The organism is Glycomyces salinus (assembly GCF_016428645.1).
Classification (GTDB): domain Bacteria; phylum Actinomycetota; class Actinomycetes; order Mycobacteriales; family Micromonosporaceae; genus Glycomyces; species Glycomyces salinus.
The window spans coordinates 1-43,490 of record NZ_JAELXW010000055.1 but is presented as its reverse complement, the minus strand read 5'-3'; the positions used below and the strand labels follow the sequence as shown (position 1 = coordinate 43,490).

The 43,490-nt window shown below is 69.8% G+C and carries 39 protein-coding genes and 1 tRNA gene; 28 read left to right on the top strand and 12 right to left on the bottom strand.

Annotated features, from left to right (window positions below):
* Positions 1 to 46: 46 nt before the first annotated feature.
* Positions 47 to 118: transfer RNA gene (locus tag JFB92_RS15900), tRNA-Val, on the bottom strand.
* A 103-nt stretch (positions 119 to 221) separates the two neighbouring features.
* Here JFB92_RS15900 and JFB92_RS15895 point away from each other — a divergent pair.
* From JFB92_RS15895 to JFB92_RS15870, 6 genes are all read left to right on the top strand, one after another.
* Entirely contained in the window at positions 222 to 542 is a 321-nt protein-coding gene (locus JFB92_RS15895; RefSeq protein WP_199040862.1) for a hypothetical protein, read from the top strand.
* Positions 543 to 620: 78 nt separating this feature from the next.
* Positions 621 to 1,346 carry a DsbA family oxidoreductase gene (locus JFB92_RS15890; RefSeq protein WP_199040860.1) on the top strand — a complete coding sequence of 242 codons (726 nt, stop codon included), beginning with the start codon at positions 621 to 623 and terminating at the stop codon, positions 1,344 to 1,346.
* Positions 1,347 to 1,426: 80 nt separating this feature from the next.
* Positions 1,427 to 2,593 carry a VLRF1 family aeRF1-type release factor gene (locus JFB92_RS15885; RefSeq protein ID WP_199040857.1) on the top strand — a complete coding sequence of 389 codons (1,167 nt, stop codon included), beginning with the start codon at positions 1,427 to 1,429 and terminating at the stop codon, positions 2,591 to 2,593.
* A gap of 240 nt (positions 2,594 to 2,833) precedes the next feature.
* On the top strand, positions 2,834 to 4,255 hold the full coding sequence (locus tag JFB92_RS15880; RefSeq protein WP_199040854.1) for an FAD-dependent monooxygenase: 1,422 nt from the start codon (positions 2,834 to 2,836) through the stop codon (positions 4,253 to 4,255).
* A 119-nt stretch (positions 4,256 to 4,374) separates the two neighbouring features.
* Positions 4,375 to 5,295: an endonuclease/exonuclease/phosphatase family protein gene (locus JFB92_RS15875; protein ID WP_199040851.1), complete on the top strand. Its 921-nt coding sequence runs from the start codon at positions 4,375 to 4,377 to the stop codon at positions 5,293 to 5,295.
* A 78-nt stretch (positions 5,296 to 5,373) separates the two neighbouring features.
* A complete protein-coding gene (locus tag JFB92_RS15870) occupies positions 5,374 to 6,192 on the top strand; it encodes an endonuclease/exonuclease/phosphatase family protein (RefSeq protein ID WP_199040848.1) in 819 nt (272 codons plus the stop codon).
* Here JFB92_RS15870 and JFB92_RS15865 read toward each other — a convergent pair.
* Positions 6,185 to 7,237, bottom strand: coding sequence for an NAD(P)-binding domain-containing protein (locus JFB92_RS15865; protein ID WP_199040845.1), 1,053 nt, complete (start codon positions 7,235 to 7,237; stop codon positions 6,185 to 6,187). The genes JFB92_RS15870 and JFB92_RS15865 overlap by 8 nt on opposite strands.
* A gap of 84 nt (positions 7,238 to 7,321) precedes the next feature.
* On the opposite strand from JFB92_RS15865, the gene JFB92_RS15860 reads away from it, so the two are divergent.
* Positions 7,322 to 8,461, top strand: a complete 1,140-nt coding sequence (locus JFB92_RS15860) for an FAD-dependent monooxygenase (RefSeq protein ID WP_199040843.1) — start codon at positions 7,322 to 7,324, stop codon at positions 8,459 to 8,461.
* 65 nt (positions 8,462 to 8,526) lie between these two features.
* Here JFB92_RS15860 and JFB92_RS15855 read toward each other — a convergent pair whose 3' ends face one another.
* From JFB92_RS15855 to JFB92_RS15840, 4 genes are all read right to left on the bottom strand, one after another.
* Complete coding sequence (locus JFB92_RS15855; protein ID WP_199040838.1) at positions 8,527 to 8,988, bottom strand: DUF3291 domain-containing protein; 462 nt, start codon at positions 8,986 to 8,988, stop codon at positions 8,527 to 8,529.
* A gap of 125 nt (positions 8,989 to 9,113) precedes the next feature.
* Positions 9,114 to 11,837 (bottom strand): aconitate hydratase AcnA, encoded by a 2,724-nt coding sequence (acnA, locus tag JFB92_RS15850; protein WP_372451652.1) that lies wholly within the window; start codon positions 11,835 to 11,837, stop codon positions 9,114 to 9,116.
* Positions 11,834 to 13,372: a zinc ribbon domain-containing protein gene (locus JFB92_RS15845; protein ID WP_199040833.1), complete on the bottom strand. Its 1,539-nt coding sequence runs from the start codon at positions 13,370 to 13,372 to the stop codon at positions 11,834 to 11,836. Before JFB92_RS15845 ends, acnA begins: the two co-directional genes overlap by 4 nt.
* A 402-nt stretch (positions 13,373 to 13,774) precedes the next feature.
* The gene (locus tag JFB92_RS15840; RefSeq protein WP_199040830.1) at positions 13,775 to 15,256 is read right to left on the bottom strand and encodes an aminopeptidase P family protein; all 1,482 of its coding nucleotides are present in this window, start codon (positions 15,254 to 15,256) and stop codon (positions 13,775 to 13,777) included.
* Between the two features lie 121 nt (positions 15,257 to 15,377).
* Here JFB92_RS15840 and JFB92_RS15835 point away from each other — a divergent pair, with 121 nt between their 5' ends.
* The 13 genes from JFB92_RS15835 (at position 15,378) to JFB92_RS15775 (ending at position 26,753) form a co-directional block, all read left to right on the top strand.
* Positions 15,378 to 15,683: a hypothetical protein gene (locus JFB92_RS15835; RefSeq protein ID WP_199040826.1), complete on the top strand. Its 306-nt coding sequence runs from the start codon at positions 15,378 to 15,380 to the stop codon at positions 15,681 to 15,683.
* Positions 15,680 to 16,075: a hypothetical protein gene (locus JFB92_RS15830; RefSeq protein ID WP_199040824.1), complete on the top strand. Its 396-nt coding sequence runs from the start codon at positions 15,680 to 15,682 to the stop codon at positions 16,073 to 16,075. The genes JFB92_RS15835 and JFB92_RS15830 overlap by 4 nt, the downstream gene beginning before the upstream one ends.
* A 55-nt stretch (positions 16,076 to 16,130) precedes the next feature.
* Entirely contained in the window at positions 16,131 to 16,577 is a 447-nt protein-coding gene (locus JFB92_RS15825) for a PH domain-containing protein (protein ID WP_199040822.1), read from the top strand.
* A 317-nt stretch (positions 16,578 to 16,894) separates the two neighbouring features.
* Positions 16,895 to 17,455, top strand: a complete 561-nt coding sequence (gene infC, locus JFB92_RS15820; protein WP_233163358.1) for a translation initiation factor IF-3 — start codon at positions 16,895 to 16,897, stop codon at positions 17,453 to 17,455.
* Between the two features lie 80 nt (positions 17,456 to 17,535).
* Positions 17,536 to 17,730 (top strand): 50S ribosomal protein L35, encoded by a 195-nt coding sequence (gene rpmI / locus JFB92_RS15815; protein WP_199040820.1) that lies wholly within the window; start codon positions 17,536 to 17,538, stop codon positions 17,728 to 17,730.
* 49 nt (positions 17,731 to 17,779) lie between these two features.
* Positions 17,780 to 18,163: a 50S ribosomal protein L20 gene (gene rplT, locus JFB92_RS15810; protein WP_199040818.1), complete on the top strand. Its 384-nt coding sequence runs from the start codon at positions 17,780 to 17,782 to the stop codon at positions 18,161 to 18,163.
* Positions 18,164 to 18,970 carry a TrmH family RNA methyltransferase gene (locus tag JFB92_RS15805; protein ID WP_199040816.1) on the top strand — a complete coding sequence of 269 codons (807 nt, stop codon included), beginning with the start codon at positions 18,164 to 18,166 and terminating at the stop codon, positions 18,968 to 18,970.
* A gap of 223 nt (positions 18,971 to 19,193) precedes the next feature.
* A complete protein-coding gene (gene pheS / locus JFB92_RS15800) occupies positions 19,194 to 20,261 on the top strand; it encodes a phenylalanine--tRNA ligase subunit alpha (RefSeq protein ID WP_199040814.1) in 1,068 nt (355 codons plus the stop codon).
* Positions 20,262 to 20,265: 4 nt separating this feature from the next.
* On the top strand, positions 20,266 to 22,731 hold the full coding sequence (pheT, locus tag JFB92_RS15795; RefSeq protein ID WP_199040812.1) for a phenylalanine--tRNA ligase subunit beta: 2,466 nt from the start codon (positions 20,266 to 20,268) through the stop codon (positions 22,729 to 22,731).
* Between the two features lie 119 nt (positions 22,732 to 22,850).
* Complete coding sequence (locus JFB92_RS15790; RefSeq protein ID WP_199040809.1) at positions 22,851 to 24,377, top strand: penicillin-binding transpeptidase domain-containing protein; 1,527 nt, start codon at positions 22,851 to 22,853, stop codon at positions 24,375 to 24,377.
* 87 nt (positions 24,378 to 24,464) lie between these two features.
* Positions 24,465 to 24,854, top strand: coding sequence for a DUF4190 domain-containing protein (locus JFB92_RS15785; RefSeq protein ID WP_199040806.1), 390 nt, complete (start codon positions 24,465 to 24,467; stop codon positions 24,852 to 24,854).
* Between the two features lie 94 nt (positions 24,855 to 24,948).
* On the top strand, positions 24,949 to 26,103 hold the full coding sequence (locus JFB92_RS15780; RefSeq protein WP_199040803.1) for a sensor histidine kinase: 1,155 nt from the start codon (positions 24,949 to 24,951) through the stop codon (positions 26,101 to 26,103).
* Positions 26,100 to 26,753, top strand: a complete 654-nt coding sequence (locus JFB92_RS15775) for a response regulator (protein ID WP_199040800.1) — start codon at positions 26,100 to 26,102, stop codon at positions 26,751 to 26,753. The genes JFB92_RS15780 and JFB92_RS15775 overlap by 4 nt, the downstream gene beginning before the upstream one ends.
* Positions 26,754 to 26,911: 158 nt before the next feature.
* On the opposite strand, the gene JFB92_RS15770 is transcribed toward JFB92_RS15775, so the two are convergent.
* Positions 26,912 to 28,057, bottom strand: a complete 1,146-nt coding sequence (locus JFB92_RS15770) for an RNA-guided endonuclease InsQ/TnpB family protein (protein WP_199040797.1) — start codon at positions 28,055 to 28,057, stop codon at positions 26,912 to 26,914.
* A gap of 244 nt (positions 28,058 to 28,301) precedes the next feature.
* Here JFB92_RS15770 and argC point away from each other — a divergent pair, with 244 nt between their 5' ends.
* The 8 genes from argC (at position 28,302) to JFB92_RS15730 (ending at position 36,005) form a co-directional block, all read left to right on the top strand.
* The gene (argC, locus tag JFB92_RS15765; RefSeq protein ID WP_199040794.1) at positions 28,302 to 29,315 is read left to right on the top strand and encodes an N-acetyl-gamma-glutamyl-phosphate reductase; all 1,014 of its coding nucleotides are present in this window, start codon (positions 28,302 to 28,304) and stop codon (positions 29,313 to 29,315) included.
* Positions 29,316 to 29,412: 97 nt separating this feature from the next.
* Positions 29,413 to 30,567, top strand: a complete 1,155-nt coding sequence (gene argJ / locus JFB92_RS15760) for a bifunctional glutamate N-acetyltransferase/amino-acid acetyltransferase ArgJ (RefSeq protein WP_199040791.1) — start codon at positions 29,413 to 29,415, stop codon at positions 30,565 to 30,567.
* Complete coding sequence (gene argB, locus JFB92_RS15755; protein ID WP_199040788.1) at positions 30,564 to 31,463, top strand: acetylglutamate kinase; 900 nt, start codon at positions 30,564 to 30,566, stop codon at positions 31,461 to 31,463. Before argJ ends, argB begins: the two co-directional genes overlap by 4 nt.
* On the top strand, positions 31,460 to 32,662 hold the full coding sequence (locus tag JFB92_RS15750) for an acetylornithine transaminase (protein WP_199040785.1): 1,203 nt from the start codon (positions 31,460 to 31,462) through the stop codon (positions 32,660 to 32,662). Before argB ends, JFB92_RS15750 begins: the two co-directional genes overlap by 4 nt.
* Complete coding sequence (gene argF, locus JFB92_RS15745; protein ID WP_199040782.1) at positions 32,659 to 33,594, top strand: ornithine carbamoyltransferase; 936 nt, start codon at positions 32,659 to 32,661, stop codon at positions 33,592 to 33,594. Before JFB92_RS15750 ends, argF begins: the two co-directional genes overlap by 4 nt.
* 98 nt (positions 33,595 to 33,692) lie before the next feature.
* Entirely contained in the window at positions 33,693 to 34,229 is a 537-nt protein-coding gene (locus JFB92_RS15740) for an arginine repressor (RefSeq protein ID WP_199040779.1), read from the top strand.
* Positions 34,226 to 35,620, top strand: a complete 1,395-nt coding sequence (argH, locus tag JFB92_RS15735) for an argininosuccinate lyase (RefSeq protein WP_199040776.1) — start codon at positions 34,226 to 34,228, stop codon at positions 35,618 to 35,620. Before JFB92_RS15740 ends, argH begins: the two co-directional genes overlap by 4 nt.
* 115 nt (positions 35,621 to 35,735) lie before the next feature.
* On the top strand, positions 35,736 to 36,005 hold the full coding sequence (locus JFB92_RS15730; RefSeq protein WP_199040773.1) for a hypothetical protein: 270 nt from the start codon (positions 35,736 to 35,738) through the stop codon (positions 36,003 to 36,005).
* A gap of 50 nt (positions 36,006 to 36,055) precedes the next feature.
* Here JFB92_RS15730 and JFB92_RS15725 read toward each other — a convergent pair whose 3' ends face one another.
* The 5 genes from JFB92_RS15725 to JFB92_RS15705 form a co-directional block, all read right to left on the bottom strand.
* Entirely contained in the window at positions 36,056 to 36,610 is a 555-nt protein-coding gene (locus tag JFB92_RS15725) for an HdeD family acid-resistance protein (protein ID WP_199040770.1), read from the bottom strand.
* Positions 36,611 to 36,962: 352 nt separating this feature from the next.
* Positions 36,963 to 39,092 (bottom strand): MMPL family transporter, encoded by a 2,130-nt coding sequence (locus JFB92_RS15720; RefSeq protein WP_199040768.1) that lies wholly within the window; start codon positions 39,090 to 39,092, stop codon positions 36,963 to 36,965.
* Positions 39,093 to 39,200: 108 nt separating this feature from the next.
* The gene (locus tag JFB92_RS15715) at positions 39,201 to 39,872 is read right to left on the bottom strand and encodes a response regulator (RefSeq protein WP_199040765.1); all 672 of its coding nucleotides are present in this window, start codon (positions 39,870 to 39,872) and stop codon (positions 39,201 to 39,203) included.
* Positions 39,869 to 41,005: a sensor histidine kinase gene (locus tag JFB92_RS26650; RefSeq protein ID WP_199040762.1), complete on the bottom strand. Its 1,137-nt coding sequence runs from the start codon at positions 41,003 to 41,005 to the stop codon at positions 39,869 to 39,871. Before JFB92_RS26650 ends, JFB92_RS15715 begins: the two co-directional genes overlap by 4 nt.
* A gap of 9 nt (positions 41,006 to 41,014) precedes the next feature.
* The gene (locus JFB92_RS15705) at positions 41,015 to 43,360 is read right to left on the bottom strand and encodes a Tex family protein (RefSeq protein WP_199040759.1); all 2,346 of its coding nucleotides are present in this window, start codon (positions 43,358 to 43,360) and stop codon (positions 41,015 to 41,017) included.
* Positions 43,361 to 43,490 lie beyond the last annotated feature (130 nt).

Genomic DNA, 43,490 nt, shown 5'->3' with positions numbered 1-43,490 from the left:
CCGGATCATTTGATATGAGATGTAACTGCCTATATGTCCGACTCTGTGGGCGCTACTGGGTTCGAACCAGTGACATCTGCCTTGTAAGGGCAGCGCTCTACCGCTGAGCTAAGCACCCTTGGGCGCGTGGGGGCGCGCCGAGCGTGACATAGGGTACCCGAACGTTGGCTTGGGTGCGAGTCCAGGGTGTTCGGGGTCTCAGTCGGTCGTAGCCTGGCGGGATGGGCGACGATTGGGCCGGGTATGTGGGGCGGTTTCACGCCGAGCGGCCCGGGATCACCGAGCGGGTGCTCGGGCGGGAGTTCGACGGTGGGCGGCGGCCGTACGAGTGGCTGGTGTCGGCGCTTTTCGGTGAGGCGGGATTGACGCTGGTCGGGGAGGAGCGGCGGCGGTTCGTCTTCAGGCTCGGCGGGGTCGAGGACGCCGAGGTGTTCCTGGACTCGCTGTATCTTCCCTCGGCCTCCGAGCGGCGGCTGCGGGCCTGCTCGCGGCTGGGCGCGTCCATGCCGATTCCGGTGCGGCGGCTCATCGCCACGCGCTGAGCCAGAGAAGGCGGTAACCGTGGTCACCCGCGCATCGGCCGGTGGAATACGAGTTCCCCGCCCGGCGTTCGAGCCTGGGTGAGCGACACTGAGACTCTTTCCGTCGAAATCTGGTCCGACATCGCCTGCCCCTGGTGCTACGTGGGCAAGGCCCGATTCGACAAGGCCGTGCGGCAGTTCGACTCCGGCGACAAGGTCGAGGTCCGGCACCGTTCCTTCGAACTCGACCCCGAGCGCGACCCGGCCGACGTCACCGAGGTCGTGCCCATGATCGCCGAGAAGTACGGCATCAGTCCGGCTCAGGCGCAGGCCAACGAGTACAAGCTCGGCGGCCTCGCCTCGGCCGAGGGACTGGAGTACCGGACCGAGGGCCGCGACCACGGCAACTCCTTCGACCTGCACCGCCTGCTGCACCTGGCCGCCGACCGCGGACTGGAGCCGGCGGCCTGGGACGCCTTCTACAAGGCCAACTTCGCCGACGAGGACTCGCTGTGGAACCGCGAGCGCGTCATCGAGGTCGCCGTCTCGGCCGGGCTCGACCGGACCGAGGTCGTCGAGGTCCTCGACGACCCATCGGCCTACCGCGACGCCGTCCGGCGCGACGAGGCCGAGGCCGCCGCGCTCGGGGCGACCGGGGTGCCCTTCTTCGTCATCGACGGCAAATACGGCATCTCCGGCGCCCAGCCGACCGAGCTGTTCGCGGAGATCCTCGAGAAGGCTTGGGGCGAAAGGCGGCCCGAGATCACCACCATCGAGGGCGGTGAAGGGGCCGAAGCGTGCGGCCCCGAGGGCTGCGCCGTTTAGCCTCAGCGGCCGAAACGTTCACGGAAGGCCTTCTGCGGGAATATCCTGAGGCGAATCCCGCTCGACAGGAGGAGGCCGCTATGCCGATGGACCGCGAGACGCAACTGCGCCTGGTGAACCTGCGTGACGAAACCGGCGTGCTCTCGCTCTACGTCAACGCCGACCCCCGGCAGGAGGGATCGCAGCCGCCCTGGAAGAAGCGGCTCGAACAGGGCGTCAAGACCCTGCTCGAGTCGGTCGAGCCGCAGCTGCAGGACGTGCTCAAGCGGCGGCTCCGCGATCTCGATCTGGAGATCGAGCGCCTGGTCGACCCCGGCGCCCCGGGTGTCGGGCGGGCCCTGTTCATCCCGCTCGGCGACGGCGAGAGCTACACCGTCGAGATGCAGACGCCCTTGACCGACCGCGTCGCTCTCGCGCCGCGCTCTCATATCTCGCCCATGTTCGCGGCCTGGGCCGAAGGCTCGCCGGTCGGCATCGCCGTCGTCGACGGCAAGGGCATGCGCATCCTCGACAGCCGATTCGGCCGCTGCTCGGAGATCTCCGGGCTGTCCTTCGAGGCGCACACCGAGGAGTGGCGCGAACTCGTCGGCCCTGCCACCCAGCGCAATCCCTGGGGCAAGCGCCAGGGGCAGAGCGGGGTGACCCAGACCGACCTGTTCGACGTCCGCCTCAATGAGCACCTCACCCGCTTCCTGGCCGCCGCCCACACCACGCTGGAGAACCACGTGACGGCCTTCGGCTGGGAGTTCCTGCTCGTCACCGGCGAGCCGGAACTGGTCGAGGCGGCCTCGAAGCATCTGAGCAGCGCCCTGAAGACCGAGGTGGTCGCCTCGCAGCGGGTGCTCAGGCAGGCCAGCCCGGCTCAGATTCAGCAGACCCTGGCTCCCGAGACGGCCCGGGCGCGCCGGGCGCGCGACGAGCGCTTGGCGGCCGATTTCCGGGAGGCGCCGCCGAAGGCCGCGCTCGGTTCGGCCCAGACCGTGGAGGCACTCCAGGCCGGCCGGGCCGACCGGCTGCTGCTGGAGTTCGACTCGGTCTGGAGCGGCCGTCGCATCCCGCCCGGGTCGGTCCTGGCCGACGGCCTGGTCCCGGGCGACGCGGACGCGGCCACGTCCGTTGCCGAGGCGCGGCTGGGGGAGCAGATGATCGAGATGGCCCTGGCCTCGGACGCGCGGGTGTCGATCCTCGGTGACGGGGTGCGCCTGCCGGAGAAGGCCGAAGGGGTCGGCGCGTTCCTGCGCTGGTGACCCCCCACTTGAGGATTAGGTTAGCCTATGCTAACTTGGTCCCGGCAGTACGAACAGGGCCGCGGGTTTCTCACCACCCGCGGCCCTGATTACGTTTCCGGGCGTCGCTTCGGCTCATGTGGCCCGTATCTCTCTTTGAATGCTCCCCAAGGGGTTCTGTTTGCGTGCCCGCGGCTGCTATCTTTAATTCATCAAGTGATGAATTAAAGTCATCGCCTCACACCCCAAGGGGGACATGCCATGTCTGAGAACCAGGCTCAAGTCATCGTCGTCGGTGCCGGCCCCACCGGCCTCCTGCTCGCGGGCGACCTCGCCGAAGCGGGAATCGACGTCGCCGTCCTCGAAAGGCGCGGATCCGACCTCTCGAACCTCTCCCGCGCCTTCGGCGTCCACGCCCGCACCATGGAGGAGTTCGACGCCCGCGGCCTGGCCGAGGAGCTGCTGTCCCTCGGCGGCGCCCGGCTCGGCGGAATCCGCCTGTTCAACCGGGTCACACTCCACCTGGCCCACCTCGAGTCCCGTTTCCCGTACCTGCTGATGACGCCGCAGTACAACGTCGAGAAGGTCCTGCTGCGGCGCGCCCTCGACGCCGGCGCGAAGTTCCACTACGACCACAAGGTCACCGGGATCGACCAGAGCGACGGCCTCGTCACCGTCCACACCGAACAGGGCGACTGGACCGCGACCTACGTCGTCGGAGCCGACGGCGTCGGCAGCGCGGTGCGGCAGGCCGTCGGCATGCCCTTCCCCGGCGAGTCCGTGCTGAAGTCGATCATGCTCGCCGACGTCAAGCTCAACGAACCGCCCGCCGAGAGCCCCGCGATCCAGGGCATCAACGGCGCCTTCTGCTTCGTCGCCACCTTCGGCGACGAGTACTGGCGGATCTTCGCCTGGAACAGCGCCGACCAGAAGGGCGACGACGAGCCGATCGACCTCGAAGAGATCAAGGAGGCCGCCCGCCTGGCGTTCGGCACCGACTTCGGGATGCACAGCCCCCGCTGGATCTCCCGGTTCCACTCCGACGAGCGACAGGTCCCCGACTACCGGGACGGCAACGTCTTCCTGGCAGGCGACGCGGCCCACTGCCACTCACCGGCGGGCGGCCAGGGCATGAACACCGGCCTCCAGGACGCGGCAAACCTGTCCTGGAAGCTCGCCGCAGTGCTCCGCGGCGCCGACCCCGAACTGCTCGACAGCTACAACGACGAGCGCCACCCGGTCGGCAAGCTGGTCCTGCGCTCCAGCGGCGCGATGATCCGGCTGGCCGCCGAGCGCTCACGCGTCAAGGCCGCGATCGGCGGACTCGCGGCGGCCGCCGCCCTCCACATCAAGCCCTTGCAGGAGAAGGCGATGGGCATGATCAGCGGCGTCGGCATCCGGTACGGCCACGACCACGGCGAGAACCACCTGGTGGGCCACCGCGCCGCCGACCGCGACCTGGCCGGCGGCGCCCGGCTGTACGAGGCCCTGCGAGGCGGGCGGTTCGCCGTCCTCGACAGCACCGAGAAGTTCGAGATCGACGGCGTGGTCACCAGCGCGGCCTCGACGGACCCCGACGGGGAGGCCCTGGTCGTGCGCCCCGACGGCTACATCGGCTGGGCCGGCGGCGACGACCCCGAGGCGATCCGCGACTACCTCACCGCCCACACTGGACGCTCCTGACCGTTATGTCGTGTGACAGAGGGTATTAGCCGAGAGTTCACGGTTCCGCAGTGGCGTCGGGGCCGCGAATGCCGTGGACTCTCGGTGTACCCAGCTTTCCCCCGAACCCAAGGGAACTCATGTCGCACAACATCAGCAGACGCAACGTCCTCGGCGCCTCCCTCGCGGTCGGCGCGACCGCGGTCGGCACCGGCGCGACCTCCGAGGCCGCCTCCGCCGACGAGTCCCGCTTCCACGGGCGCGGCCTGATCGGCCGACCCCACGGCGACCAGATCCACCTGATGACCTTCAACATCCGCTACGAGGGCGGCGACGGCCCGCCCCACAGCTGGGAGGAGCGCCGCCCGCTCGTCAGCCGGGTCGTCCGGCGCGAGCGGCCGACGATCCTGTACACCCAGGAGGGCCTGTACGGCCAGCTCCAAGACCTCCACGACGACGTCTACGGCTACGACTGGATCCACCTGGGCCGCCTCGGCGGCAGCCAGAGCGAGGCCACCGCGATCTTCTGGGGCCGGCGGCGGCTCAAGGTCCTCGAGTACGACCACCTCTGGCTCTCGGACAACCCCCGCCTGATCGCCTCGAAGGACTGGGGCAACAACGTGGTGCGGATGCTCACCTGGATCCGATTCGAGGACCTCCGGACCGGCAAGGAGTTCTACGCGGTCGACAACCACTTCGACCACCAGTCGGAGAACGCCCGCCAGAAGGGCTCGCAGATGAACGCCGACCTCGTCTCCGAATGGGACGCGCCGGTCCTCGTCGGCGGCGACTTCAACCAGGTCCCGGGCACGCCGACCCACCAGATCCTCCTCGACGGCGGCCTGGTCGACACCTTCGACGAGGCCGAAGAGCAGGTCACGCCCGAATACGGCACCTGGAACGGCTGGGACCCCGAACCGAGCACCGAGGCCAACCGGATCGACTGGATCATGGCCACCCCCGACGTCCGCGTCGTCAAGGCCGGGGTCAACACCTACTCCGACGACGGCCTGACCCCCTCCGACCACTGGCCGGCGCAGGCGCTCGTCTCGCTGCCGTGACCGGCGGCGAGCCCCGATCCAAGTGAAGTCCGACATGAATGACCGGCGGGGGCGGCCCCCGCCGGTTATCGTCTGCCCATGAGCGACACGGACCGCGAGAGCCCGCTCATCGGCGCGGCCTCGGCCCCGGACCTGCACGTCATGACCTACAACCTCCGGGTCGCCTCGGGCAGCGCCCCGCATTCGTGGTGGAAGCGGCGACCCCTGGTCACCGCCGTCGTCGTCCGGGAGCGGCCGACCGTGCTGTGCACCCAGGAGGGCCGGTTCCGCCAGCTCATCGAGTTGCGCGACGGCCTCGACGGCTACGACTGGCTCCACCTGGGAACCCGCGGCGGCAGCCGCGGCGAGTCCACCGCGATCTTCTGGGAGAGCGAGCGGCTCACTCCGCTCGAGTACGACCACCAGTGGATCTCCCGGCGCCCGACCGTCCCCGAATCCCGCGCCTGGGGCAGCGGCCTGCCCCGCATGCTCACCTGGATCCGCTTCGCCGACAAGAAGACCGGCGCCGAGTTCTGCGTGGTCGACAACCACCTCGACCACCGCTCCGACCGGGCCCGCCGCAAAGGCGCGCAGTTGAACGCCGCGCTCGCCGAGCGCCTGGGCTCCCCGGTGGTCATCGCCGGCGACTTCAACTGCGCTCCCGGCTCGAAGCCCTACGCGACCCTCACCGCCGACGGACTCGACGACGCCTGGGAGGCCGCCGAGAAGCGCCTCACCCCCGCATGGGGCACGTTCAACAACTGGAACACCGAGCCCGTCGAGGGCGGAAAGCGGATCGACTGGATCCTGGTGCGACCCGAGATCCAGGTCCTGGCCGCCGCGGTCAACACCCACGTCGAGGGCGACCTGACGCCCTCGGACCACTGGCCGGTCCAGGCCCTGCTCCGCCTCAGCTAGCCAGCAGCTCGCGGACCTCGCGCACGGCCGCCCGGCCGGCCCGGTTCGCCCCGATCGTGCTCGCCGACGGCCCGTAGCCGACCAGGTGGATGCGCGGATCGGCCTCCACGCGGGTGCCGTCCATGGTGATCCCGCCGGCCGGCCCGCGCAGACGCAGCGGCGCGAGGTGGTCCAGCGCGGCCCGGAACCCCGTGGCCCACAGCAGGACATCGACCCCGATCACCCGGCCGTCGCCCATGACCGGGCCCTCGGGTCCGATCCGGTCGAACATCGGCCGCCGGTCCAGGACTCCGGCCTCGCGCGCGGCCCGGATCTCGGCCGTCTGCGGGACGCCGGTGACGCTGATGACGCTTCGCGGGCGCAGGCCCCGCCGCACCCGCTCCTCGACCATGGCCACCGCCTCCCGGCCCCGGTCGGGGTTGAACTCGTCGTCGCGCCACTGCGGCGGACGCCGGGTGAACCAGTGCGTCTCGGAGGCCAGGGGATCGATCTCCAGCAGGTGCTGGATCGCCGAGATGCCGCCGCCGATCACGGCCACGCGCTCGCCTTCGAACTCCCAGGGCCCGCGGTACTGGGCGGTGTGCAGCTGGTGGCCGGCGAAGGTCCCCTGGCCGCGGTAGCGCGGCCAGAACGGCCGCTCCCAGGTCCCGGTGGCGTTGATCAGGGCGCGGGCGATCCAGGCGCCGTGGTCGGTGGCGACCTCGAGCCGCTTGTCGGCCAGGGACCGGACCGAGGAGACCGACACCGGCCGCCGCACGCGCAGGTCGAAGCGCCGCTCGTACTCGGTGAAGTAGCCGGGGATGACCTCGGCGACCGGCCTCGACTCCTCGGGCTCGGGGACGGGCATGCCGGGAAGCTGGTAGACGCCGTTGACGGTCTTGAACGTGAGAGTGGGCCAGCGGAACTGCCAGGCTCCGCCCGCGGCGGGGGCGTGGTCGAGCACGACGAACCCGGTCCCGGGCTCGAAGTGCTTGCGCAGGAAGTACGCGGCGGACAGACCGGCCTGACCGGCCCCGATCACGACCACCTCGACCTCGCGTTCCATGCCAGATTCAACGGTCGCGGCCTGAACGGGATTCCGCTCAGTGGGGTCCCTCACCGAAGCCGCGGTGGGCGTATGGTGATTCGCATGGCTAAAGCGGTCGTGGTCGGTGCGGGCATCGGTGGCCTCGCGGCCGCTTTGGCGCTGCGATCCAAAGGATGGGGCGTCGAAGTCTACGAACGCGCGGCCCGGCTCGAAAAGATCGGAGCGGGCCTGGCGATCGCCCCGAACGCCCTGCGGTCGCTCGACGTGCTCGGCCTCGGCGACCGCGTCCGCGAACTCGCGGCATTCGGCGAGGCGAGCGCCGGCGTCTGCCGCCACGACGGGACGTGGCTCGTCAAGACCGACCAGGAGGCGGCGAAGGCCCGCTGGGGCGACGTCGCGGTAGTGCTGCCGCGAGCCGGCCTCCTGGATACGCTCGCCGACGGACTCGAGCCCGGAACGCTGCGGCTGGGCACCGAAGTCACCAGCGTCGATTCCGACCGCGGCACGGTGTCGACCGCGGCCGGAGAGACCGAGGCGGACCTGATCGTCGCCGCGGACGGCGTGCGCTCGCCCATCCGCACCGGCCTGTTCCCGGACCACCCCGGTCCCGTCTACGCTGGAGAGACCGCCTGGCGGCTGCTCCTGAACGACGTCCCCATGCGGGTCGGAGGCATCGAGTACTGGGGCCGCGCGGGAGTCATCGCCACGATGCCGCTGGCCGGCGATGCGCTCTATATGTACGCCGCCGCCCTCGCCCCGGCCGGGGAGCGCTCCGACGACGAGCGGAAGGTCCTGCTCGACAAGTTCGGCGACTGGGCCCACCCACTGCCCGAGCTGCTGGCGTCGGTCGAACCGGAGTCGGTGCTGCGCAACGACGTCTACCACATCGCGACCAGGCTTCCCGCCTTCCACAAGGGAAAGGTCGCGATCCTCGGTGACGCCGCGCACGCCATGACACCGCACCTCGGCCAGGGCGCGTGCCAGGCGATCGAGGACGCGGTGGTGCTCGCGCACGAAGTCACCCATGGCGACGGCCTGGCCGGTTATACGCGGGCACGGCTGCCGCGCACGATGAAGATCGTCAAGGACTCGCACTCGACGATGAAACTCGCGCTGATGCGAAACCGGCTGGCGATCGCGGCGCGGGACACGGCCATCCGCGCGATGACTCGAATAGCGCCGAGAGCCGGGCTCAACCGCTTCGACCCGGTGTTCTCCTGGAAACCGCCGGCATCGGACTGACCCGGCTTCGGGTCGCGCCTCTCGGTTCCCTAAGCCTTCGGCTTCGGACTGTGCTTCACGGTTCCCTAAGCCTTCGGCTTCGGAAACTTCTCCTTCATGGTGAACACCTCGGGGTTCGGACCACGCTCGCGCAGGAGGGTGAGCTTCTTCTCGGCCTCCTGCACGGTCGGGTCGTGGCCGACCGGGACCCACCACATGGCCGCGTACGCCTCCTTGAGGTGCTCGAACCATTCTCGGCGCCGCTGGAGGATCGGCCGGTGGTCGTCGCCGTAGACGAACGCGTCGAGCGCCTCCGGCGAGGTCCACACCGACAAGTTCATGATCATCCACTCGTCGTCCCAGAACCGGTACCCGGTGGCATTGCCGCCGCCGTCGTCGACCAGCCGCCACACGAAGCCCTCGGCGGCCTCGGCGGCGGCGTTGACCCGGTCCAGGTTCGACACGAAGCCGTGCATCACCGGGGAGTCCAGCGGGGCCAGCATCCGTCCGACGTTGACCTGCGCGAGATGGTAATTCGGGGTTCCCATTCAACGAGCCTGACAGCGGACCCGCCCGCCGGTCAATGCCCGGCGCCGAAACCCAGTCGACTGGGTTTTCGCCGAGACACGCAGAGGGGCGGGCCGCGGCCCGCCCCTCTGCACGCTTCGGATCGCTACTTGTCCAGCAGGTTCCGCAGCACGTACTGCAGGATGCCGCCGTTGCGGAAGTAGTCGGCCTCGCCCGGGGTGTCCAGGCGGACCGTGGCGTCGAACTCGGTCACTTCGCCGTCGGGCGAGACGGCCTCGACCCTGACCGTCTCGGGGATGCCGTCGTTGATCCCGGTCATGCCGGTGATCGAGACGGTCTCCTCGCCGCTCAGGCCCAGGCTCTCGTGCGAGGATCCCTCGGGGAACTGGAGTGGCAGGACGCCCATGCCGATGAGGTTCGAGCGGTGGATGCGCTCATAGGACTCGGCGATGACGGCCTTGACGCCCAGCAGGCGCGTGCCCTTGGCCGCCCAGTCGCGGCTGGAGCCGGTGCCGTACTCCTTGCCGGCCAGGACCACCAGCGGCACCTCGGCCGCCGCGTAGTTCTGGGCCGCCTCGTAGATGGTCGTCACCGGCGCCTCGGCCCGCGTGTAGTCGCGGGTCCAACCGCCCTCGGTGCCCGGGGCCAGCTGGTTGCGCAGGCGGATGTTGGCGAACGTGCCGCGCACCATGATCTCGTGGTTGCCGCGCCGCGAGCCGTATGAGTTGAAGTCCTTCGGGCTCACGCCCTTCGACTCCAGGTACTCGCCCGCGGGCGAGTCGGCCTTGATCGCGCCGGCCGGGGAGATGTGGTCGGTGGTCACCGAGTCGCCGAGCTTGGCCAGCACGCGCGCCCCGGACACGTCCTCGACCGCCGCCGGGGTGGCCGGCATGCCCTCGAAGTAGGGGGCCTTGCGCACGTACGTCGAGGCGTCCTCCCACTCGAAGGTGTCGCCGGTCGGGATCGGCAGACCCTTCCAGGTCTCGTCGCCCTCGAACACCGAGGCGTACTCGCTGAGGAACATCTCCCGGCCGATGTTGCCCTCGACGACCTCGCGAATGTCCTCGAGCGACGGCCAGATGTCGCGCATGTACACGTCCTGGCCCTCGGTGCCCTTGCCGAGCGGGTCGGTGGTCAGGTTGAGGTCCATCGTCCCGGCGAGCGCGTAGGCCACCACCAGCGGCGGGCTGGCCAGGTAGTTCATCTTGACATCGGGGTTGATGCGGCCCTCGAAGTTGCGGTTGCCCGAAAGCACCGAGGTGACGGCCAGGTCTCCGGACCGCACCGCGGCCGAGATCTCCTCGGACAGCGGACCGGAGTTGCCGATGCAGGTGGTGCAGCCGTAGCCGACCAGGTTGAACCCGAGCTTGTCGAGGTAGCCGGAGAGCCCGGCGCGGGTGAGGTAGCCGGTGACGACCTGCGAGCCCGGCGCCAGGGAGGTCTTCACCCACGGTTTGACGTCCAGCCCGGCCTCGACGGCGTTCTTGGCCAGCAGCCCCGCCCCGACCATGACGTACGGGTTCGAGGTGTTGGTGCAGGAGGTGATCGCGGCGATCACGACCGCGCCGTGGTCGAGCTCGAACTCGCCGTTCTCGTTCTTGACCGTCTGCGGGTCGCGGGGCCGGTCCCCGTTCGGCGTCTCGGCGGGGGTGTCGGAGGCCGGGAAGGACTCGCGGCTGCCCTCGTCGGTCGACACGTAATTGGCGATGTCGCGGCGCCACTGGTGGTCGGCGTTGTCGAGCGAGATGCGGTCCTGCGGGCGCTTGGGCCCGGCGATGGACGGCACCACGGTCGACAGGTCGAGTTCGAGGTACTCCGAGTACCGGGCCTCGCGGCTCGGGTCGTGCCACAGGCCCTGGGCCTTGGCATAGGCCTCGACCAGCCCGATCTGCTCCTCGTCGCGACCGGTCAGCCGCAGGTAGTCGACGGTGAGCTCGTCGATCGGGAAGATCGCGCAGGTGGAGCCGAACTCCGGGCTCATGTTGCCGAGCGTGGACCGGTCGGCCACCGGCACGCTGGCGACGCCGTCGCCGTAGAACTCGACGAACTTGCCGACCACGCCGTGCTCGCGGAGGATCTCGGTGATGGTCAGGACCAGGTCGGTCGCGGTGGCGCCGGCCGGGAGGTCGCCGGTGAGCTTGAAGCCGAGGACGCGGGGGATGAGCATCGAGATCGGCTGGCCGAGCATGGCCGCCTCGGCCTCGATGCCGCCCACGCCCCAGCCGAGCACGCCGATGCCGTTCTCCATGGTGGTGTGGGAGTCGGTGCCGACGCAGGTGTCGGGATAGGCGGTGCCCTCGCGGGTCATGACCACGCGCGCCAGGTGCTCGATGTTGACCTGGTGGACGATGCCGGTGCCGGGCGGGACGACCTTGAACTCGTCGAAGGCGGTCTGGCCCCAGCGCAGGAACTGGTAGCGCTCGCGGTTGCGCTCGTACTCGCGCTCGACGTTGCGCTTGAAGGAGTCCGGGTGGCCGAAGAAGTCGACGATGACCGAGTGGTCGATGACCAGCTCGGCGGGTGCGAGCGGGTTGATCTGGGCCGGGTCGCCGCCCAGGTCGCGGACGGCCTCGCGCATGGTGGCCAGGTCGACCACGCACGGGACGCCGGTGAAGTCCTGCATGATCACGCGGGCGGGCGTGAACTGGATCTCGGTGCTGGGCTTGGCAGTCGGGTCCCAGGAGCCGAGCGCGCGGATGTGGTCGGCGGTGATGTCGGCGCCGTCCTCGTTGCGCAGCAGGTTCTCGAGCAGGACCTTGAGGCTGTAAGGCAGGCGGTCGTGGCCCTCGACCCTGTCGATCCGGTAGATGTCGTATTCGCTGTCGCCGACCCGCAACGTGTCGCGGGCGCCGAAGGAGTCCGTGCTCACCACTTGTTCTGCTTCCTTAACTGTTGCTCGAATCCGAGCATCCGAATAATTCGCTCTCCGCACTCGCATCGGGATGCGGTGCTGGAGTCCTGGTCCGGCAGTCTGGACCGTTGGCGGCCGGTTCGTTCCCGCAAGATCTGTCTCACCCGCGTGTGCGGGGTCCACAGGGCGATGTCGGGGTCGCTCGCTCTCGCTAGGATGTTGACCGCAGCGGCATGGTCGGCATCCCACACGGCCCCGCACTGAGTGCAGTGAAGCTCATCCCCGTGGCGGACGCCGAGGGCGCCAGTGCCGGGGATGACTTGTGACGTGTAGGCGGCGTTGACCAGCCGCACCGCAGAACCTCTGCGGTCCGACACGGCTTGCAGCGCCTCGGCGGTCAGACCCTTGGTCCACTGCGCCAGGCGACGGTTCATCTTCCTTCCCAGCCGCTTGTGGCTGGGGAAACTCTTCGTAAGATCCTCGGCGGCGATGAGGGAGGCCTTGTCGAGCACCGCATGGACGGATTCGAAAGTGACAGTGCGGACGCGTGCTTCCCACTTCGCCGTATCGCGGCGCTTCTTGATATTTCCAAGGTTGTTGGCACGGATGCGATCGGCTTTGGCTCGGTCTCCTAGCGCCTCGGCTCGGTTAGCGATCGAGCGCAGCTTGGCACGCCGAGCATTGACCCGGTGGAGTCGATCCGACCGAGCAATAAGCAGCGACCCCAGCTCGGCCCCATGGCGAATCCCTTCGGAATCGGTGAGGACTTCGGTGTAACCCTTGTCGATTCCGATCTCGCGCTGCTCCGAGGGACGGTGCGATGAGTTCATTGAGGCGGCCTCGATCTGGTAGTGGACTTCCGCCCGGCCATCACGAAGTATCAATCGAAGGGTCCCTGAGGGTGCAAGCGTTGTATTCAATGGGATCTTTACATGCTCGCGATTCGCCAAGCCCGGAATCGACAGCCATACATCACCGCCCGTCTTCAGGGTGAATGTCTGGTATTTGTCGGAGCGAACCATGATCTGGTTGTGCGTGTGATTACGTCCGCGATTCCAGTGTTTTCGCATTTGGCGGGAGAGCCATGGATCGGCCACCCATGTGTCGAAACGCAGAGCCGCGTACAAGCGCCGCCTATCAGCTTCGTCGCTCGTGCGGAGGTGAATCGCTCGGCGCACTCGTCGCTTCGCGGCGGCGCGGCTCGCCGCGATGTCTTTCACCGTGTCGCGAACGGTCTCTTTCCAGGCGTTCGCCAGAACATCGAAGGTTGCCGCGGTGCCGTCTTTCATCCACTGATCGCGCACCTCTCGGGCGCTGAGGTGCGCACCGCTGGTCGAGCCGAACTGTCGCCATACCAGTGACCGCACCTGCCCTAGTCTCCGCGCCTGCTCAGTAAGCTTGGAGAGTTTGCCTGCGTTGAGGACCTTGGAAAAGGCGATCCGTGTGACCAGCACTTCCAACCACCGTCGAACTCGTGTGCATATTTCGCCGGTAGAACGATCGGATGTGGCAAGAGGAAGTGGTGATGTGAGGACCGTCACTTGTGCGAACATGGACTCACCTACCCCTCCGTGGGCGCACACTGCATGTCCTCAGTCTGCCGCAGCACCGTCGGTCGGCGAAGGAGGTCGGCCGAGAGGGGAGCGGCGGCACACGATTCAAAAACAGTACGTCCGTCTTGTTAAATCTTCTCAAGCGTACCACCACCCTCGGGCCCGCCCGCAGAGCCGTGAACCGGCGCGCGGACTCGCCCTCGGAGTGTCGGGGAAGTCTGAAGATCGCTCTCGCATCGGGATTGGTGGCCGGCGGCGGCGGGCGGTTCAATGTGCGGTGTTGATCGCCGCCGCCGGCCCGGTGCGGTGATATAAGCCTAAAATCGGACTATACGCTGAGGCCGAACCGGTCCCGCGCGGGGTCGGCGTCGGACCCGACCGACCTGCGGCGACCGAGCCCGTTCAGGACTGATCCGCCAAGCGCGGTCCCGCCTCCCGCTGCTCCGCGAGCCACGTCTCCACCTCGTCGGCGTCGCGCGGCAGCGCCTCCGAGAGGTTCTGGCAGCCGTCGGCGGTGACCCGCACGTCGTCCTCGATGCGGATGCCGACCCCGCGCAGCTCCGCGGGCACCAGCTCGTCGTTGGCCTGGAAGTACAGGCCCGGCTCCACGGTCAGGACGTGGTCCTCCTCGACCTTGCCCCGGTAGTACTGCTCCGGACGGGAGGCGGCGCAGTCGTGGACGTCCAGGCCCAGCATGTGTCCGAAACCGTGCAGCGTCCAGCGGCGGTAGACCAGGGAGTCCTTGCTCATCGCCTCGTCGACCGATACCGGCAGCACGCCCAGGTCGTCCAGCCCCTCGGCCAGCACCCGCATGCACGTCCGGTGGATCTCCTGGAACTCCACGCCCGGCCGGATGACGTCCATCCCCGCCTGCTGCGAGGCGTGCACGATCTCGTAGACCTGCCGCTGGAGCCGGGTGAACCGGCCGTCGACCGGGATCGTGCGGGTGATGTCGGCGGTGTAGAGATTGCGGTTCTCCACGCCCATGTCCATCAGCAGCAGCTCGCCGGTCTTGGTGCGGCCGTCGTTGGTCGTCCAGTGCAGCGTGGTCGCGTGCGCGCCCGCGCCCACGATCGAGTCGTACCCCAGGCCGTTGCCCTCCAGGCGCGCGCGGGCGCCGAAGACGCCCTCGATGAGCCGCTCGGAGACCGAACCGGCCGCCGGCAGGATCCGCGCCACGTCCTCGAAGCCCCGCACGGTGGCGTCGACCGCCTCCTGGAGCTGCTCGAGTTCCCAGGCGTCCTTCTTCAGCCGCAGCTCCGAGAGCACGGCGGCCAGCTGGCGGTCGCGAGTGGGCTTCGGATTGCCGTCCTCGTCCTTCTCCGGCTCCTCGGCCTCGAAACGCCGGTCGAGACTGGTGTGGAAGCTGCGCAGCAGCCGCGTCTTCGACCGGTCCGCGCCCGCCAGCGCCTCATCGAGCGTCTCGACGTCTCGGCAGACCACCCCGAGGCGGGTCTCGGCCTCGGCCAGCGAGTGCTTGCGCCCGATCCACAGCTCGCCGTACTTCGCCGAGCGGAAGAACTCGTCCGACTCGGTCCCGGCGCGGCCGCGCCGGTAGAGCACCGCCTCGTGGCCCGACGCGACCGGGTGCAGCACCAGCACGCCCTCGGGGTCCAGGTCTCCGGTGAGCCACGCGAAGTCCGATCCGGCCCGGAACCGGAAGAACGTGTCGTTGGCGCGCACCTTCTCCTCCCCGGTGGGCACCACGATCGTCTCGCCGGGGAACGCCGCCGAGAGCGCCTCGCGGCGGCGGGCCGTGTAGGCCGCCTGCGGCAGCGGGGACGCCTCCAGCTCCAGCGAGCCCCAACCCGAGCGCATGAACTCCAGGAACTTCTCCGGGAACTGCGGGTCGTGCGGGCGCTCCCCTGACTTCTTCTCGGCCATGCGGATCCTTCTTCCGGCTCGGGTTGCAAGCGTTCCTCCCGACGGTACCGCGCTGCACCGGGACCGATTCCCGGTCATGTCCCCTACCGTCGGCGACCGGCCGAGCGCTAACCTGAAGACCGTGACCGATCGTGCGAACTCGTCGCTCAATCCGCCACCCGGCGCCGGGGCGGATTCCTCACGCTCGACCGTCGCCCTGCCGGCAGAGCAGTCCGAGCAGATCCGGCGCCTCGTCGCGATCGGGCGTGCCGCCTCGGTCTCCGACTACGTCATCGAGGCCGTGGCCGAACGGCTCGAACGCGACCGCTCGCTCAGCGAGCTCCAAGACCTGTTCGAGCGCAAGGGCCACGCGCCCAGCGCCGAGCACCTGGCCTGGGCTCGCGAGGTCCTGGGAGTCAACGACGAACCCGGGGAGGCCGCCAGGTGATCGGTGGCCGAATCCTGGACGTGTCGGCAATCGTCGGTTTCGCCACCTCCATGCCCTACCCGCAGGCGGTGGTGTTCACCGCGCTCGAGGAGAACGTCGTCCTCGCCATCCCCTCGGGAGCGCTTGCCGAGGCGTGGGCGCAGGCCCGGCGCCGGGACCGCGACGCGCTGCTGGTGCTGCTCGGGCTCCCGGTGACGGTCGTGATGGACCTCGACAAGAAGACCGCCCGGGACGTGGGCCTGATGCTCTCCCGCTCGCGCCAGCACGGCAACATCGCGGCCGGGCACGTCGCCTGGTGTGGCCTGAACCGCCCCGGCTGGCCCATTGTGACCGGCGAGCCGAAGACTCTGCTGGCATTCGACTCGGGTCTGGAGATAGACCACCTGCCGTAGGGGGAACCCTGAAACCCTGAAAGGGACATGCATGAGCGCCGTAGGAGCGAAGCCCATGACCGAGGTCGGTCCCCTCGACTACAAGCCCCGCAAATCCCGGATCGGAGCCTGGATCGGCGCGATCCTGTTCGCCGGGTCGGCCTTCGCGCTGTCGTTCACGCTGGGGGCGACCACCCCCGAGGGCGGCGCGGTGACCTGGGCCGACCAGGTCGGGATGGTCGGAATCGGCCTGATCGGCGGCGGCGTCATCCTGTCGTTCCTGCGGCTGCGGGTGCGCGCCGACGAGGACGGCATCGAGATCCGCAACGTCTTCTCCACCCACCGCCTGCCCTGGGAGGTCGTCGTGGACGTCGCCCTGCCCGACCGGGTGCAGTGGGCGCTGGCCACCCTGGCCGACGACGACGAGGTCTCGATCATGGCCATCCAGATTACCGACAAGGAGCGGGCCGCGGCCGCGATCAAGCACCTGCGGGCCCTCCTGGAGCAGTCGCGCACGTCATAGGGGCCTGCGGCGACGCCGCCTGTAGGATGTAGGTATAATTACTAGTCGTGCGTGCTTCGGCGCGCACCTGAAGCGGAGCCCAGCTCCCACCCGCAGCCGCAGAGGCGAACGGGTCGCACACGGCAGCCGCCGCACAGCGGCTATGAACCCGTGTCACGGAATTGGGCCCTGGCTGCGTGCCGGGGCTTTCTCATTGGGAACTGGGGCCCTGCTGCGAGAGCGCGTTACCCGGCGTGCTCGCGTTAACCAAGAAACAACTCGGGACGCCGATACGCCGGTATCGGCGAGAATCGCAACAAGGAGGCCCCATCAGCGATTTGCGCGTTAACGACCAGATCCGGGCACGTGAAGTGCGTCTGGTCGGCCCGCAGGGTGAGCAGGTCGGCATCGTTCCGATCGACAAGGCCCAGCAGCTGGCCGCCGACGTCGACATGGACCTGGTCGAGGTTGCGCCCACCGCCCGACCGCCGGTCTGCAAGCTCATGGACTACGGCAAGTTCAAGTACGAGTCCGCCCAGAAGGCCCGTGCCTCGCGCCGGAACCAGCAGCAGACCGTGATCAAGGAGATGAAGCTTCGGCCGAAGATCGACACGCACGACTATGAGACCAAGAAGGGTCACATTGTGCGGTTCCTGACGGCCGGGGACAAAGTCAAGATCACCATCATGTTCCGTGGTCGCGAGCAGTCGCGTCCCGAACTGGGCCGGCGCCTGCTCGACAAGCTCGCCGAAGAGATCGCCGATCTCGGAGCGGTCGAGTCGGCCCCGAAGCAGGACGGCCGGAACATGGTCATGGTGGTCGCCCCGCACCGGCCCAAGGGCGGGGACGCCAAAGGCGGTGGCCGCAAGGGCGGCCGTGACCGCGCGGCGGCCGAGTAGACCGCCCACCCATCCGTGCCTAAGCGGGCGCCATGCGCCCGCTACAGGCGCGGGGTTTACATATCGAACGGAGAACCACGATGCCGAAGATGAAGACCCACAGCGGTGCCAAGAAGCGTTTCAAGGTCACCGGCTCCGGCAAACTGCAGCGTCGCCAGCAGGGCAAGAACCACCTGATGGAGCACAAGTCCTCGAAGACGAAGCGCAAGCTCGACGGGCGCGCCGACGTCGCCAAGGCCGACCAGAAGCAGGTCAGGAAGCTGCTGGGCCGCTAGCCCCCGCCCCCTTTGACTCATTCCGCTTTAACCGCAAGGAGACAGAACTGTGGCACGCGTCAAGCGTTCGGTGAACGCCAAGAAGAAGCGCCGCACCGTACTCGAAGAGGCCAAGGGCTACCGGGGCCAGCGCTCGCGCCTGTACCGCAAGGCCAAAGAGCAGCTGCTGCACTCGTACACCTACTCCTACCGGGACCGCAAGGCTCGCAAGCGCGAGTTCCGCAAGTTGTGGATCACCCGCATCAACGCCGCCGCCCGCGCCAACGGCATCAGCTACAACCGGTTCATGCAGGGGCTGAAGCTCGCCGAGGTCGAGGTCGACCGCAAGATCCTCGCGGAGCTGGCCGTCAACGACGAGGCCGCGTTCACCGCGCTGGTCGAGGTCGCCAAGGCGGCCCTGCCCGAGGACGTCAACGCTCCGGCCGAGCGCTAGATGTCGCAGACCGAGCCCGGGACGGACGCGCTCACGGCGCGATCGTCCCGGGTCGTCGCTGCCAGGAAGCTTCAGCGCCGCCGCGGCCGCGAGAAGGCTGGGCGGTTCCTCGCCGAGGGCCCGCAGGCCGTGCGAGAGGCCGTCGAGGCCGGGGCGGCCGAGGACCTGTTCTACACGATCGAGGCCGACGCCAGGCACGACGAGCTGATCGACGCCGCCGCCGCGGCCGGGGTCCATCTGCACCCGACCACCGACGAGGCGCTGGCCTCGCTGGCCGAGACCGTCACGCCCCAGGGCCTGATCGCCGCCTGCCGCTTCCTCGACCAGCGGCTCCCTCCCGAGGCGAACCTGGTCGCGGTCCTGCACGGCATCACCGACCCCGGCAACGCCGGGACGGTCCTGCGCGCCGCCGACGCGGCCGGGGCCGACTGCGTGGTGTTCGGCACCGACTCGGTCGACCCGTACAACGGCAAATGCGTGCGCGCCTCGGCCGGGAGCCTGTTCCACCTGCCGGTGATCCGCGGCGCCGACACCGCCGAGATGCTCGGCATCTTCGACCACGCCCAGATCCTCGCCGCCGTCACCGGGGGAGAGGACCTGTTCGCGCTGAGCGCGAACGGTGAGCTGGACGCGCCGACGGTGTGGCTGCTCGGCTCGGAGGCCCACGGCCTCGACGAGGCCACCGCCGCTCTGGCCCACCGCCGCGTCGGCGTCCCCGTCTGGGGGAAGGCCGAGAGCCTGAACCTGGCCGTCGCCGCCGGAGTCTGTCTCTACGCGAGCGCTGCGCAGCAGCGTCTCGCGTCTTGAGCTCAGCGCGGGTGCGTCGCCATGCGGAGCATGGCGCACCGCCAGGGGCGGTGCCTCGGCGCAACGCATGTCGGTATGATTGCCTCATGTCTTCCAGCTATCGCTCGTTTATGCGGCCCGCCGGGTGCGGGCTGCGGCGCTAGCTGCCCACATCTCCTCCGGCGGGCTGCGGCCGAGCCGCGCGGCTTCCCTAGACTCCTTAAGGTCCCGCAGGAGAGAGTGCATGTCTAACGAGAACGAGAACCAGGCTGGCCTCGTCCAGCCCGAGGCCCTCAGCAGGGCCGTAAAGGAAGCGATCACGGCCGTCGAAGCGGCCGCCACCATCGAGGAGCTGGCCGCGGCCCGGAGCGCCTGCCTCGGCGACAAGGCGCCCGTGTCGCTGGCGCGCAGGGCGATCGGGTCGCTCCCCGGCAAAGAGCGCGGTGAGGCCGGCCGCAACGTCAACGCCGCCCGCGGCGAGATCACCGCCGCCTACGAGGACCGCAAGGCCGTCCTCGAGGCCGCCGAGGCCGAGCGGATCCTCCGCGAGGAGACCGTCGACGTCACCGCCCGCGCCCCCCGGCGCCGGGCCGGAGCGCGCCACCCGATCAGCGCCCAGATGGACCGCATCGCCGACCTGTTCGTCGCGATGGGCTACCAGATCGGCGAGGGCCCCGAGGTCGAGCTGGAGTGGTTCAACTTCGACGCGCTCAACATCCACCCCGACCACCCGGCCCGAACCATGATGGACACCTTCCACATCGCCGACGGCGACGGGGAGTACGGCTCGAACATGGTACTGCGGACCCACACCTCCACGGTGCAGATCCACACCATGCTCACCCAGGAGCCGCCGATCTACACCGTCGCGCCCGGCCGCGTGTACCGCACCGACGAGGTCGACGCGACCCACTCGCCCGTCTTCCACCAGACCGAGGGCCTCGTGGTCGACAAGGGCATCACCATGGCCGACCTGAAGGGCACGCTGGACCACTACGCCAAGTCGGTGTTCGGGCCCGATGCGGTCACCCGGCTGCGCCCGTCGTACTTCCCGTTCACCGAGCCCAGCGCCGAGGTCGACGTCTGGTTCACCGCCCACAAGGACGGTCCCCGCTGGATCGAGTGGGGCGGCTGCGGCATGGTCAACCCGCGGGTGCTGCGCGCCTGCGGCATCGACCCCGACGTCTACTCGGGCTTCGCCTTCGGCATGGGCGTCGATCGCGCGCTCATGCTGCGCCACGGCATCACCGACCTGAGGGACATCATCGACGGGGACGTCCGCTTCCCCGCCGGCCTGCGAGTGGAGGAATAGACCGATGCGGATCCCAGTCTCCTGGCTGTCCGAGTACGCCGCCCTGCCCGCCGACCTCACGACCGAGGCCCTGGACGCGGCCCTGGTCGACGCCGGGCTCGAGGTCGAAGAGGTCCACGACCTGCGCGAGCAGGTCACCGGACCGCTCGTGGTCGGCCGCGTCGCCTCGATCGAGGAGCTCACCGAGTTCAAGAAGCCGATCCGCCACTGCCACGTGGAGGTCGGCGAGGACGAGCCGCGCTCGATCATCTGCGGCGCCCGCAACTTCGCCGAGGGCGACCTGGTCGTGGTGGCGCTGCCCGGCGCGGTCCTGCCCGGCGGGTTCGCCATCGGCTCGCGCAAGACCTACGGGCGGCTCTCGGACGGCATGATCTGCTCGGCGCGCGAGCTCGGCGTCTCCGACGACCACGACGGCATCATGGTGCTGGCCGAGGGCATGGTCGGGGAGGACGCGCGGCCGCTGCTCGGCCTCGACGAGATCGTGTTCGAGCTGGCCATCACCCCCGACATGGGCTACTGCTTCTCGATGCGCGGGGTCGCCCGCGAGGTCGCCCACCAGCTGGGGGCGGCCTTCACCGACCCGGCCGCCAAGGCCGTCGAGCACCCGGCCACGGCCGAGCCGCCGCACCCGATCCGGGTCGAGACCGAGGGCTGCACGCGCTTCACGCTGCGCGCCGTCCACGGCGTGGACGCGAACGCCGATTCGCCCGAGTGGATGGCCAAGCGGCTGACGCAGGCCGGGATGCGCCCGATCGGGCTGGCCGTGGACGTCACCAACTACCTGATGCTCGAACTGGGCCACCCGCTGCACGCCTTCGACCTGGACCGCCTCGAAGGCGACCTGGTCGTCAGGCGCGCGAGCCCGGGCGAGAAGCTCAAGACCCTCGACGACGTCGAGCGAGCCCTCGACCCCGAGGACATGGTCATCTACGACAACACCGGCCCGCTGTCGCTGGCCGGGGTCATGGGCGGGGAGTCCTCCGAGGTCGGCCCCGAGACCCGCAATGTGCTCGTCGAGGCCGCGCACTGGGATCCGGTCGCGATCGCGCGGACCTCGCGGCGGCACAAGCTCACCAGCGAGGCGTCCAAGCGGTTCGAGCGCGGCACCGACCCGGCCCTGAGCGCGCTCGCCACGCAGCGCGCGGTCGACCTGCTGGTCGAGTACGGCGGCGGGACGCTCTCGGAGAAGGTCGCCGACGTCGACAACCGCCGGCCGGTCGCACCGATCGAGCTGCCGGTCGACCTGCCGTCGCAGACGATCGGGGTCGACTACGACCGCGCGACGGTGGTCGCGATGCTGGAGGCCGCCGGTTGCTCGGTGGAGGGTGGCGACGTTCTCACCGTCACCCCGGCGACCTGGCGTCCCGACCTGGCCGACCCGGCCGACCTGGTCGAGGAGGTCGCGCGGCTCCACGGCTACCGGCACATCCCGTCGAGCGTGCCCCGCGCGCCGGCCGGGCCGGGCCTGACACCCGAGCAGCGCCGCCGCCGCCGCGTGGCGCGGGCCCTGGCCGACAACGGCTTCGTGGAGACCTTCACGTTCCCGTTCGTCTCGCGCGAGCGCGCCGACGAGCTGTGGCTGGACCCGGCCGATCCGCGGCGCGACGCGATCGCGGTGCTCAACCCGCTCGACACCGCCGCGCCGCTGCTGCGCACCTCGGTGCTGGCGAGCCTGGTCAACGCGGTCAGGACGAACCTCGCGCGCGGCGCGCGCGACCTGGCGGTATTCGAGGAGGGGCTGGTCTTCAAGCCCGCCGAGGGCTGGTCGGAGCTCGAGAAGGTCGAGCTGCCGGTGTCCGAGCGGCCGAGCGACGAGGCGATCTCGGCGGCGATCCGGCGGCTGCCCGCGCAGCCGCGGCACGTGGCCGCGATCCTGTGCGGCCAGGCCGGACCGGACGGGGTCGAGGGCCCCGGCCGCCAGGTCGACTGGGCCGACGCGATCGAGGCCGCCGAGATCGTGGCCGAGGCCGCCGGAGCGAAGCTGGAGGTCGTCCAGGGCGAGCTGGCCCCGTGGCACCCGGGCCGCTGCGCCGAGCTGAAGGTCGAAGGCGAGGTCGTCGGCCACGCCGGGGAGCTGCATCCCGAGGTGTGCGAGGCCCTCGACCTGCCGAAGCGGACCGCGGCCATGGAGCTGGACCTCTCGGCCGTCCCGCTGCCGGACCTGGCTCCGGCGCCGGTCATCTCGCACTACCCGGCCACGCTCATCGACGTGGCGGTGGTCGTCTCCGAGAGCGTCTCCGCCGGCGAGGTCGAGGCGGCGCTGTGCGAGGGCGCCGGGGAGCTGCTGGAGTCGGCGCGCCTGTTCGACGTCTACCGCGACGCCAAGCTCGGCGAGGGGAAGAAGTCCCTCGCGTTCAAGCTGGCGCTGCGCGCCGGAGACCGGACGCTGACCAACGAGGAGGGCGTGGCGATCCGCGACGCGGCCGTGGCGGTCGCGAGCGAGCGGTTCGGCGCGGCCATCCGCGAATAGGGCGAACCGGGACGGGTCGGCGGGGTCTGCCCCCGCCGACCCGTCCCTTTTAGACGAAATACCTGGGTATAGGGGGTACCCATGCCTGTCAGGTGGTCCGCGCCTTTTAAGGTACGTATGTGGAAAACGGGAGCACCCCTCGCCTCGGGCCCGGCAAACGGCGTGCCGGCGGCAGCGGCGGCCACCGGGCCGGAGCCCGCGGGCCGGGGCGCGGCGCGGGCAGGCACCGCGCGGAAGGCTCCTTCCCGCTCCCCGAGATCCCCGAACGGATCCGCAAGCCCCAGTTCCTCGTCGCCGCTGCGGCGGGCCTGGTCCTGGCCGGGGGAGCGATCATCGGCAGCGAGGCGCTGCTCGGCGGCGAGGATTCCGGCGGCGGCGGGGGCGGCCAGGAGGACGACGCCGCGCTGCTGTACTCCAACGGCGTGGCCGTAGACGACGACTTCACCGAACGCCACTCCGGCCTGGTCGAGCAGATCCACACCGAGCTGGAGATCCGCTACGGCATCGCTCCGGACGAGCTCTACAACGCCGAATCCAACGCCGACGGCCCGCGCGTGGTCCTCACCCTCGACGAGCAGCTTCAGGAGACCGCCGAGGACGCCGGTTCGGAAGCCGGGGTGGTCGCGATCGAGCCCGGCACCGGAGCGGTCCTGTGCTACTTCGGGGCCGAGGAGGAGACCGGCGCCGACCAGGTCGGCGACGACACCCCGCATCCGCCCTCATCGGTGTTCGACATGGTCACCGCGGCGGCGGCCCTGGAGAACGGCGCCACGACCGACTCGGAGTGGCCCTACGGGCCCGACGACGAGGTCACCCTCGAGACCGCCGTCCGGGAGTCGCGCAAGGAGGCCGTGGACGAGATCGCCTCGGAGTACGGATCCGAGACCGTGGTCGAGACCGCCGCCGCGCTCGGCGTCAGCGACCTGGGCGACCAGGACGGCACCGTCCACGACCTGGAGAGCGGCGAGGTCGACTACGACGCCTTCGCGGCCGACGGGTTCGGCACCTATCCCGTGAGCGTGTCCGACATGGCCGCCGTCTACGCCACCATCGCCGGCGACGGCGTCCACGCCGACACCCACTTCGTCGACCGCGTCGTCGACGGCGCGGGCGACAGCATCGAGGCCGACCAGGGCATCCGCACCTCCCAGGCCATCAGCCCCGACACCGCGGGCGCCCTCCAGGAGATGGGGCTGGGCAACGGCGACGCGATCGAGGAGCGCGACTACTTCGGGTTCTCCGGCACCTGGTACGAGGAACCGCCGCAGTCCTGGTACGTCGGCGCGATCCCGCAGCTGAGCGTCGCCGCCTGGATCGGCGACGCCGAAGGGGCCGACGACGTCGACACCGCCGGAGTGCCGGTGTGGCGGGCGGTCGTCGACGCCGCGATCGACTCGCGCGACTTCGCGCCCGAGACCTGGGACGGCGGCGGGGACGAGCCCTCCAGCGAGGATCCGACCAGCGCCGAGGAGCCCTCCGAGTCGCCCTCGGAGGCCCCGTCCAGCGAGGAGCCTTCGAGCGAGGATCCAACGACCGAGACCAGTGAACCGCCCGACGACCCGACCACCAGCGAGGAACCGGAGGATCCCACCAGCGACGAGCCGAGCGAGGATCCGACCGACGACTGCGGCTGGATCTGCTGGTAGCCGCATCTGGCACGGATTCGCGATGCGGCGCCCGAGGCCGAGATCTTAGAGTTGTCCCGTAGTCGCCCGTCCATTGGAGATTCCCGTATGTCCAGCCCAGACCCAGGACCAGACCCGCAGCAGCCGCCCCCGCCCTACCCCCCGCAGGTCTACGGCTACCAGTACCCGCCGCCGCGCCGTCCCGTGAACGGCATGGCCATCGCGGCGATGGTGCTCGGCATCGTCGGCGTGTGCTCCCCGGTCGGGCTGCTGGGCTTGATCTTCGGCACGATCGCCCGGCGGCAGATCGCCGAGCGCGGCGAGGACGGCGACGGCTTCGCGGTCACCGGGGTCGTCCTGGGCTGGATCGCCGTGGCCGCGACCGTGTTCTGGATCATCTACCTGATCTTCTGGGTCTGGGCCGTCGGCCGCGCCGTGGACGAGTTCAACGACCCGAGCAACTGGCCCTCCAGCGATCCGAGCTTCTCCTTCTACTGAGCGGGCCCGCGGGCGCCGGGTCCGACCAAAGTCGCAGAGGCGATTCGGCGTCCAGACCGAGGCGGACGCCCGCCGGCTGTGGTGGGATTGGGTCATGCCGACCCCGTTCAGCCGTATCCGACGCGGCGATCTCATCGCCGCGGTACTGCTGTACGCGGCCGGGGCCGTGCTCATCGGGCTCGGCAGCTTCGAGCCGTACTGGTCGGAGGCGCCGCTCGCGCTGCGGTTCGCGCCCCCGGCACTGGTGTGCCTGGGCGTGGTGTTCCGTCGCGCCTCGCCCGCGCTGTGCCTGTCCCTGGGCGTCGCCGGGTTCGGAACGGAGTTGGCCATCGGGCTGACGCTGGTGACCGCCTGCGTCTTCACCGACAACATCTACGCCTTCGCCCGCTACGGTCCGCGCAAGGCGCTGCGGCCCATGACGGTCACCGCGGTCGCGGCCGTCCTCGTGTTCACGGTGTGGGCCTTCCTGGAGATCGACGACGCCGGTGCGGTGCTGTCGACCGCCGCGATCGGGGCGATCATCCTCATCTCGCCGATCGGGACCGCCGTCATCGTCCGGCAGGCACACGACCGGGCCCGCCTGGAGGCCGAGCGGGCCGAGCAGCAGGCCCGCCTGGCCGAGGCGCGCCGCCACGAGGCGGTGCTGCGCGAGCGCACGACGATGGCCCGAGAGCTGCACGACACCGTCGCGAACTACCTGAGCGCGATAGCCCTCCAGTCCACCGGTTTGCAGGCCCGGGCCGACCTCGACGAGGAGACCCTCAAGCGGTCGGTGGACGCGATCCGGCAGAGCAGCGTGGAGGGCCTGGCCGAGCTGCGGCGCATCATCGGGCTGCTGCGCTCGGTCGACGCGGACGAGGAGCTGGCCGCCTACCGGCTCGACCAGGTTCCCGATCTGGTCGAGCGGATGCGGCGAGTGGGCCTGAAGGTCGACTTCGCCGTCGCCGGGCCCGAGCGGGAGCTGCCGGGGCAGGTCGAGACGGCCGCGTTCCGGGTCGTGCAGGAGGCGCTGACGAACGTGCTCAAGCACGGCTCGGACGCCTCGGTGCGAATCGACTACGGTTCCGAGCGGCTGACCGTCACCGTGGAGAACGCCGTCGCCGCCCCCGCGGTGTCGGTTCCGGGCGGGGCGGGCCTGGTGGGGATGACCGAGCGGGTCAGACTCCTGGGCGGCACGGTCAAGGCCGGGCCCAGCGGCGCGGCCTGGAGCGTCCGCGCCGAGATACCGACGGAGGGGACTGAAGCATGATCGGGGTGCTGCTGGCCGACGACCACGCCGCGGTCCGCGCGGGGCTTCGCATGCTCCTCGACAGCGCCGAGGACATCGAGGTGATCGGCGAGGCCGCCGACGGCGTCGAGGCCGTCGAGCGGGCGAGGACGCTGAGACCGGACGTGGTGGTCATGGACGTGCGCATGCCCCGAAAGGACGGCATCGCCGCGGCCGCCGAACTGCGCGGCGTCGCCGACGTCCTGGTGCTCACCAGCTACGGCGACGACCAGAACGTCTTCGACGCCCTCCGCGCGGGAGCGAGCGGCTTCCTGCTCAAAGACGTGGACGCGCGGACCCTGGTCGAGGGCGTGCGCACAGTCGCCCGCGGCGACGGACTGATCTCCCCGGCGGTGACCCGCAGCCTCATCGCCGAATTCGGGCGCGCCCGCCCGGCCTACGCGCCGATCCCGGTCGACGGCCAGGGCTTGGCGGAGCTGACCAGGCGCGAAGGGGAAGTGCTTTCATTGATCGGTGAGGGGCTGTCGAACGCCGACATCGCCGCCGAACTGGGGATGGCCGAGGCCACGGTCAAATCGCACGTGACGCGCCTGCTGGCCAAGCTCGGCCTGGCCAGCCGAGTCCAGGCCGCGATCTTCGCCCGGGAGCGGGCGAACGGCCGCTCTCATTGACATCCACCCTTCCTTAAAGTAGAGGATTCCCGGCTTGCCGTCCCTGGTCGGGAGCAGTCTACGGTCGGGTTCCTGGTTCAACGGGCCGCGCCGGGTCTCCCCGGTCTGCCCTCCGCAGGCGTTTCGCGTCTCCCGGTGCCCCCGGGCGACGATTTCACTCAAGTGGCAGCTTGTGCGAGCCGCCGTCCTTCTAGCCGGATGTTGGCCTCGGCGTTCGCATCCCGGTCGTGGACGGCTCCGCATCCGCACACCCATTCGCGGACATTCAGTTGAGCCAGTCCAGCCGGTCCGGTCAGCGCCCCGCATCCCGAGCAGAGACGGGTCGAAGGGAAGAACCGGTCGACCTTGACGAACGTCCGCCCGGCTCGGACGGCCTTCGATTCCAGCTTCGACAAGAACCTGCCCCATGCGGCGTCATGCACGCTCTTCGCGGCCCGGCCGCGGGAAAGGCCCTTGACGCACAGATCCTCGGCATAGAGGGCTTGGTTCTCGCCCACCAGTGCCTTCACCTGCTTGTTCAGCCAGTCTTCACGTAGGTTCCGGGTCCGTTCATGGATCTTCGCGACTTTGATCCGGACCTTCCCGTAGTTGTTCGAGCCTTTCGTTTTGCGGCTCAGCTCCCGCTGCGCCTTCCGCAACTTGCGCTCCAGCCGGGCGAAGAATCGCGGATTATCGATGGTCTTCCCACCCCGCAGCACTGCGAACGACTTGAGCCCCAAATCGATCGCGGTCTCCGCATCCGGGACTGCCAGCGGCTCCAGCCGCTCGGCACCGTCATCGACACAGACCACGAATGAAGCGAAGTACTTCCCAGCCGGGGTCTTCATGATCGTCACGCTCGACGGAGAGGCCGCCAGTTCGCGCGACCAGGCGACTTTCAGGTCCCCGACCTTCGCCACATACAGGCGGCCATTCGTCTTGAGCCGGAACCCGTTGCGGGTGTACCGGGCGGTCTGCCGGTGTGACCGGCGCTTGAACCGAGGCGGACCGACCCCCGCCCCAACCCGCTTCCCCGACAGAGAGTCGAAGAAGTTCCGGTACGCCTGGTGGCAGTCCCGCTGTGCCTGCTGCAACGGCACCGTGGAGACCTCGGACAGCCAAGACCGCTCGGGAGTCCGCTTGGCGCGGGTGATCAATTGCTTGTCGAGTGCGGCCGTTGACGGAAACGGCAATCCCTCGGCGCGCGCCTTCCGCCGCGCGGCGACAGCATCGTTATAGACCGTCCGGACGCACCCGAACACCCGCGCCAGCGCTCTGCGCTGCGGCGTGGTCGGATAGACGCGGTAAGCGTAACGAAGCTGCACGATTGGAACCATAGGCGACAGGTACGACAATCCCTCGCGCCGCACTCGCAGTCAACGTCATGATTGTCACCACAGGCGAACCGCGGTCCCGCGGAGCGGGACCGCGGGCAGGTAATCACTCCGGATCCTCTCAGGCTGAAAGCTGGGGTAGCGACCGGGAATAAGGTGAGTGGAATATCTCCGTTGCCACATTCCTGAATTCTGATACAGTGTATTGCATACTCATTCAATTCGGAGGTTAACCGTGACGTACCAGGTCGCCGTGGCAGGCGCCAGCGGCTACGCGGGCGGTGAGGTGCTGCGGATTCTCGCGGACCACCCGCAGCTCGACGTCATCGCCGCCAGCGCGCACAGCCAGGCCGGTGAGTCGATCACCGCAGTCCACCCCCACCTGACCGACTACGCCGGCCGCCGATTCAGCGAGACGACCCCCGAGGCGTTCGCCGGCGCCGACCTGGTCATCATGACCCTCCCGCACGGACAGTCCGGGCCGCTGGCCGCGCAGCTCGACCCCGAAGTGAAGATCGTCGACCTCGGCGCCGACCACCGCCTCGAGGACGCCGCGGCCTGGGAGGCCTACTACGGCAGCCCTCACGCCGGGACCTGGACCTACGGTCTGCCCGAGCTGCCCGGTCAACGCGAGGCCATCGCCGCCTCCAAGCGGGTCGCGGCCACCGGCTGCTACGCCGTTTCGGTCGTCCTCGCCCTGCGCCCCCTGTTCGACTCCGGCATCGCCGAGGCCGACGACGTGGTCGTCGTGGCCGCATCCGGCACCTCGGGCGCCGGGAACGCCGCCAAGAAGCAACTGCTGGCCAGCGAGGTCATAGGCTCGATGAGGCCCTACAAGGTCGGCGCCCACCAGCACGTGCCCGAGATCAAGCAGGCCACCGGCGCGACCAGTCTGTCCATGACTCCGCTGCTGGCGCCCATGCCCCGCGGCATCATCGCCACCGCTACCGCGAAGCCCGCCGCCGGAGCGACCGCCGACGACGTCCGCGAGGTCCTGGCCAAGGCCTACGGCGGCGAGCACTTCGTCCGCCTGCTGCCCGAAGGCTTCTGGCCGGCCACCGCCTCCACCTACGGCACCAACGCCGCCCTCCTCCAAGGCGGGATCGACCGCGACTCCGGGCGCATCATCGTGACCAGCGCGATCGACAACCTCGGCAAGGGCGCGTCCGGACAGGTCGTCCAATGCGCCAACATCATGCTCGGACTGCCCGAGGAGACCGGACTGACCGTGAACGGAGTCGCCCCGTGAGTTCCCGCACCCGGCGCCCCACCCAGCCGGCTCGCTTCGCTCGGAAACTCGAAAAACTCGCCGTACCTGACGGCTCGCCCCGAACCGGAGTAAACGCATGACCATCACAACTCCGAAGGGCTTCCGGGCCTCCGGCGTCACCGCCGGACTCAAAGAATCCGGCAAACCCGACCTCGCGCTGGTCGTCAACGACGGCCCCGAGCAGGTGGCCGCCGGGCGCTTCACCGGCAACCGCGTCAAGGCCGCACCGGTCAAATGGACCGAGCAGGTCATCACCTACGGGCGACTCAAGGCCGTCATCCTCAACTCCGGCGGCGCCAACGCCTGCACCGGCCCCGAAGGCTTCCAGGACACCCACGCCACCGCCGAGAAGACCGCCGCCGTCCTCGGCTGCGGCGCCGCCGAGATCGCCGTGTGCTCCACCGGCCTGATCGGCGAGCGCCTCCCCATGGGCAAGCTCCTGCCCGGCGTCGACGCCGCCGCCAAGGCCCTCTCCGAGGCCGGCGGCGAAGCCGCCGCCGGAGCGATCATGACCACCGACTCCGTCGCGAAGAACGCCGCGCGCACCAGCCCGGCCGGCTGGACGGTCGGCGGGATCGCCAAGGGCGCCGGCATGCTCGCCCCCGGCCTGGCCACGATGCTCGTCGTGCTCACCACCGACGCGGTCGTCGACCGCGAACCGGCCGACACCGCGCTCGGCACCGCCTGCCGGTACTCCTTCGACAGGCTCGACTCCGACGGCTCGATGTCGACCAACGACACCGTCCTGCTCCTGTCCTCGGGCGCCTCCGGGGTCCGGGCCGATGCCGACGAATTCACCACCGCGCTGACCGAGCTGTGCACCGACCTGGCCAAGCAGCTGCTCGGCGACGCCGAAGGATCGACCAAAGACATCGCGATCACCGTCTCGGGGGCGCAGACTGAAGACGACGCCGTCGAGGTCGCCCGCTGCGTCGCCCGCGACAACCTGGTCAAGACCGCCATGTTCGGCAGCGACCCCAACTGGGGCCGCATCCTCGCCGCCGTGGGCGTCTCCAAGGCGCCTTTCGACGCCGACCAGGTCGACGTCGCCGTCAACGGCGTGCGGATCTGCGAATCCGGCGCCGCCGGCGAGCCGCGCGACCTCGTCGACCTCAAGGGCCGGGCCGTCCAGATCGACATCGACCTGCACAACGGGGCCGCCTCGGCCACGGTCTGGACCAACGACCTCTCCCACGACTACGTTCACGAGAATTCGGCCTACAGCACATGAGCATTGACGGACTGGCACCGCACCTGAAGGCCGCGCTCGGCAAGGCCGAGACGCTCATCGAGGCACTGCCGTGGCTGCAGCGCTTCGCCGGCCACGTCGTCGTGGTCAAATACGGCGGCAACGCCATGATCGACCCCGAACTCCAGAACGCCTTCGCCGCCGACATGGTGTTCCTGCGCCAAGTGGGCATCAAACCCGTCGTCGTCCACGGCGGCGGCCCCCAGATCTCGGCCATGCTCGCCAAGCTCGACATCGAATCGGAGTTCCGGGGCGGGCTGCGCGTGACCACCCCCGAGGCCGCCGACGTGGTCCGCATGGTCCTGGTCGGCCAGGTCGGCCGCGAGCTGGTCGGCCTGATCAACAACCACGGCCCGCACGCGGTCGGCATGAGCGGCGAGGACGCGCAGCTGTTCACCGCCAAGCGCCGCTGGGCCGACGTGGACGGCGAGCGGGTCGACGTGGGCCGGGTCGGCGACGTCGCCAGCGTCAACACCGCCGCGATCGACGACATCATCGACGCCGGACGCATACCGGTGGTCTCCACCGTCGCGCTCGACCACGAAGGCGTGCTCTACAACCTCAACGCCGACACCGCCGCCGCCGCGCTCGCCGAGGCGCTCCGCGCGCAGAAGCTCGTCATCCTCACCGACGTCGAAGGGCTCTACGCCGACTGGCCCGACCGGGGCTCGCTGCTGCGGCAGGTCACCACCGCCCAGCTCGCCGAGCTGCTGCCCGGCCTCCAGTCCGGTATGGTCCCCAAGATGGAGGCCTGCCTCCGGGCGGTCAAGGGCGGCGTCCCCCAAGCGCACGTCATCGACGGGCGCGTTCCCCACTCGACCCTGCTGGAGATCTTCACCTCCGACGGCGTCGGCACCATGGTCATGGAGGACCAGTGACCTATTCGGACGAACTCAAGCGGCGCTTCCAGAACGCGCTCATGGGCAACTACGGGCTGCCGCCCGTGGCCATCAGCGAAGGCGAGGGCCGCCACGTCACCGACGTCGACGGCGACACCTTCCTGGACATGATCGGCGGCATCGCCGTCTCCAGCCTCGGGCACAACCACCCGGCGCTGGTCCAGGCCATAGGCGTCCAGGCCGCCCGCCTGGCCCACACCTCCAACCTCTACCTGCACGAGAAGGAGGTCGAACTCGCCGAGAAGCTGCTGGAGCTGTCCCGGATCGACGGCCGGGTCTTCTTCTGCAACTCCGGCACCGAGGCCAACGAGGCCGCACTCAAGCTCGCCCTGCTGGCGGGCAAGGACTCCGGGAAGACCAAGATCGTCGCCGCCGACAACGGCTTCCACGGCAGAACGCTCGGGTCCCTGTCCATCACCGGCAAGGCCGCGATCCGCGAGCCGTTCGAGCCGCTGGGCCGCGACGTCCGGTTCGTGCCCTACGGCGACGCCGACGCGCTCAAGGCCGCCGTCGACGACGAGACCGCCGCGGTCTTCCTCGAACCGGCCCAAGGCGAGGCCGGGGTCGTGCCCGCCGCCGTCGAATACCTCCTCGCCGCCCGGCAGTGCACCGCCGAACGCGGCGCGGCCCTGGTGATCGACGAGATCCAGTCCGGCTTCGGCCGGACCGGCGCCTGGTTCGCCCACCACGCCGCGGGGATCACCCCCGACGCGGTCACCATCGCCAAGGGCATGGGCGGCGGCGTCCCCATAGGCGCCGTCATCGCCGCCGGGCCGTGGGCCGCGGCGCTCACTCCGGGCACCCACGGCTCCACCTTCGGCGGCAACCCGATCGCCTGCGCCGCCAGCCTGGCCGTCATCGACACCATCGAACGCGATCACCTCTTCGACAACGTGCTGGCCCTCGGCGAACACCTCGACGCCCGGCTCGCCGGCGATCCGCGGGTCGCCGAGGTGCGCGGCAAGGCGCTGTGGCGCGGCATCGCCCTGACAGAACCGGTCGCCGCCGACGTCGTCGCCGAGCTCATAGGGAACGGCGTGCTCGCCAACGCGCCCAGGCCCGACACGATCCGCATCGCCCCGCCCCTGACCATCACTCAGACCGAACTCGACGAGTTCTGCGACAAACTCATCGCCGCGCTCGACGAGATCATGCCCGCCCCGGGAGCACGACCGTGACCACAAGACACTTCTTGAAAGACGACGACCTCACTCCCGAAGAGCAGCGGGAACTGCTCGAGTTCGCCGCGGCGGTGAAGCGGCCCGGCTGGAACCGCCACAGCCTCGCCCACAACGGCACTCCTCGATCGGTCGCGGTGATATTCGAGAAACCCTCGACTCGCACCCGCCTGTCCTTCCAGGTCGGCATCGCCGAGCTCGGCGGGAACCCCGTGGTCATCGACTCCCAGTCCACCCAGCTCGGCCGCGGCGAGACCATCGCCGACACCGCCCGGGTCCTCTCCCGCTACGTCGACGCGATCGTCATCCGCACCTTCGCCGACGCGCGCATCACCGAACTGGCCCAGCACGCCTCCGTCCCCGTCGTCAACGCCCTCACCGACGGCTGGCACCCCTGCCAGCTCCTGGCCGACCTGATGACCGTCGCCGAACACAAACCGCTCAAGGGCACCGCCATCGCCTACGTCGGCGACGCCGCGTTCAACATGGGCAACTCCACCGTGATCGCCTGCTCGACGGCCGGAATGCACGTCCGCATCGGCGCCCCCGCCGGATACCAGCCGGCCCGGGAAGTGCTCGACAGGGCCGCCGAGATCAACCGGACCACCGGCGGCTCGGTCACCGTCACCGCCGACCCGGTCGAGGCCGTGACCGGAGCCGACGTCGTCTCCACCGACTCCTGGGTCTCCATGGGCATGGAGGACCGCGAGCAGCGCCTGGGCGAACTGGCCCCCTACCAGCTCAGCACCGACCTGCTCAGCCACGCCGCCGACGACGCGATCGTCCTGCACTGCCTGCCGGCCCACCGCGGCGAGGAGATAACCGACGAGGTCATGGACGGTCCGCACTCGCGAGTGTTCGACCAGGCCGAGAACCGCCTCCACGCCCAGAAGGCACTGCTGGCCTGGCTCGTCGGAGGCGACCGACGGTGAGCTCCACACCCGTCGCCCCGCCCGCCGGCTCGCTTCGCTCGAGGAAACTCGAAAGACTCCGCGTGGCGACGCGTCGCCCCAAAGAAGAGTGAACGCTGATGAATCAACCGACCAGCAAGGCCGCCCGCCAGGCCCGCATCAGCGAACTGATCTCCAACAGCCCGGTCCGATCCCAGAGCGAGCTCCAGCACCTGCTGGCCTCCGACGGCATCGAGGCCACCCAGGCCACCATCTCCCGCGACCTCGAAGAACTCGGCGCGGTCAAGGTCCGCGGCACCGACGGCGGCGCGGCCGTATACTCGATCTTCGCCGAAGGCGAGCGGCCCCTGCGCGACACCGAGATCCCCTCCGAACGGCTCCAGCGACTCCTGCGCGAGCTGCTGACCTCGGCGGACCACTCGGCCAACATGGCCGTCCTGCGAGTCCCGCCCGGCGCCGCCCAGTACCTGGCCAGCGCCATCGACCGATCCGGACTGTCCTCGGTGATCGGCACCATCGCCGGAGACGACACCATCGCCGTCATCGCCCGCGACGGCATCACCGGCCGAGAGGTCGCCGACCAGATGCTCAACTGGGCCGGCAAAGGCTCAGACCTGCCCGACACCGCGAACGAGACCAAGGAAGACCAGCGATGACCAAGCTCTGGGGAGGCCGCTTCTCCGGCGGCCCGGCCGCCGCCCTCGAGGCGCTGAACGCCTCGATCGGCTTCGACTGGCGACTGGCGCCGTACGACATCCAGGCGTCCAAGGCCCACGCCCGCGTCCTCAACCGGGCCGGACTGCTGACAGAACCCGAGCTGGAGCGGATGCTCGACGCCCTCGACTCGCTGGCCGCCGACGTCGACTCCGGGGCCTTCACCGGCACCGTCGCCGACGAGGACGTCCACACCGCGCTCGAACGCGGCCTGGTCGAACGCCTCGGCGACCTCGGCGGCAAGCTCCGCGCCGGCCGCAGCCGCAACGACCAGATCGCCACCGACCTGCGCCTGTACTGCCGCAACCACGCCAAGGGCCTCGCCGCCGACCTCACCGACCTGGTCAGCGCCCTGACCGAGCAGGCCGCCGGGCTCGTGGACGCGCCCGCCCCGGGCATGACCCACCTCCAGCACGCTCAGCCGGTCACCCTCGGACACCAGCTCCTTGCCCACGCGCAGGGCTTCCTGCGCGACCTGGACCGCCTGCGGGACTGGGACAAGCGCGCCGCGCTGTCCCCGCTCGGCTCGGGCGCGCTGTCGGGCTCCTCGTTGCCGCTCGACCCGGTCGCCGTGGCCGAAGAGCTCGGCTTCGATTCCCCCGTGGCGAACTCACTCGACGGCGTCTCCGACCGCGACTTCGCCGCCGAGCTCCTGTTCGTGTGCTCAATGGTCGGCATCCACCTCTCCCGCCTGGGGGAGGAGGTCATCCTCTGGTCGAGCCAGGAGTTCGGCTGGGTCAGGTTGGACGACGCGTTCTCCACGGGCTCCTCGATCATGCCGCAGAAGAAGAACCCGGACGTCGCCGAGCTGGCGCGCGGCAAGTCGGGCCGCCTCGTCGGCAACCTCACGGGTCTGCTCGTCACCCTCAAGGGCCTGCCGTTCACGTACAACAAGGACCTTCAGGAGGACAAGGAGCCGGTCTTCGACTCGCTCGACAACCTGGCGCTCCTGCTCCCGGCCGTCACGGGCATGGTCGCGACCATGACGTTCAACGTCGAGGTCCCACGCGCCTCGGCCCCCACGGGCTTCAGCCTCGCCACGGAGATCGCGGACTGGCTGGTTCGCAAGGGCGTCCCGTTCCGCAGCGCCCACGAGATCGCGGGGTCCTGCGTGTCCCACTGCGAGGCGCGCGGGATCGAGCTGCACGAGATCGCCGACGCCGACCTGGCCGGGATCTCCGAGCACCTCGACCCGGCGGTCAAGGAGGTGCTCGACGTGGACGGCGCACTGGCCGCGCGCACCACGCCCGGCTCGACCGGTCCGAAGGCGGTGGCCGACCAGCTGGCGGCGGTGCGCGAGGACGTGCGGCGGCTCCGCGGCCGGCTCGAATAGGGCGCGGCGACAATTTCGCGCCCAAGAGCTGGGCCGCGGGTGGACGGTGAACGCCCCGAGGCCCGATTTCACGCTCCGCCGAGACGATGTTCGACGATTGTTGTACAACCGGAGGATGGCTATAGGTTTCCGACCGACGGACGACGACAAGCGGATCATCAGCAGGTTCAAACGCCAAGGCGAGACCACTTCAGACGTGCTTCGTCGGGGACTCCGCAGTCTTGAACAGGTCGACTGGGTGGAGCGGGCCCGCGCCGATATGGCGAGGCTCGCGCTGGAGGACCTGTCCGAGGAACCGGACGACTGGGAATACGACGAGGCCGGGAACATCAAAGACGTCGGGACCGGCTCCGTCCTCAAGGCCCGGAACGAGGGCGGCTGGTGATCCGCAGTGCGGTCTATCCGATCGACTTCGCTCGCTATCTCGGCCTGTCGCTAGGGCAGTGACGAGCGTGTCTCGAGCTCGGCGGCGAGGCGGCGCAGCCTGATGCTCCCGACGATCGTGATGACGCCCCACACGATGGCCAGGAACCCGATGGTGAACACCAGCGCCAGCGCGCCCTCGCCGGGCTGGACCAGCAGGAGGATCCCGAGCAGGACCCCGGCCAGACCGGACAGGACGAACATCCAACGTCCGCCCGGGTCCCCTTTGAGCCCGAAGCCGTTGACGATGTTGGACAGCCCGATGACCAGCGCCCAGAACGCGATGACGTAGAGCAGCGCCAGAGCGGTGATGCCCGGCCAGACGAGGGCGATGATTCCGGCGATGACGCCCAGGATCCCGATGAAGATCACCCAGCCTCGCCCGGTGGCGCGCCGGCCGCCCATGACGATCGCGGTGATGCCGTCGACGATGGCGTAGACGCCGAACAGGATCACCAGCGCCAGGAGCGTGATCTCGGGCCAGAACACCGCGACGGCCCCGAAGATCAGCGTGAAAACCCCCCGAACCAGGACCCATGCCCAGTTCCGAGCCAGAATCTCCAGCATCGCAGCCCCCTCACCAGCACGAACACCTTGCGATCAGGCTAGCCCGGTTCGGAGCCGACAGTGACGATTCGCCCGACAAACCTGGTCCGAGCACATACGTGCCCGGACCAGGCAACGCCAACTGCAATAAACCCCGATGACGCGGGGAGCAACCGTTCGTTCCGGCAATGCTCTTCGCGATCGTTGGCTCACCCCCGCAAATGCGGGGAAGAGCTCCCGCGATATCGCGACGGTCCGACATCGATCGGTTACGAAACGCTTTCACTCTCGATCTGACTCCAGTAGACGGTCGGAGCGGCCGCGCTCTAGTAGCCGCTCCGGAGAGTTTCGATAAGGGCTGTCCGATCGTCGGTCAGCGGACCGAAACCGGTTCGCGGGGCGCTGTTTCGGGTTCGGGTTCGACCGTCACGTGCGGCAGCGCCCGGTCCATCCACTTCGGCATCCACCAGGCGGCCCGACCCATGAGCCGCATGATCGCCGGGACCAGCAGGCAGCGGATGATGAAGGCGTCGATGAAGATCGCTACGGCCATGCCGATGCCGAACTGCTGGAGCAGCCGGGCGTCGTTGAGGATGAACGCGGCGAACACCGAGATCATGATCGTCGCGGCGGCCGTGATCACGCCGCCGGTCGAGGCCAGTCCCTTGCGGACCGCCTCGGTCGGGTCGCCGGTCCGCACCCATTCCTCCCTGATTCGCGAGACCAGGAACACCTCGTAGTCCATCGACAGACCGAAAATCAGCGCGAACAGCATGACCGGCACGAACGCCTCCACCGGGCCGGGCTGGATGCCGAACAGGCCCTCCTGGAAGATCCAGGTGACCACGCCCAGGCTCGCCCCGATGGTCAGCAGGTTCAGCACCGCGGCCTTGACCGGGATCAGGACCGAGCGGAACACCACCGTCAGCAGCAGCATCGACAGGCCGACCACCAGCAGCAGGAACAGCGGGGCGCGGTCGGCGATGATGTCGCTGAAGTCGATCGAGGAGGCGGTGGCGCCGCCCACCAGCTGGGTTCCCTCCACCTCGGACAGGACATCGCCGCGCAGCTGGTGCACCAGGTCCACCGTGGCCTCGTCCGAGGGGCCGCCGGTGCCCACGACCATCGACATCCACAGGTCGTCGCCGATCTGGGACGCCGGGGAGACCTGTTCGACCGATTCCAGGCCGGACATCGCCTCGACGGCCGCCTCGGCCCCGGACCGAGACCCGTCGGTGACGACCATCAGCGGGCCGTTGAAGCCCGGTCCGAACCCCTCGGCGAGCATGTCGTAGGCCTGGCGGCTCTGGAGGCTCTCATCCTCGGTTCCGGCGTCGGCGAAGCCGAGCCGCAGCCCCAGCACCGGCGCCGACAGGGCCACCAGCGCCGCCAGGACGAGCGCGAGAGCGGCCCAAGCGCGCTTCTCGATGAGACGCGACCAGGCATTCCACCGCTGCCCGGGGATCCGCTTGGCCCCCGCCGCGTGCTTGCGCACCCGCTTCTCGATGCGCGTGCCGAACAGTCCCAGCAGCGCGGGCAGCAGCGTCACCGAGGCGAGCATGGTGACCAGCACGACCAGGGCCACCGAGACGGCCACCGACTGGAGCGAGCCGAGCCCGAGCGCGTACAGCCCGGCCAGGGCCACGATCACGACCGACCCGGCGAACAGCACCGACCGCCCGGCCGTGTCCAGCGCGACCGTCGCCGCCCCCTTCCGGTTGGAGCCGTGCAGCAGCTCCGAGCGGAATCTGGCGAAGATCAGCAGCGCGTAGTCGATGCCGACGCCGAGCCCGACCAGGAACATGATCGGCGTGAGATAGGTCGGCAGCGTCACCACGTGGGAGATGACCATCGACAGGCAGAAGGTGATGCCGACGGCGAACACGGCCGTGATCAGCGGCATGCTCGCGGCCAGCAGCGAGCCGAACATGAGCACCAGGATCACCAGCGCCGCGAGCATGCCGACGCCCTCGGCGGCCCCGCCCTCGCCCTCTTCGGCCTCCCGGACCGGGTCGCCGCCGAGGGCGACCTCCAGGCCGTCGCCGGAGGCGTCCTCGGTCGCCTCCAGCAGCGACTCGACGTCCTCGACGGTGCCCTCGAACCCGGCGGTGGCGTAACCGACCGTCCCGTCCTCGGAGACGGTTCCGTGGCCGGCGAACGGGTCGTCCACCCCGGTGACGCCCGGCATTCCGGCGATCTCGGCCAGCAGCGACTCGATGCGGTCCCGCTCGGAGGCGACCCCGTCCTCGTCGCCGAAGACAACCTGGACAGAGGTGGTGTCGGCCTCCGGGGCCCGCTCTTCCAGCAGGTCCGACAACTCCTGCGACTCGGTGCCGGGCATCGAGTAGTCGTCCTCGAAGGCCGATCCGGCCGCCCCGGCGGCGCCGATCGCCCCGGCGAGGACCACCACCCAGGCCACAAGCGCGATCACGGGACGCCGCTGCGTCCACTGGGCGAGGCGCGCCAAGGCTGAAGGAATCGGTGTGGCAAGTCGTGTCTCCATGCCCGCGACTATCGCCGCGCGCACGGCCCCGGTGCATCGGCTGAGCAGAGTCCTTCGCCGTACACCCCGGGAGTCATGACCTCCGCGGGCCGTACGCCATCGGTCGCATCAGTCGCCGTCGGTCCAGGTCGGGCGCACCAGGCCGGCCTCGTAGGCGGTGACGACCAGCTGCGCCCGGTCGCGAGCCGACAGCTTGGACATGATGCGCGAGACGTGGGTCTTGGCGGTCGCGGGGGACAGGAACAGCTTCCCGGCGATCTCGTCGTTGCTCATACCGGTGGCCACGAGCTTGAGCACCTCGGTCTCGCGCTCGGTCAGGGCGCCCAGCTTCGAGCTCGGCTCGGGCCTGGCGACGCGCCCGGCGAACTCGCCGATGAGCCGGCGGGTGATCTTCGGGGAGATGAGGGCTTCGCCCTCGGCGACCACCCTGATGCCGCGCAACAGCTCGTCGGGGTCGGTGTCCTTGACCAGGAAGCCGCTGGCGCCGGCCCGCAGCGCCCGGTAGACGTAGTCGTCCTCGTCGAAGGTGGTCAGGATGATGACCTTGACGCCCTCGAGCTTGGGGTCGATGCCGATCCGCTCGGTCGCCTCGAGTCCGTCGACGCCGGGCATGCGGATGTCCATCAGGACCACGTCGGGGCGGTGGCGGCGGATCAGTTCGAGCGCCTCGGCCCCGTCGCTGGCCTCGGCGGTGATCTCGATGTCGTCTTCGTCGCCGATGATCGAGGCGAACCCGGCGCGCACCAGCCGCTGGTCGTCGACGAGCACCACTCGGATCACCGTTCCACCTCCAGCGGCCACGTGGCCTCCACGAAGAAGCCGCCTTCCTCGCGCGGCCCCGCGTCGAACGTACCGCCCAGGCTCTCGGCGCGTTCACGCATCCCCGCCATGCCGTTGCCGGGCAGCACCTTGCCCGCCTTGGCCTTCCCGTCGTCGGCGATCCGGACGGCCAGCGTGGAGGTTCCGATGACGACCTGCACCTCGGCCCGTTCAGCCTGGGCGTGCCTGACGACGTTGGTCAGCGACTCCTGGACGACCCGGTAGGCGGCCGCGTCCACGGTCGCGGGAAGTTCGGCCGTGCCGTCCTGTGTGAACGCCACGTCCAGGCCCCCGGCGCGGGCGGCGTTGACCAGCGACGGCAACTGGCCCAGGCTCGGCCCGGGACCGGTCGGCGAGCCCTCCCCGGCCTCCCGCAGGACCCCGACCATCGCCCGCAGCTCCCGCAGCGACATCTGGCTGGTCTCGGAGACGATCTTCAACGTCCCGGAGGTGTCGTGGTCGGGGGCCCGGTCGAGCTTGCGCAGCGCCGCCGCGGCCTGCACGTTGATCAGCGACAGGTGGTGGCCGACCGCGTCGTGCAGCTCCCGGGCGATCCGCAGCCGCTCCTCGGCGACACTGCGCCGCTGCGCCTCCCGCACCGCGATCTCGGACTCCGACCGGTAGGCCCGGTAGTGCGACACCATGGACCCGAGCGCGACGAGCGCCACGAACCAGCCCGAGAGCAGCAGCGACTCGATGAACGTGACGTGGACGAACCCGCTGAGGAGTTCGGGGACGATCAGCACCAGGAAGGTCAACCCGACGGTGATCCAGGCCGCCACGATGCGGCCCTGCGCCGCGAGGGTGTAGAGCGCGATGGCGAACGTGGCCATCGTCGGCCCGTCGAGAGACGAGGCCGGGTAGTAGATCACCGTGCACGTCAAGGTGACGACGGTGACCGTCAGCGGGTACGTGCTCCTGACGAACAGGGCCGCGCACGCGACGACGGTCACCGCCCAAGCGAGCGGTTCGGCCAGCGCCCCCGGAACCGGACCCTGAATGGCCAGCACCAGCGCGTCCCATACGAAGACGAGCAAGGTGACGGCGACCCCCACGATGAGGTCGCCCTTGCGGTCGGAGAAGCGGTCGAACACGCCTCCAGCCTATTTCGTGAGGCCGGCGCGACGGAGCGCGTCGGCCATCGCCCCCTGCGGCTGCCGGTCCTGGCCGCCGCGCTGGCGCGGGCCGCCGTCCCGGCCGCCCTTGCCGCCCCTGCCCTGGTTCCCGCCCTTGTTGTCGCGGCCGCGCTGCCCGCCGCCGCCCTTGCCGGGCTCGTCGCCGAGCCGCATTGTCAGCGAGATGCGCTTGCGCTCGAGGTCGACCGACATGACCTTCACCCGTACGACGTCGCCGGGTTTGACGACCTCGCGCGGGTCGTCGACGTAGCGGTCGGCGAGGGCCGAGATGTGGACCAGGCCGTCCTGGTGGACGCCGATGTCGACGAAGGCGCCGAAAGCGGCCACGTTGGTGACCGAGCCCTCCAGGACCATGCCTTCTTCGAGGTCGGAGACCTTCTCGACGCCCTCCTTGAACGCGGCGGCCTTGAACTCGGGGCGCGGGTCTCGGCCGGGCTTCTCCAGCTCGGCGAGTATGTCTGAGACGGTCGGGACGCCGAAGCGCTCGTCGGCGAAGTCGCCGGGCTTGAGCTTGCGCAGCGTCTTCGCGTTGCCGATGAGGCCGCCGATGCCCTCGCCGGTGCCGGCGAGGATGCGCTCGACGACCGGGTACGCCTCGGGGTGGACCGCCGAGGCGTCCAGGGGATTGGCGCCGCCGGAGATCCGCAGGAAGCCGGCGGCCTGCTCGAACGCCTTGGGGCCCAGTCGGGACACCGCCAGCAGGTCCTTTCGGTCGGCGAAGCGGCCGTGCTCGTTCCGCCAGGCCACGATGTTGGCGGCGGTCGACTCGGTGAGCCCGGAGACCTGGGACAGCAGCGGGACGCTGGCGGTGTTGAGGTCGACACCGACGGCGTTCACCGCGTCTTCGACTACGGCCTCAAGGGATTTGGTGAGTTTGGTCTCGGTCAGGTCGTGCTGGTACTGGCCGACGCCGATGTGCTTGGGCTCGATCTTGACCAGCTCGGCCAGCGGGTCCTGGAGGCGGCGGGCGATCGAGACCGCGCCGCGCAGGGACACGTCCAGTTCCGGCAGCTCCTTGGTGGCGTAGGCCGAGGCCGAGTACACCGAGGCGCCGGCCTCGGACACGACCAGCTTCGACAGCTCGGCCTTCCCGGCCAGGAGCTTGACCAGCTCCGTCGCGAGCCGGTCGGTCTCGCGCGAGGCGGTGCCGTTGCCGATGGCGATCAGCTCGACGCCGTGCTTCTGCACCAGCGCCGCGAGCGCCGACAGCGAGGCGTCCCACTGGTTCTGCGGCTGGTGCGGGTAGATCGCGGCGGTCTCCAGGACCTTGCCGGTCGGGTCGACCACGGCGACTTTGACGCCGGTGCGGTAGGCCGGGTCGAGGCCCATGACGGTCTTGTGTCCGGCCGGGGCGGCCAGCAGGAGGTCCTTGAGGTTCGCGGCGAAGACCTTGACGGCCTCGTCCTCGGCGGCCTGCCACAGCCGCATCCGCAGGTCGACGCCGAGTTTGACGAGAATGCGGGTGCGCCAGGCCCAGGAGACGGTCTTGGCCAGCCAGGCGTCGGCGGCCCGACCCTCGTCGCGGATGCCGAACCTGGCGGCGATCATCCCCTCGTAGTCGGCCCCGGCCTGGTCGTCCTCGCCCGGTTCGAGCCCGAGCGAGAGGACCTCCTCCTTCTCGCCGCGCAGCAGCGCCAGCACCCGGTGGGAGGGAAGAGTGGTGAAGGTCTCGGCGAACTCGAAGTAGTCGGAGAACTTGGCGCCCTTCTCGGCCGCGCCGTCGCGGACCGACGAGACCAGGCGGCCGCGCTGCCACATGCGTTCGCGCAGTTCACCGATGAGGTCGGCGTCCTCGCTGAAGCGCTCGGTGAGGATCGCGCGCGCCCCGGCCAGGGCCGCGGCGGCGTCCTTGACGTCGGCCTCGGGGTTGAGGTAGTCCGCGGCGACCGCCTCGGGGTCCCGCGTCGGGTCCTCCAGCAGCGCGTCGGCCAGGGGCTCCAGGCCCGCCTCGCGCGCGATCTGGGCCTTGGTGCGGCGCTTCTGCTTGAACGGGGCGTACAGGTCTTCCAGGCGCGCCTTGGTGTCGGCCGCCTCGATCCGGGCCGCCAGGTCCTCAGTGAGCTTTCCCTGCTCCTTGATCGACTCCAGGACCGCCGAACGCCGGGCCTCGAGTTCGCGCAGGTAGCCGAGGCGCTCTTCGAGGGCGCGGAGCTGCTCGTCCGACAGACCTCCGGTCGCCTCCTTGCGGTAGCGGGCGATGAATGGGACGGTGGAGCCGTCGTCCAGCAGCGCGACGGCGGATCGGACCTGGTTCGGGGCGACCGAGAGTTCCTCGGCGATGCGTTGATCGATAGCTTGAGCCACGAACGGCATTCTGCCAGAGCGCTGCGACAACGGGGCCCGAAGCCGAAGCGGGAGCCCCCCGGTGGACGCTCGCGTGCGCATGCGATAAAGTTCTATCCCGTCGCCGGGGGAACGAAACGAACTCCCAGGACATGCGGAT

Bases quoted from the DNA above. Each gene is read 5' to 3' on its own strand.
- JFB92_RS15895 (WP_199040862.1), top strand. From the start codon at position 222: ATGGGCGACGATTGGGCCGGGTATGTGGGGCGGTTTCACGCCGAGCGG.
- JFB92_RS15885 (WP_199040857.1), top strand. From the start codon at position 1,427: ATGCCGATGGACCGCGAGACGCAACTGCGCCTGGTGAACCTGCGTGAC.
- JFB92_RS15880 (WP_199040854.1), top strand. From the start codon at position 2,834: ATGTCTGAGAACCAGGCTCAAGTCATCGTCGTCGGTGCCGGCCCCACC.
- JFB92_RS15875 (WP_199040851.1), top strand. From the start codon at position 4,375: ATGTCGCACAACATCAGCAGACGCAACGTCCTCGGCGCCTCCCTCGCG.
- JFB92_RS15870 (WP_199040848.1), top strand. From the start codon at position 5,374: ATGAGCGACACGGACCGCGAGAGCCCGCTCATCGGCGCGGCCTCGGCC.
- JFB92_RS15865 (WP_199040845.1), bottom strand. From the start codon at position 7,237: ATGGAACGCGAGGTCGAGGTGGTCGTGATCGGGGCCGGTCAGGCCGGT.
- JFB92_RS15860 (WP_199040843.1), top strand. From the start codon at position 7,322: ATGGCTAAAGCGGTCGTGGTCGGTGCGGGCATCGGTGGCCTCGCGGCC.
- JFB92_RS15855 (WP_199040838.1), bottom strand. From the start codon at position 8,988: ATGGGAACCCCGAATTACCATCTCGCGCAGGTCAACGTCGGACGGATG.
- JFB92_RS15845 (WP_199040833.1), bottom strand. From the start codon at position 13,372: ATGTTCGCACAAGTGACGGTCCTCACATCACCACTTCCTCTTGCCACA.
- JFB92_RS15840 (WP_199040830.1), bottom strand. From the start codon at position 15,256: ATGGCCGAGAAGAAGTCAGGGGAGCGCCCGCACGACCCGCAGTTCCCG.
- JFB92_RS15825 (WP_199040822.1), top strand. From the start codon at position 16,131: ATGACCGAGGTCGGTCCCCTCGACTACAAGCCCCGCAAATCCCGGATC.
- rpmI (WP_199040820.1), top strand. From the start codon at position 17,536: ATGCCGAAGATGAAGACCCACAGCGGTGCCAAGAAGCGTTTCAAGGTC.
- JFB92_RS15805 (WP_199040816.1), top strand. From the start codon at position 18,164: ATGTCGCAGACCGAGCCCGGGACGGACGCGCTCACGGCGCGATCGTCC.
- pheS (WP_199040814.1), top strand. From the start codon at position 19,194: ATGTCTAACGAGAACGAGAACCAGGCTGGCCTCGTCCAGCCCGAGGCC.
- pheT (WP_199040812.1), top strand. From the start codon at position 20,266: ATGCGGATCCCAGTCTCCTGGCTGTCCGAGTACGCCGCCCTGCCCGCC.
- JFB92_RS15785 (WP_199040806.1), top strand. From the start codon at position 24,465: ATGTCCAGCCCAGACCCAGGACCAGACCCGCAGCAGCCGCCCCCGCCC.
- JFB92_RS15780 (WP_199040803.1), top strand. From the start codon at position 24,949: ATGCCGACCCCGTTCAGCCGTATCCGACGCGGCGATCTCATCGCCGCG.
- JFB92_RS15775 (WP_199040800.1), top strand. From the start codon at position 26,100: ATGATCGGGGTGCTGCTGGCCGACGACCACGCCGCGGTCCGCGCGGGG.
- argJ (WP_199040791.1), top strand. From the start codon at position 29,413: ATGACCATCACAACTCCGAAGGGCTTCCGGGCCTCCGGCGTCACCGCC.
- argB (WP_199040788.1), top strand. From the start codon at position 30,564: ATGAGCATTGACGGACTGGCACCGCACCTGAAGGCCGCGCTCGGCAAG.
- JFB92_RS15740 (WP_199040779.1), top strand. From the start codon at position 33,693: ATGAATCAACCGACCAGCAAGGCCGCCCGCCAGGCCCGCATCAGCGAA.
- argH (WP_199040776.1), top strand. From the start codon at position 34,226: ATGACCAAGCTCTGGGGAGGCCGCTTCTCCGGCGGCCCGGCCGCCGCC.
- JFB92_RS15730 (WP_199040773.1), top strand. From the start codon at position 35,736: ATGGCTATAGGTTTCCGACCGACGGACGACGACAAGCGGATCATCAGC.
- JFB92_RS15725 (WP_199040770.1), bottom strand. From the start codon at position 36,610: ATGCTGGAGATTCTGGCTCGGAACTGGGCATGGGTCCTGGTTCGGGGG.
- JFB92_RS15720 (WP_199040768.1), bottom strand. From the start codon at position 39,092: ATGGAGACACGACTTGCCACACCGATTCCTTCAGCCTTGGCGCGCCTC.
- JFB92_RS15705 (WP_199040759.1), bottom strand. From the start codon at position 43,360: ATGCCGTTCGTGGCTCAAGCTATCGATCAACGCATCGCCGAGGAACTC.